The 57,671-nt window shown below is 48.8% G+C and carries 47 protein-coding genes, 4 tRNA genes and 1 riboswitch (1 of these 52 running past the window's edge); of the genes, 36 read left to right on the forward strand and 15 right to left on the reverse strand.

Annotation, left to right across the window (positions count from 1 at the left end; all coding sequences use genetic code 11):
* From KK083_RS06270 to KK083_RS06280, 3 genes are all read left to right on the forward strand, one after another.
* A partial coding sequence (locus KK083_RS06270; RefSeq protein ID WP_254161755.1) for an NAD(P)/FAD-dependent oxidoreductase occupies nucleotides 1-407 on the forward strand: 407 nt, incomplete at its 5' end.
* A 32-nt stretch (nucleotides 408-439) separates the two neighbouring features.
* Nucleotides 440-3,748, forward strand: coding sequence for a translocation protein TolB (locus KK083_RS06275; protein ID WP_254161756.1), 3,309 nt, complete (start codon nucleotides 440-442; stop codon nucleotides 3,746-3,748).
* Between the two features lie 72 nt (nucleotides 3,749-3,820).
* Nucleotides 3,821-4,699, forward strand: a complete 879-nt coding sequence (locus KK083_RS06280) for a YicC/YloC family endoribonuclease (RefSeq protein ID WP_254161757.1) — start codon at nucleotides 3,821-3,823, stop codon at nucleotides 4,697-4,699.
* A gap of 214 nt (nucleotides 4,700-4,913) precedes the next feature.
* Here the strand turns inward: KK083_RS06280 and KK083_RS06285 are convergent, their stop codons facing one another.
* A complete protein-coding gene (locus KK083_RS06285) occupies nucleotides 4,914-6,074 on the reverse strand; it encodes a formimidoylglutamase (RefSeq protein ID WP_254161758.1) in 1,161 nt (386 codons plus the stop codon).
* Nucleotides 6,075-6,283: 209 nt separating this feature from the next.
* Here KK083_RS06285 and KK083_RS06290 point away from each other — a divergent pair, with 209 nt between their 5' ends.
* Nucleotides 6,284-7,987, forward strand: a complete 1,704-nt coding sequence (locus KK083_RS06290; RefSeq protein WP_254161759.1) for a sensor histidine kinase — start codon at nucleotides 6,284-6,286, stop codon at nucleotides 7,985-7,987.
* Nucleotides 7,988-8,131: 144 nt separating this feature from the next.
* Here KK083_RS06290 and KK083_RS06295 read toward each other — a convergent pair whose 3' ends face one another.
* From KK083_RS06295 to fabG, 6 genes are all read right to left on the reverse strand, one after another.
* Nucleotides 8,132-9,235 (reverse strand): transporter, encoded by a 1,104-nt coding sequence (locus KK083_RS06295; protein ID WP_254161760.1) that lies wholly within the window; start codon nucleotides 9,233-9,235, stop codon nucleotides 8,132-8,134.
* Between the two features lie 93 nt (nucleotides 9,236-9,328).
* Nucleotides 9,329-9,868 carry a hypothetical protein gene (locus KK083_RS06300; protein ID WP_254161761.1) on the reverse strand — a complete coding sequence of 180 codons (540 nt, stop codon included), beginning with the start codon at nucleotides 9,866-9,868 and terminating at the stop codon, nucleotides 9,329-9,331.
* Between the two features lie 172 nt (nucleotides 9,869-10,040).
* The gene (locus KK083_RS06305; protein WP_254161762.1) at nucleotides 10,041-11,264 is read right to left on the reverse strand and encodes a homoserine dehydrogenase; all 1,224 of its coding nucleotides are present in this window, start codon (nucleotides 11,262-11,264) and stop codon (nucleotides 10,041-10,043) included.
* Nucleotides 11,261-12,304 carry a homoserine O-acetyltransferase family protein gene (locus KK083_RS06310; RefSeq protein ID WP_254161763.1) on the reverse strand — a complete coding sequence of 348 codons (1,044 nt, stop codon included), beginning with the start codon at nucleotides 12,302-12,304 and terminating at the stop codon, nucleotides 11,261-11,263. The genes KK083_RS06305 and KK083_RS06310 overlap by 4 nt, the downstream gene beginning before the upstream one ends.
* Before the next feature lie 43 nt (nucleotides 12,305-12,347).
* A complete protein-coding gene (locus tag KK083_RS06315) occupies nucleotides 12,348-13,670 on the reverse strand; it encodes an O-acetylhomoserine aminocarboxypropyltransferase/cysteine synthase family protein (protein ID WP_254161764.1) in 1,323 nt (440 codons plus the stop codon).
* A gap of 306 nt (nucleotides 13,671-13,976) precedes the next feature.
* Nucleotides 13,977-14,098: riboswitch (SAM riboswitch) on the reverse strand.
* Nucleotides 14,099-14,399: 301 nt separating this feature from the next.
* A complete protein-coding gene (fabG, locus tag KK083_RS06320) occupies nucleotides 14,400-15,146 on the reverse strand; it encodes a 3-oxoacyl-[acyl-carrier-protein] reductase (protein WP_254161765.1) in 747 nt (248 codons plus the stop codon).
* Nucleotides 15,147-15,297: 151 nt separating this feature from the next.
* On the opposite strand from fabG, the gene lpdA reads away from it, so the two are divergent.
* On the forward strand, nucleotides 15,298-16,686 hold the full coding sequence (lpdA, locus tag KK083_RS06325) for a dihydrolipoyl dehydrogenase (RefSeq protein WP_254161766.1): 1,389 nt from the start codon (nucleotides 15,298-15,300) through the stop codon (nucleotides 16,684-16,686).
* A gap of 284 nt (nucleotides 16,687-16,970) precedes the next feature.
* Nucleotides 16,971-18,137, forward strand: a complete 1,167-nt coding sequence (locus KK083_RS06330) for a PQQ-dependent sugar dehydrogenase (protein WP_254161767.1) — start codon at nucleotides 16,971-16,973, stop codon at nucleotides 18,135-18,137.
* Between the two features lie 123 nt (nucleotides 18,138-18,260).
* On the opposite strand, the gene KK083_RS06335 is transcribed toward KK083_RS06330, so the two are convergent.
* Both KK083_RS06335 and KK083_RS06340 read right to left on the reverse strand, forming a co-directional pair.
* Nucleotides 18,261-21,230 (reverse strand): glycosyltransferase family 117 protein, encoded by a 2,970-nt coding sequence (locus KK083_RS06335; RefSeq protein ID WP_254161768.1) that lies wholly within the window; start codon nucleotides 21,228-21,230, stop codon nucleotides 18,261-18,263.
* 222 nt (nucleotides 21,231-21,452) lie between these two features.
* Nucleotides 21,453-22,097, reverse strand: coding sequence for a sulfate ABC transporter permease (locus KK083_RS06340; RefSeq protein ID WP_254161769.1), 645 nt, complete (start codon nucleotides 22,095-22,097; stop codon nucleotides 21,453-21,455).
* A gap of 65 nt (nucleotides 22,098-22,162) precedes the next feature.
* Here KK083_RS06340 and KK083_RS06345 point away from each other — a divergent pair, with 65 nt between their 5' ends.
* Both KK083_RS06345 and KK083_RS06350 read left to right on the forward strand, forming a co-directional pair.
* Nucleotides 22,163-23,380, forward strand: a complete 1,218-nt coding sequence (locus tag KK083_RS06345; protein WP_254161770.1) for a tetratricopeptide repeat protein — start codon at nucleotides 22,163-22,165, stop codon at nucleotides 23,378-23,380.
* Nucleotides 23,381-23,424: 44 nt separating this feature from the next.
* Nucleotides 23,425-24,756: a hypothetical protein gene (locus KK083_RS06350; protein WP_254161771.1), complete on the forward strand. Its 1,332-nt coding sequence runs from the start codon at nucleotides 23,425-23,427 to the stop codon at nucleotides 24,754-24,756.
* Here the strand turns inward: KK083_RS06350 and KK083_RS06355 are convergent.
* Nucleotides 24,708-25,403 carry a glycosyltransferase family 4 protein gene (locus tag KK083_RS06355; protein ID WP_254161772.1) on the reverse strand — a complete coding sequence of 232 codons (696 nt, stop codon included), beginning with the start codon at nucleotides 25,401-25,403 and terminating at the stop codon, nucleotides 24,708-24,710. The two genes, KK083_RS06350 and KK083_RS06355, sit on opposite strands and share 49 nt — an antisense overlap.
* Before the next feature lie 622 nt (nucleotides 25,404-26,025).
* On the opposite strand from KK083_RS06355, the gene KK083_RS06360 reads away from it, so the two are divergent.
* From KK083_RS06360 to panB, 11 genes are all read left to right on the forward strand, one after another.
* Entirely contained in the window at nucleotides 26,026-27,396 is a 1,371-nt protein-coding gene (locus KK083_RS06360; RefSeq protein WP_254161773.1) for a lipopolysaccharide biosynthesis protein, read from the forward strand.
* A gap of 4 nt (nucleotides 27,397-27,400) precedes the next feature.
* The gene (locus tag KK083_RS06365) at nucleotides 27,401-28,126 is read left to right on the forward strand and encodes a class I SAM-dependent methyltransferase (protein WP_254161774.1); all 726 of its coding nucleotides are present in this window, start codon (nucleotides 27,401-27,403) and stop codon (nucleotides 28,124-28,126) included.
* Nucleotides 28,116-29,285, forward strand: a complete 1,170-nt coding sequence (locus tag KK083_RS06370; protein WP_254161775.1) for a polysaccharide pyruvyl transferase family protein — start codon at nucleotides 28,116-28,118, stop codon at nucleotides 29,283-29,285. The genes KK083_RS06365 and KK083_RS06370 overlap by 11 nt, the downstream gene beginning before the upstream one ends.
* Nucleotides 29,282-30,166: a glycosyltransferase family 2 protein gene (locus KK083_RS06375; protein ID WP_254161776.1), complete on the forward strand. Its 885-nt coding sequence runs from the start codon at nucleotides 29,282-29,284 to the stop codon at nucleotides 30,164-30,166. Before KK083_RS06370 ends, KK083_RS06375 begins: the two co-directional genes overlap by 4 nt.
* Before the next feature lie 16 nt (nucleotides 30,167-30,182).
* Nucleotides 30,183-31,415: a glycosyltransferase gene (locus KK083_RS32630; RefSeq protein WP_254161777.1), complete on the forward strand. Its 1,233-nt coding sequence runs from the start codon at nucleotides 30,183-30,185 to the stop codon at nucleotides 31,413-31,415.
* Nucleotides 31,416-31,475: 60 nt separating this feature from the next.
* On the forward strand, nucleotides 31,476-33,353 hold the full coding sequence (asnB, locus tag KK083_RS06385; RefSeq protein ID WP_254161778.1) for an asparagine synthase (glutamine-hydrolyzing): 1,878 nt from the start codon (nucleotides 31,476-31,478) through the stop codon (nucleotides 33,351-33,353).
* A complete protein-coding gene (locus KK083_RS06390; protein WP_262899462.1) occupies nucleotides 33,331-34,500 on the forward strand; it encodes a glycosyltransferase family 4 protein in 1,170 nt (389 codons plus the stop codon). The genes asnB and KK083_RS06390 overlap by 23 nt, the downstream gene beginning before the upstream one ends.
* A 163-nt stretch (nucleotides 34,501-34,663) precedes the next feature.
* Nucleotides 34,664-38,077: a T9SS type A sorting domain-containing protein gene (locus KK083_RS06395; RefSeq protein ID WP_254161780.1), complete on the forward strand. Its 3,414-nt coding sequence runs from the start codon at nucleotides 34,664-34,666 to the stop codon at nucleotides 38,075-38,077.
* 77 nt (nucleotides 38,078-38,154) lie between these two features.
* The gene (locus tag KK083_RS06400) at nucleotides 38,155-38,631 is read left to right on the forward strand and encodes an Lrp/AsnC family transcriptional regulator (RefSeq protein ID WP_254161781.1); all 477 of its coding nucleotides are present in this window, start codon (nucleotides 38,155-38,157) and stop codon (nucleotides 38,629-38,631) included.
* A gap of 2 nt (nucleotides 38,632-38,633) precedes the next feature.
* Complete coding sequence (locus tag KK083_RS06405; protein ID WP_254161782.1) at nucleotides 38,634-39,137, forward strand: phosphoribosyltransferase family protein; 504 nt, start codon at nucleotides 38,634-38,636, stop codon at nucleotides 39,135-39,137.
* A gap of 9 nt (nucleotides 39,138-39,146) precedes the next feature.
* On the forward strand, nucleotides 39,147-39,965 hold the full coding sequence (gene panB / locus KK083_RS06410) for a 3-methyl-2-oxobutanoate hydroxymethyltransferase (protein WP_254161783.1): 819 nt from the start codon (nucleotides 39,147-39,149) through the stop codon (nucleotides 39,963-39,965).
* Here panB and KK083_RS06415 read toward each other — a convergent pair.
* Complete coding sequence (locus KK083_RS06415) at nucleotides 39,962-40,570, reverse strand: CAP domain-containing protein (RefSeq protein ID WP_254161784.1); 609 nt, start codon at nucleotides 40,568-40,570, stop codon at nucleotides 39,962-39,964. The genes panB and KK083_RS06415 overlap by 4 nt on opposite strands.
* A 174-nt stretch (nucleotides 40,571-40,744) precedes the next feature.
* Here KK083_RS06415 and icd point away from each other — a divergent pair, with 174 nt between their 5' ends.
* Both icd and KK083_RS06425 read left to right on the forward strand, forming a co-directional pair.
* A complete protein-coding gene (icd, locus tag KK083_RS06420; RefSeq protein WP_254161785.1) occupies nucleotides 40,745-41,971 on the forward strand; it encodes an NADP-dependent isocitrate dehydrogenase in 1,227 nt (408 codons plus the stop codon).
* A 214-nt stretch (nucleotides 41,972-42,185) separates the two neighbouring features.
* Entirely contained in the window at nucleotides 42,186-42,392 is a 207-nt protein-coding gene (locus tag KK083_RS06425) for a LuxR C-terminal-related transcriptional regulator (RefSeq protein ID WP_254161786.1), read from the forward strand.
* Nucleotides 42,393-42,401: 9 nt separating this feature from the next.
* Here the strand turns inward: KK083_RS06425 and ribH are convergent, their stop codons facing one another.
* From ribH to pdhA, 4 genes are all read right to left on the reverse strand, one after another.
* Complete coding sequence (ribH, locus tag KK083_RS06430) at nucleotides 42,402-42,869, reverse strand: 6,7-dimethyl-8-ribityllumazine synthase (protein ID WP_254161787.1); 468 nt, start codon at nucleotides 42,867-42,869, stop codon at nucleotides 42,402-42,404.
* Between the two features lie 68 nt (nucleotides 42,870-42,937).
* Complete coding sequence (locus KK083_RS32740) at nucleotides 42,938-43,096, reverse strand: addiction module protein (protein WP_369074964.1); 159 nt, start codon at nucleotides 43,094-43,096, stop codon at nucleotides 42,938-42,940.
* A gap of 58 nt (nucleotides 43,097-43,154) precedes the next feature.
* Nucleotides 43,155-43,844: a tetratricopeptide repeat protein gene (locus KK083_RS06435; RefSeq protein WP_254161788.1), complete on the reverse strand. Its 690-nt coding sequence runs from the start codon at nucleotides 43,842-43,844 to the stop codon at nucleotides 43,155-43,157.
* 281 nt (nucleotides 43,845-44,125) lie between these two features.
* Complete coding sequence (gene pdhA / locus KK083_RS06440; RefSeq protein WP_254161789.1) at nucleotides 44,126-45,163, reverse strand: pyruvate dehydrogenase (acetyl-transferring) E1 component subunit alpha; 1,038 nt, start codon at nucleotides 45,161-45,163, stop codon at nucleotides 44,126-44,128.
* Between the two features lie 85 nt (nucleotides 45,164-45,248).
* Between pdhA and recF the strand changes: the two genes are divergently transcribed.
* The 15 genes from recF to rpoC form a co-directional block, all read left to right on the forward strand.
* On the forward strand, nucleotides 45,249-46,361 hold the full coding sequence (gene recF / locus KK083_RS06445; RefSeq protein WP_254161790.1) for a DNA replication/repair protein RecF: 1,113 nt from the start codon (nucleotides 45,249-45,251) through the stop codon (nucleotides 46,359-46,361).
* A gap of 55 nt (nucleotides 46,362-46,416) precedes the next feature.
* Nucleotides 46,417-46,713: a DciA family protein gene (locus KK083_RS06450; RefSeq protein ID WP_254161791.1), complete on the forward strand. Its 297-nt coding sequence runs from the start codon at nucleotides 46,417-46,419 to the stop codon at nucleotides 46,711-46,713.
* A 322-nt stretch (nucleotides 46,714-47,035) separates the two neighbouring features.
* Nucleotides 47,036-47,118: transfer RNA gene (locus KK083_RS06455), tRNA-Tyr, on the forward strand.
* A gap of 47 nt (nucleotides 47,119-47,165) precedes the next feature.
* Nucleotides 47,166-47,238 (forward strand) — tRNA-Gly (locus tag KK083_RS06460).
* A 54-nt stretch (nucleotides 47,239-47,292) separates the two neighbouring features.
* Nucleotides 47,293-47,364: transfer RNA gene (locus tag KK083_RS06465), tRNA-Thr, on the forward strand.
* A 295-nt stretch (nucleotides 47,365-47,659) separates the two neighbouring features.
* Nucleotides 47,660-48,847, forward strand: coding sequence for an elongation factor Tu (gene tuf, locus KK083_RS06470; protein ID WP_254161792.1), 1,188 nt, complete (start codon nucleotides 47,660-47,662; stop codon nucleotides 48,845-48,847).
* Between the two features lie 340 nt (nucleotides 48,848-49,187).
* Nucleotides 49,188-49,260: transfer RNA gene (locus KK083_RS06475), tRNA-Trp, on the forward strand.
* Nucleotides 49,261-49,323: 63 nt separating this feature from the next.
* Entirely contained in the window at nucleotides 49,324-49,515 is a 192-nt protein-coding gene (gene secE, locus KK083_RS06480) for a preprotein translocase subunit SecE (protein WP_254161793.1), read from the forward strand.
* Nucleotides 49,516-49,524: 9 nt separating this feature from the next.
* Nucleotides 49,525-50,082 (forward strand): transcription termination/antitermination protein NusG, encoded by a 558-nt coding sequence (gene nusG / locus KK083_RS06485; RefSeq protein ID WP_254161794.1) that lies wholly within the window; start codon nucleotides 49,525-49,527, stop codon nucleotides 50,080-50,082.
* 19 nt (nucleotides 50,083-50,101) lie between these two features.
* On the forward strand, nucleotides 50,102-50,545 hold the full coding sequence (gene rplK, locus KK083_RS06490; protein WP_254161795.1) for a 50S ribosomal protein L11: 444 nt from the start codon (nucleotides 50,102-50,104) through the stop codon (nucleotides 50,543-50,545).
* Nucleotides 50,546-50,557: 12 nt separating this feature from the next.
* Nucleotides 50,558-51,256, forward strand: coding sequence for a 50S ribosomal protein L1 (gene rplA / locus KK083_RS06495; RefSeq protein ID WP_254161796.1), 699 nt, complete (start codon nucleotides 50,558-50,560; stop codon nucleotides 51,254-51,256).
* A gap of 11 nt (nucleotides 51,257-51,267) precedes the next feature.
* Nucleotides 51,268-51,798, forward strand: coding sequence for a 50S ribosomal protein L10 (gene rplJ / locus KK083_RS06500; RefSeq protein WP_254161797.1), 531 nt, complete (start codon nucleotides 51,268-51,270; stop codon nucleotides 51,796-51,798).
* A gap of 38 nt (nucleotides 51,799-51,836) precedes the next feature.
* Complete coding sequence (rplL, locus tag KK083_RS06505; protein ID WP_254161798.1) at nucleotides 51,837-52,217, forward strand: 50S ribosomal protein L7/L12; 381 nt, start codon at nucleotides 51,837-51,839, stop codon at nucleotides 52,215-52,217.
* Nucleotides 52,218-52,415: 198 nt separating this feature from the next.
* The gene (rpoB, locus tag KK083_RS06510; protein ID WP_254161799.1) at nucleotides 52,416-56,276 is read left to right on the forward strand and encodes a DNA-directed RNA polymerase subunit beta; all 3,861 of its coding nucleotides are present in this window, start codon (nucleotides 52,416-52,418) and stop codon (nucleotides 56,274-56,276) included.
* A gap of 96 nt (nucleotides 56,277-56,372) precedes the next feature.
* Nucleotides 56,373-57,671, forward strand: partial view of a DNA-directed RNA polymerase subunit beta' gene (gene rpoC / locus KK083_RS06515; RefSeq protein WP_254161800.1) — the 5' portion only. 3,015 nt of this gene lie beyond the right edge of the window; the window shows 1,299 of its 4,314 coding nt (coding positions 1-1,299); its start codon is at nucleotides 56,373-56,375; its stop codon lies off the right edge, out of view.

A 57,671-nucleotide genomic window follows, 5' to 3' on the forward strand; every position in this document is an offset into this window, starting at 1 on the left:
CCACCCAGACAATAAAAACCGGGGCGAAAACACACGTAAGCCTGAACCGTGGCGTTTATATGGTTCCGGGAAGTGTGCCGGATGAGTACCGGGTTGGGGCGACGTATAATTTCCATGACCAGACACCCGGCATCACAGGGCAGGGAAGGGAGGAGCTTGAAGAAAAACTGCAGCATCTGATCCGGTTTCCTTATGAGGTTCTGCAGCAGGATTGGGGATTTCGTCCTACCACCCATGACCACAGGCCACTGCTGGGCGCTCATCCGCAATATCCACAGCTGATTATTTTTAATGGGCTGGGAACAAAAGGTGTGAGTCTGGCACCTTATTTTTCGGACGTTTTAATCCGCTGGACAGAAAATAAGGGCAGCCTGAACAAAGATGTGGCTGTAACTCGTTATAAATGATTATATTGAATTCCCCAAAAATGAATATGGCCTTGAGAAGAGGAATTTTCGCTACGCTGTTGGTGCTTTTGTTTGTCAGTGGTCAGGTAGATGCTCAGTATATCCCGGAAGTATTTGGCAAGAACAGGATCCAGTACAGGCAGTTTAACTGGCAATACCTCAGTGGTGATAATTTCGATGTTTATTACTACGATGCCCGGAAAGCCGTAGCCCAGAACACACTTGAATTCCTGGAGGCCGAATTTGACCGCATTACAGATCTCATCGGGTATCCCCCTTACTTTAAGACCAAGGTTTTTCTTTATAACTCACTGGCTGACCTTCGCCAGAGCAACGTAGGCCTGAACCGCACAGTTTTTACAGTTAACGGTGAAACGGAATTCATCAAGCCCTATGTGGAAGTAGCCAATCTTGGAACAGCCCAGGAGTTCAAGGAAGAATTGCTGTTCAAGATCTCCGAGCTGATGGTGAACGAGATGATGTTCGGCGGAAGCCTCAAAGATATTTTTCAAAGCTCGCTGCTGATGAACCTTCCTGACTGGTTTGTCGATGGCGCCTCACTGTACGTTGCCAAAGGCTGGAGCGCCGAGATGGATGATTACATCCGCCAGCTGATGCTTGCCAGGAAAGCCAAAAAGATCACCCGCCTCATCGGCCCGGAGGCTGCGCTGGCAGGCCAGTCTGTGTGGAACTTCATTGCTGAAAAGTACGGCAAGAGCAGTGTGGGCAACATCCTCAACTACACACGCATTACCCGCAACGAAGAAAAAAGCATTCAGATCACCCTTGACGTGAGCTTCAAGCAGCTCATGAATGAATGGTACAAATACTATTCAGACATGGCTACCAAGGTAGGCCAGTCTTATGTAACGCCCGCCGACTCCACACTCTTTCGCCATCACCACAACAGGACCACGTTCTTTACAACGATCAAGCTGAGCCCGGATGGACGTTACCTTGCTTACGCGGAGAATGACCGGGGCCGTTACCTCGTGAAGGTGCGCTCGCTGGCCAACGGTCGTGAAAGGACCATCGTATCCGGTGGCAGCAAGGTGATCAACCAACGGGTCGACTATCGCTCACCCCTCATCAGCTGGGCAGATGCTAACACGCTGGGCGTTATCGGCCTGAAGCATGGACAATATGTTTTCTGGCTTTATGACCTGAGCTCACGGTCTAAGCTGCCGCGTGAGCTAGACAGGTTCAGCAACGTGAGGAGCCTGAACTTTTCCGGCAATGGGCGCCTGGCGATCGTAAGTGCCGATTTTGAAGGAAGGAACGATCTCTTCCTGATCAGCTCGCGCAGAGACCGGGTGCGCAGGCTTACCAACGATCTTTATGACGACCTCGATCCCAGCTTCATTCCTGGCTCAAACCGCATCATCTTCAGCTCGAACCGGAACACCGATACGGTCAGGGTCACCAAGCAACCCCAGTTCGGCCAGATGCCCGAGAACTACAACCTGTTTGTGTTCGACCTGGATACGACTAAAAATGTGCTGAAGCGCATCACCAATACGTTGAGCAAGGACTTTGCGCCACTGGCCTTCGACGATCAGAATTTTTATTACCTCAGCGATCAGCGTGGCATTGTGAACCTGTTCAAGTACGATCGCAGCCGCGGCATCTATTCGCAGGTCACTAATTTCTCTTCCAGCATCAAGGATTATGACCTGAATTTTGCCAACAACACGCTGGCCTTTGTGACCACGCGCAAGATGAAGCAAAGCATCTACATCAGTAAAGACTTTAACCTGAACAGGCAGGTCTTTACGCCGCCCACCCGGAGAAAAGAGCTTCAGCAGGCAAGGGTAGTGAGGGAAAGACGCAAGCGTGAAGAGAATAAGAACATGAGCATCAAAGACCTGCTTAACTCCAGGTTAAAAGAGGCCAGAGATACCGTCCCCACGTCACCATCCGATACCACAAGCGGTGTAAAAATGAAAACCGATTCAGTATCGCAGGCTGATACGGTAAAGAAAGCAGACAACGTGGTGAATACTGATAATTACCAGTTCGATGCCCCTAAAAAGGAACAGGTGGTGAGCACGGATAATTACAAGTTTGAGGATGACGCATCCAAGCAGAATCCTCCCGCCAATGGCTCTTTCCTTTCCCTTTACATGAAAGCGCGTGAGAAGAGCCGCATCACAGGCCCGTTCCCCTATGAAGAAAAGTTCAGCGCCGATAACCTTGTAGCCTCCCTGGTCATCGACCCGATGCGGGGCCTGGGTGTATTGCTCGAGACCCAGATGAACGACATGCTCGAGAATTACCGTTTCCATGGTGGCATCATGTCTACCCTTGACCTCAGGCAGGGCGATGTGTTTGCCGAGTTCGAGTACCTGCCGCGGTTCATCGATTTCAGCGCACGGTTCGACAGGCGCGCCATCCGGTACGATCCTTTCGCTTCGGTCTTTAAGTACACCTTCCATAAGTTAGAGTTCGGCGCTTCGATCCCGTTCACAGACAGGATGCGGCTTACGCTGAAACCTTTCGCTGCCATTGCCAGCTCGATCTACCTGGGCGAACAGCCGTTCCCCACCCATCCGCCGGATGCCACCACTACCAATAACTATTACGGTGGCGGAAAATCGGAGCTCGTATACGACAACTCTGTCACAACCGGTATGAACCTGATGGAAGGAACCCGTGGCAAGATCACATTCCAGCATTATCAGGGCCTTAACAACAGCCAGAACAGCTTCAGCAAGGCTACCATCGACGTCAGGCATTATCAGAAGATCTACAAAGAGATCGTTTTTGCAGTGCGCGGATATGCCGGAACATTTTTTGGCAACTCGCCCAAGAAGTTTTTGCTGGGCGGTATGGATAACTGGCTCTTCAACAAGACCCAGATCGATGGTGTTGACAGCGAGAACCGCTACAACCCGCTGGGGATAAGAGGAGAGAACCAGGATGTGCTTTTTGTGGATTACGCCACCAACCTGCGTGGATTCAATTATGCCACCATCTTCGGTAACAGCGTAATGCTCATGAACGCCGAGTTCAGGGTGCCTTTGATCCGTGCCCTTACCAACGGACCGATCGCTTCCAACTTCTTCCGGAACCTTCAGTTCACCGCGTTCTACGATATCGGCACCAGCTGGTCGGGTGCTCCGCCCTTCACGTCAGAGAACAGCGTGAGCTACAACGTTATTCAGAACGGACCTTTTGAAGCGCAGATTAAGAACTACCTCAATCCATGGCTGTACAGCTATGGCCTTGGGGTGCGCACTGTGGTTTTCAGCTACTACCTGAAGTTTGACCTGGCATGGCCGGTTGAGAACTACGAGGTAGGAAAACCCCGGGGCTTCCTCACACTCGGGTTTGATTTCTGATTTTCCAAAACATTTTATCGATCTTGCAGCACGGAAGGCATCTTTGCTTTCCGTGTAAACATTTTATTGTACATGATCAAATCCATGACAGGCTTCGGCCAATCCTCTTCAGATGACGGCCAGTCGCGCCTTTACATCGAGGTGAAGAGCCTGAATTCCAAATTTCTTGACCTGAACCTTCGCATTCCCAAAACATTTTCCGACAAGGAAATGGAAGTAAGGAACCTCATCAGCGAGATCCTGGAGCGCGGAAAGGTCTCCGTTTCCATTGAATATGAGCGTGTGGCCAGCGAACAGATCAGCCAGACCTACAATGAAGCGTTGTTCGTGGCTTACTACAATGTGCTGAAAAAACTGGCCGACAGGGTTTATTCGCCGTACGAGCCGTTGTTCCAGATCGCCCTGAGCTCACCCGATGTGATCCAGAACAACACGAAGGAAGAGGTCAGTGACGAGCTGTGGCAGAAAGTGAGGAAGATGCTGACAGAAGTGTTACAAAAATGCGACCGCTTCAGGGTTGACGAAGGAAAGGTGCTGGATGACATGATGAAAAAATGTTGTGAATCGATCGAAGAGAACCTCGAACGTATCAAAGAGCTCGATCCCAAACGTGTGGCCCGCATCCGTGAGCGACTGCGTGGCAACGTAACATCGTTCTTCGGCGAAGAAGGTTTTGACGAGAACCGCCTGGAGCAGGAGATCATTTTTTACGTCGAGAAACTCGACATCAATGAAGAGAAGGTGAGGCTGAAATCGCACCTCGATTATTTTTTAAAGGCCCTTCGCGAGCCGCAGTCGAATGGCAAGAAGCTGGCCTTCATCACACAGGAGATAGGCCGGGAGATCAACACCATCGGCTCCAAATCCAACGACGCCGATATGCAGCAGCATGTTGTGCTGATGAAAGAGGAGCTGGAGAAGATCAAAGAACAGTTGAATAACGTGCTTTAAGAGTCCACAGTCGACGGTCCACCGACCACAGCATACCTCCTTTGAAAACCGCCATCCGGAGTGTGCTCGTGTGCGTATCTAATTCGAGTGTATGCCTTTTGAATCGCACTTCGTTCAACGGGATTCTTCGCTCCACACATGCTTCCCACAGTCCTCGCTCTGAATGACGGAGTGATCCTGCTGTGGACTGTCGACTGTGGACCGTGGACTCTTCTCAGATAAGTTTCGCCAGTGTACTGATATACCTTTCCGGAACTTCCCCTTTGATAGCGGTCTGGTAATCGTTGTAGCTGCAGGGTACGATGCTGTTGCGGGCGTAACGTTCGCGGCCATTGGGATAGGGCACTTCCATCCACCATTTTTCGCTGAACTTGCTTTTGTAGAACTGGATCACCTCCGGCTCCACGGGCATCGACACAGTGTATTTCAGGAAGTCGTTGCTTCTGAAATTCGATTCATTCTTGCGGCAGTAGTAACCCTCTATAAAATACCAGATCATGGTGGCGATCACTGCGGCGGTTTTTTTGTGCGCATCGTCGTGTTGTGGGTTGTACTCATAGAAGCCTATCGAGCTCAGCTTTTCATTGAGGCCTGCATACCAGCAGATCTGGCAAGCTTCTTCTCCCGAGAGTCCGAAAGGTTGCGCCGAAGCATTGCCAGGGGCGTCGGCAGAACGGATGGCCGTTACATCGAACGAGAGCAGGTCTGCATTTCTGATGGCGGGCTCCACCTCCTGGATGTTGGTGCGGATCTGCCCGAGGCGAAATGCTTCGAAGTATAATTTCTCCAGGATCGAGATAGACAAGGGGTCGATGAGGTAGCTCTGGTAAGCCAGGTGTGTGTAGCTGAACAGGTAGTTCGGCTCATGCAGCAGGATCTTGTGGATGTGCTGGCGGCTGGCACCCGACTCATTTTTATCTTCCAGGTCGAGCATGGCGTCAACGTTCAGGATACTTACCAGCTTCTCCATCGTTTCGTAGGCACAATACTGTCCGTAGTCGAGGTCATGCGTGCCTCCGATGAGCACGGGCAACACGTTCCGCTCCAGCAGCATGCGGCATACTTCGCTGATGCGCACGTAGGTCTCTTCCAGGTCGTGGCCCAGGTTGAGGTTTCCGAGGTCTACAATGCGATAGGCGCCGGTGCCGCGTTTGAGGTTATACAATTTCTTACGGATCTCGTCTGCCCCTTGCGCTGTGCCGGCGTTCGAGCGCGTGCCCCGTTCTTCTTTAATGCCTATCAAAGCGATGTGCGCGTCTTTGTAGTCGGGCATCTTTTCGCCGAAGACGCTGATGTTCTTGAAAAAACTTGTGGAGGAGGTAATGTCGCGGTAGACAGTTTCATCAACAGGCGAAAAAAGGATAGTCAGGTCCATGCAGTCAATTATGGGGTGAATATAATTTCACAGTTCCACATTTGCGAAGGTATTCAAAGGAGCTTTTGCTCGGGGCGCGGCCTCCGTTTAACCTGTAAAATGGTCATACAACCTTCCATAGGTCTCATTAACAGCCGTTTCTTGGCGTTACTGCTCCTTATGTCAATATTCGCCTGACCATCAGCGTTTTACTTATGCAAGCCAACATTATGCTTAAATACAGCTCTGATCTTCGGATCATCCTGGTCGGATCTCTTTTTTACGCATCGGCATGCCTGGGACATTTTCTCGCCTTCGAGAACACGCCTACTTTGCCTGCGTGGCCTCCTTCGGGGATCGCTTTTGCGCTCATCATCTTAATGGGACGTTCTGCCTGGCCCGGTATTATGATCGGATCGCTGCTCGCCAACGTCATGGCCCAGTGGAACCATGCATCGCTCCCGGCGCATGCTATTATTGTGCTCTCCTGCATGACGGCCGCGGCCAGCACCATCGAAGCGCTGATGGGCAACTTCCTGGTAAAACAATGGATCAAAAATGATTACCCTTTCAAAAATGCGCGAAATGCCTTTCAGTTCCTGCTGGTAACGTTGCTGATGTGTGTGGTGGGAGCGGTGCTTGGTACTTCCGGATTATGGCTCAGCAATGTGGTAGACACGCATGAGCTCTTAAAAACAGCGCTCTCATGGTGGGTAGGCAACGTGGTCGGTATCCTGCTGTTCACACCGCTGGTGCTATCGATCAATTATTTCAGGCGCTTCAGGCTCTCTTCAGAAAAAGCCCTCGAAGTGGGTGTGTTCCTGCTTTTTGCTGTGGCGCTGCTCCTGCTTTTCAGATTCAACACCTTGAATCCTACCATGGAGCATGCACTGCCGTTCCTCATCCTTCCGTTTTTGCTGTGGCTTGCGTTCAGGTTTGAGCTCATGATAGCGATGGCCGGGGTGCTGCAGGTATCGCTGCTCTCGATCTACATCACCATACAAGGCGCCGGTCCCTTTGTGCTTGACAAACCAGACTACTCCATGATGCTGCTGCAGATCTATGTGGGCGTTACGAGTGTGTCGACCATTGTGTTATCCGCTACCGTGAGAGAGCGTATGGAGGCACAGCGCGCGTTGCTCCAGTTCAATGAAACACTCGAGGCAAAAGTGCAGGAGCGCACCCATGCCCTGAATGAAGAGATCAATACCCGGAAGCGTGCTGAAGAGAAGCTGCAGGGTAGCAACTACGAGCTCAGCAAACGCAATGTGGAGCTCGACAATTTTGTATACAGTGTCTCGCACGATCTCCGGGCGCCCGTGGCCACCGTTCTGGGGTTGATAAACCTTGCCAAAAAAGACAACGATCTCGAGATGAAAGACCTTTACCTCGGCATGATCGAGAACAGTGCAAAACAGCAGGACCATTTCATCCGCGAGATCCTGGATCAATCAAGGAACTCCAGACTTGAAGTGAAACGTGAGGAGATTTTTTTCGAGCCGATCATCGAAGAAACATTCGATCAGCTGAGGCATGCCACCGTCATTAGCCAACCCGTGGAAAAGATCATCAACATACGGCAGGAGAAACCTTTCTATTGCGACCGGTGGAGGCTCAAGGTGATCCTCAATAATATTATTTCAAATTCCATCCGGTACCGCAATGGAAAAGATCCCGTGATCAAAGTGAATGTGGAGGTCGATAGCCGCGGCGCAAAAGTTGAGATCGAAGATAACGGCAAAGGTATTGGCAAAGAGCACCTGGGCCACGTCTGCAAAATGTTCTACCGCGCCACTGACGACGGTGCCGGCTCAGGCTTGGGACTTTACATTGTAAAAGAGACTGTGGACAAGCTGAATGGTTCCATCAACATCCTCTCGGAAATTGGTAAAGGAACCATGGTGAAGCTGAATATTCCGGAGGTTTTGAACTAGTCGTCGGATATAATTGACAATTGACAAATAAACAATTGACAACGTTAGCGGTTAAGTTCACAGTGATGCTTTTAATTCAAACTGAAAAGAACACTTTACATTTAACTCGCACCTGTTGTCAATTGTTATCTTGTCAACTGTCAACTACTTAGCCAGCTTGTAAGCGTAGCTTACAGAGATCAGCCAGTCTGCAAAAGCGGCGTCACCAATGGTGTAGGTGCCGGTCTGCTTGGTTCTCTCCTTATCAATGGTATTTTGAGTTCTGTTGCGTTGCAGCGCGATCGGGAAATTAATGCCGAAGCTATGCTTGTGGGTGGTGTAACCCACTGATGGCTCTGCGGAGATAATGTATCCGGGCCTGCGGAAACCTTCGCTTTTGCCGATAACATCTTCTGAAGGAATGCCTTCATACCGGGCGCCGGCGGCAACCTGGAAATTTTTAAAGCTGTAACGTGCGCCCAGGCGGAAAAGGAACTGATCGCACACAGAAAACTCGTTCGACTTTGGAATATTGTTCGTGAGTGTGGCGCTTCTGAGAATACCGTTGGTGTTTCTCGGGTTGAACATGTACAAGCCCGTTGCATACGCCGAGAAATGTGTGCCGAACAGGTAATTTGCATCATACTCGAGGATGTAACCGAAGCCACCGTCACCGAGCTGGATCGACTGGTCAACCACCCTGTAAACAAGTGTGTCCTGTCCTTCGGAGCCTTTTTTATGGAAGTAGTCTTTCGTGTTATAGTTTCCGGTGGGAAGCTTAAAGCCCAGGCCTACCGTTACGTGAACCTTGTGTGTTTGCACCGCCGCGTAATAGGTGCTGATGCGCACGTCACCAAAACCTTTTGCCTGCGTGTGGAATCTTGGATTGAGTGTGGGATTGCTTTGTGTGGGATTGCCATAATGCTCGTAGAGTGAAGAACGGTCTATGTCCATGTAAGGAATGGTGGTGGCAACGGACCAGTGCTTGTTAAAGGTGTATGAAACACCCAGCAGCACAGAATTGTCGTGGTTGATCACTTCCGTATGTTCTTTTACGCGGTTCTCTTCTTCCTCTTTTCCCCTGAAATGTTTGTATGAGCGGAAGTAGCGATAGTTCAAAGAGAGCTGGAATCCTTTTACTTCTTCTTCATTCAGGTTCATGGCGCAGGAAGACATATTCCTCACGGCCACACAGCCTTGTGCTAACACAGACTGGGTGATGGAGCAGAACAGCATGGAGCATATCAATGCGTAAAAATATCTTTTCATATGATTGGGTTAGGGTTAAAACAAAAATAAGGAATACGATAAAATGAGCGTATGGTCAGGTGCGCTCTGAAAAACAAAATCAAAAAAAATGAATTATGCCTCGGGCGGTGGAGAAGGGATCACGTTGCTGTGATGAGGCAAAAAGAAAATTTTTAAGGTCAATGGAAGCTCTTTGGACCAGCCCTGCTGATGAAGCAATGCAGCGGTAGCAACCGGTTCAAAATCCTTTAAGAATTTACCGAAGAGATGAAGTGTGTTGTCTGTGGATGACGGAAGATCGTTCGTCATTTTCGCGTACTCGTTCATGGTCTTCACGAGCTTTTTCTGCTGACTGTCCCGGATGCAGATCACATACAGGGTATCGTGCGCGTGCTTTTGTTTCACGAGCTTGTAGTGTTCTCCTTTGTATTCGAATTTTCCATCCACGCGTTCATAACCGCGTTGCTGAAGTGGATAAGGTAGTGTTACAGGGATCTTCAGCTCAACAGTTTCCGCTTCTGCATAGAGGCCGGCATCGAGCTTTTCAGTTAAAGCCTGGTCCGCATGCGCGCGCAACCCCCAGAATACAATGTAGTAACCACCTACATTGAAGAGGAAAACGAGTAGCAGAAGTATGGAAACAGCTCTTTTCAAGACATTTACTTACCCTATTTTAGGCATTAAATAAATGAACTCAAAAAGATACCGTCTAAAATTGTTTTAGACCAGGATTTTGAGGATTAACAGGATTAACTGGATTAGATGGCCACTCTATTCGTGCAAATTTGATTTTTCCTGTACATCCTGTAATCTTATAAATTCCCGGTCAGGCAACCGCCAGCTGAACGGCAGCAGTGGCTGATTCGGCTACGATAGCTTTGGGTGCCAGAATGATGCCCACGCCCTCCAGTTTAGACAGCGATTGCAGCTTCTGCAGCGATATTTTGCCAACCATGTATTGTTTGCCCTGTGCTGCGTAGCCCGACTTGAACTCATCGAAGTCGCTGATGGATACCTGGTTCAGGTGGTCAAAGCTTACAAAGGCCTCCACGAGCAGGTCGTTCGAGAAAACGAGGTCTGTATCCTGGTGATGCTTTTTGTATTCGTAGGTATAATCATAGGCCAATGCCGAGATATCGGATAACACGGCAGACCCTGTGGGGTAGCTACCCGCTCCCTTGCCGATGAAGAGTTGAGTTTCGGCAAAAGCTCCGCGTACCTGCACGGCATTGAATTCATTCCGCACCGTGGCCAGCGGATTTGTATTGTCGATGAACTGGGGAGCCACAAATCCATAAACTTTTCCATTGCTTTTGAAGGCCCTGGCGATAAGCTTGATGGCGTAGTTGTTCTCCTGCGCGAATTTCAGGTCGAGGTCCGAGATCCTGTCGATGCCGATGTTGATCACCTCTTCAGGCTGCACGAACAATCCAAACGTGTGGGCGATGGCGATCACCAGCTTGAACTTCGGATCGAAGCCTTTCACATCGAGGCTTGGATCGGATTCAGCAAAGCCCAGCTCCTGTGCCTTGCGCAGCGCTTCGGCATAACTTTTCTTTTCTTCAAATACTTTGGTGAGGATGTAGTTGGTCGATCCGTTGAAGATGCCTTCAATGCTGCTGATGAGATCGTTGTCGTAATATTCTTCCAGGTTGCGGAGAATGGGAATGCTGCCGCACACGGCGCCTTCATAGAGCACCGGCTTTCCGTGTTTCTTCTGGAGGTTGTAGATCTCTTCGAGGTGTTCGGCCAGCATTTTTTTGTTGGCGGTTACCACGGCTTTGCCATGCTGCAGCGCAGTTTTTACGATCTCGAATGCGGCGCTGGCGTCGTCGATCAGCTCAACAACGATGTCGATCTCGGGGTCGTTCAGGATCTCCTCTTTTTCATAAGTGAAAAAATGCTCGTCAATAGGCCTCGACTTGAGCTTGTTCTTCACACATATTTTTTTGATCTCGGCTTTGATGCCATGGGTTTCGTGGAGCACGTGGTACAATCCCTGGCCAACGCAACCAAAACCGAATAATCCTAACTTGAGATTTTTTTTCATACAAGAACTTCGCTATAGATTTTTTTAAAATAATGTTTGATGATCTTCTTCAGGTGTTCGAACTCCACGAGGAATCCGTCGTGACCATACAGTGAGCTGATGACCTCGAGTTGTGCCCCGGGGATGTTGTCTGCCAGGAACTTTTGCTCGTGTGGCGGAAACAGGATGTCACTGTCAATGCTCAACACCAGTGTTTTTGCTTTGATGCTGCCCAGCGCGCTTTCAATGCTAGTCCTTTTCCTGCCTACGTTGTGGCTGTCCATTACTTTTGACAGGGTCCAGTACGTGAACGTGTTGAAACGTTTCGAAAGCTTGTCGCCCTGGTACTGCTGGTACGTAGAAGCGCGGAAGTCATCGATGGTCTCGTTGTTCTTTTCGCTTTGTGTTTCCTGGTAAGTCTGGTACTGCCGGTAGGAGATCATGCCGATGGCGCGTGCTGCCTTCAGGCCCTGGATGCCTGCCCGTGGATCGTTCTCCTTCCAGGTGGGATCTGCCTCGATCGCCATGCGCTGTGCTTCGTTGAAAGCCACACCCCACGGCGAGTGCCATGCGTTGCACGAAATAGGAATGATGTGCTGAAAAACTTCAGGCTGCAAGATGGCCCACTCCAGCACCTGCTGCCCACCCAGCGAACCTCCGATCAAAGTTTGCACACGATCGATCCTCAGCTCCTGCCGCAGCAGGTCTAACGCTTTTACAATATCACGCACGGTGATCAGGGGGAAATCGTGGTAATACGGTTTGCTACGCTGCGGATCCAGCGAAAGCGGCCCGGTAGATCCATAACATCCGCCCAGCACGTTGGCGCAGATGATAAAATGTTTTGCAGGATCGAAAGGTCCGTCAGCTGTAAATAATCCTCCCCACCAGTCTGTGAAGTCGGCGCTTCCCGTGAGGGCATGACATACCCATACTACGTTGTTACGTTCGGCATTCAGACGGCCTAAGGTGGTGTACTTGAGCTGAAAGCCGGCGAGTGATTCTCCGCCTTCCAGCTCAAATTTTTGGTTGTAGCTAAATGTGTGATCGTGTTTTTCCATACTTCACGCTCCAGTTGTGGGACGGAGCAATCTTTCTTTATTGTTATGATACGAGCGCTCCTTCGAACACCTTTTCGAAGGCTTGTTGAAAATCGGCTTTGATGTCGTCTATATGTTCAAGACCTACAGAAACACGCAGCAGGTTCGGAAGAACACCCGCGGTGATCTGCTCTTCTTCGCTCAGCTGCTGATGCGTTGTTGCTGAAGGTTGTATGATGAGGGTCTTGGCGTCGCCGAGGTTGGCCAGGTGACTTACCAGCTTCAGGTTGTCTACCACCTTGGTAGTGTGCTCCTTGCTCCCCTTCAATGTGAATGACAGCACAGCGCCAAAACCATTGCGCAGGTATCGCTTGGCAAGCTTGTGGTAGGTGCTGCTTTCCAGGCCGGGGTAGTTCACACTTTCCACCAGCGGATGATGCTCCAGCCATTGTGCAAGATCAAGCGCATTGTCTACAGCACGCTGCACACGGAGCGACAATGTTTCCAGGCCTTGCAGGAACAGGAAGGAGTTGAAGGGACTGAGCGCGGGACCGAAGTCGCGCAGGCCTTCCACCCGTGCCCTGATGATGAACGCGATGTTGGGAAGACCCAGCGGATTGTTCTCACCGAACACTTCACCAAACTTCAGCCCGTGATATCCTTCAGACGGCTCCGAGAATTGAGGGAACTTTCCGTTCGCCCAGTTGTAGTTGCCGCCATCCACGATCACCCCGCCGATAGACGTGCCGTGACCGCCGATCCATTTTGTAGCCGAGGCAACCACCACGTGGGCACCGTGCTCCAGCGGACGGAAGAGGTATCCGGCAGCGCCGAAAGTATTGTCGACAATGAGTGGCAGATCGTTTCTTTTTGCCAGCGCGGCGATGGCCTGGAAGTCAGGGATATTGAAACCCGGGTTGCCGATGGTTTCGATGTAGATAGCTTTGGTGTTCTTGTCGATCAGTTTTTCGAAAGCTTCCGGCTTGTCGCCTTCTGCGAACCGAACGTCTATGCCGAGGCGTTTGAAAGCTACCTTGAACTGGTTGTAAGTTCCTCCATATAAAAAGGAGGTCGATACGAAATTGTCTCCGGCCTGAAGGATGTTGTTGAGGGCAATGAACTGCGCAGCCTGGCCCGAGCTTACCGCCAGCGCGGCTACACCACCTTCGAGCGCAGCGATGCGTTTTTCAAACACGTCGCTGGTGGGGTTCATGATGCGGGTGTAGATGTTACCAAATTCTTTTAATGCAAAGAGGTTGGCACCGTGGGCTGAATCTTTGAATGCGTAAGAAGTGGTTTGGTATATCGGTACTGCGCGAGAACCGGTTGAGGGATCGATCTCCTGGCCTGCGTGCAGTTGTAATGTTTCGAAACGTAAGGTTGACATGGCTATAATATTTTGAATGTTTTGAATCGTGTTAAAAAAAACTGTTGGATGGAATATAGCTGTAACCATAGCTGCCTGTCACATGGCAGGGTCATAAGCTACTTTGTTGCTGTAAGCGATGCGCTATTTTGAGAGATCAGCAACAAGAGTCGCAACAACAGCAGCATGCTTCCGCATGGCGGCAGTTGCGCATAAAGCAGCAAATGTCTTCGAATGATGAGGTGAGTTGATGGACGAAAGCACTCAAACCGACAACGCGGTCGAATCCTGTTTTGAGAGTGTGGATGATGTTTTTCATTTTTACTCGGTTTATATTTCCCTGACCCGGACTTTCCGGATCAGTGTCAGGATTTAGCACCTTTTCACCCTGAAAGGCGAGGGTTGCTAGCGTTTCACAGAGCCTGTCTCTCCACGCTTCTTTATAAATCGATGAGCAGAAGTGCTTTTTCGACTTTGATAACACAAACGTAGAGCCTGAAAACATGGTTTCCAAGCTCCACATTAAAAAATTTTTATCTCAAGCTGCTGACGATTGTTAGTTGTAATCGTACAACACGGTCATTTTCAGCATTTTAACGATACCAGGTACGAAGTACGAATGACGAGGTACGAAGCCGGCTATCGATCGAAGGCTCATCCCTCCTGACTCCTTACTCCTGGCTCCTGGCTTCTTTTTTCCAGGTTACGAAGTACGATATATGAGGTACAGAGCTATCGATAGAAGACTGACTAAGTGAGCATTCCACCATCAACCTGCAGCACCTGTCCACTGATGTATGACGACATCTCTGAGCCGAGGAACACGCAGGCATCGGCAACGTCTTCAGGTTTGCCACCGCGTTTCAACGGAATGGCATCGCGCCAGAGCTGTACGGTCTTCTCATCGAGCTTGCCGGTCATCTCTGTTTCGATGAAACCGGGAGCGATGGCATTGGCACGGATGCCACGTGAGCCTAACTCGAGCGCCACTGATTTGGTGAATCCGATGATACCGGCTTTGGAAGCGGCGTAGTTTGCCTGCCCCGCATTACCTTTCAGTCCCACCACCGAGGTCATGTTGATGATGGAGCCGCCTTTTTGTTTCATCATTGGTTTGGTAGCGGCCTTTACCGTATTAAAGCATGATTTCAGGTTTACATTGATCACCCTGTCCCATGCTTCTTCATTGAGTCTGAGCAGCAGGTTATCCATGGTGATACCGGCATTGTTAACGAGTATGTCGAGTGTTCCGAAATCGGAGATCACTTCATTCACAAGCTTTTCGGCCTGGCTGAAATCGGAGGCATCGGAGCGGTAACCTTTGGCTTTTACACCTTTGGCGCTGAGCTCTGCTTCCAGCGCCTGGCCCTGCTCCACGCTGGAGAGGTACGTAAAAGCAACATTGGCGCCTTGTTCGGCATACCGGATGGCGATGGCCCGGCCTATTCCCTTGGAGGCTCCTGTAACGAGCGCGGTTTTTCCCTGGAGTAATTTCATAGTTTAAGATTGGGTATAGTTCAAAAACGGGTCAAAAGTAAATAAATCATGCCGATTTGGGGTAAAAAACTCATAGCCGGGGAGGTTAAAAGTCTCTTTTTATTCATCAAACTCCGGTTTATCTTTGGCAGCGAATTTTAAAATCAACACTATGTCAAAATATGATCTGATCGTCATCGGGAGTGGTCCCGGTGGTTATGTAGCTGCTATCCGGGCTTCTCAACTGGGAATGAAGGTAGGCGTGGTAGAGAAGGCCGAGATCGGCGGAATCTGTCTTAACTGGGGCTGTATACCCACCAAAGCATTGTTAAAGAGTGCCAATGTTTTCGAATATATCAAGCATGCGAAGGACTATGGTGTTGAGGTGAAAGATTTCAAAGCTGACCTGCCTAATATGGTGAAGCGCAGTCGCGACGTGGCTGCCAGCAACAGCAAAGGCGTTCAGTTCCTCTTCAAGAAGAACAAGATCGATCTTATCGAAGGTTACGGCAAGCTGAAGAAAGGAGGCAAAGTTGAAGTGGATGCAGCCGGTAAAAAGACCGACTACGAAGCAAAGAACATCATTGTGGCCACGGGCGGAAGATCGCGCGAGCTGCCCAACCTGAAGATCGACGGTAAAAAGATCATCGGCTACCGCGAAGCTATGGTGCTGGACACAGTGCCTAAAAAACTTCTCGTGGTTGGCTCCGGCGCTATTGGCGTTGAGTTCGCTTACTTCTACAATGCCATCGGTACAGAAGTTACCATCGTTGAGTTCCTGCCGCGCATCGTGCCGGTAGAAGACGAAGAAGTTTCTAAAACACTGGAAAAATCTTTCAAAAAATCAGGCATGGCCATCCACGTGAACTCTGAAGTGACCAAGGTGGATACGTCAGGCAAAGGTTGCGTGGCTACCGTAAAAACACCCACGGGTGAGATCAAGATCGAAGCAGACATCGTGCTCTCTGCGGTAGGTGTCTCTACCAACATCGAAGGCATTGGTCTCGAAGATGTGGGTGTGAAAACGGATAAAGGAAAAGTTATCGTTGACGATTTTTATAAGACCAACGTGCCGGGTGTTTATGCCATCGGCGATATCGTGAAAGGCCCGGCCCTTGCACACGTGGCTTCCGCCGAAGGTATTATCTGTGTTGAAAAAATTGCAGGACACAATCCTCAGCCGCTGGATTACAACAACCTGCCGGGATGTACTTATTGCTCTCCGGAGATCGCCTCGGTTGGTTACACCGAAGAAGCCGCCAAGAAAGCCGGTTACGAGATCAAGGTTGGCAGGTTTCCGTTCAGCGCTTCCGGTAAAGCGAAAGCTGCCGGTGCTACCGACGGATTTGTGAAAGTGATCTTCGATGCCAAATATGGCGAGTGGTTGGGCGCGCACTTCATCGGTGCCAACGTTACTGAAATGATCGCCGAAGTTGTGGCAGCGAGGAAGCTCGAGACCACAGGGCACGAGATCATTAAATCAGTTCACCCGCATCCTACCATGAGCGAAGCGATCATGGAAGCAGCCGCTGCTGCGTACGGTGAAGTGATCCACCTGTAGTGTGAAATAGCCCACGGTCCACGGACCACAGTCCACAGTAGTTCGAAGCTACTTTTAAGTACACGGGTATTACCGTGGACTGTCGACTGTGGTCTGTGGACTCTTCAAATACAGAAAGGCTGTCTGCGATGACGGCCTTTTTTATGTCAATGGGTATCGCTGCTCTACAGAAACGGTTTCTACGTTTTCCGGTATAAATTACCCAGCCTTATTAAAAAACGTATGAGGTATGCGCTTTGAGCTTACCTGTGGCGAATGGCACAACCGCCGTTAATGCTACAGTTATGAAAAGACACATGCTACAATCCGCAGCCTATGCTGCATTCATTTTTCTCACAGGTTACTTGCTGATAAGTTGTGACGACTGGTTTGGAGACGATGATGATGACGATAAAAAAAGTACCGGTGCCAACTACGTGGATCACCTCGACACTCCCTGGGAAATGACCTTCGCGCCGGACGGAAGAATGTTTGTGACCCAACGGCCGGGGAGCATTGTTGTTATCGAGAACAATGAACAAAAAGTATGGGCCGAGCTCGACTCTGTAGTGGAAGAGGTTGGTGAATCGGGTTTGTTCGGCATAGAGATAGATCCGGAGTTCAGTCAGAACCGGTTCGTCTATTTCGCTTACACGTATGCCGCCAGCAAGTCGCCGCTGCGATTGATGAACAAGATCGTTCGTTATAAAGATAACGCAGGCACGCCCGTGTTCGATAAAGTGATCATCGATGGCATTGAAGGAAATTATCTCCATAATGTAGGCGCGCTGGAGTTCGGACCGGATGGCATGTTGTACTGCACCGTGGGCGAGATCTTCAGGCCGGAGCTGGCCCAGGATAAGAGCGTGCTCAATGGCAAGATCCTGCGCATGACCAGGGATGGCGCTGTTCCTGCAGACAATCCGTTCCCGGGTTCGTATATCTATTCCCTGGGTCATCGCAACCCTCAGGGTATTGCTTTTCAGCCAGGAACAAACCAGTTGTGGAGCACAGAGCACGGACCTTCCGAAGAGCAGGGATGTTGTATGGATGAGATCAACCGCATTATGCCGGGCAGGAATTATGGATGGCCCGTTATCAGGGGAGGCCAGCAACAGGCTGGATATGAAACACCGGTCTACAACAGCGGAGATACCGCAACCTGGGCGCCCACAGGTGGTGTCTTTCTTACGCAGGGCGACTGGTCAGGTTCGATGCTCTTCACAGGCCTGAGAGGGAAAGCGCTTTATCGTGCCGTATTCAATGCAAGTGACCCCTCAAAGATCGACAAGGTGGAACGTTACCTCTATAATGTTTTTGGTAGGTTGAGAAATGTGGCCGAAGGTCCTGATGGCAGGATTTACATCGCTGTCAGCAACCAGGACGGACGCGGAGATCCGTCAGGCGAAGACGACAGGATCGTTGTGATGACCCAGAAAGAGCTGGCGTCACAGCAGCCCGATCTGAAGTAATACAACCGGTCTCTTGAGAATTTCAATCCCTCAAAGAGTTTACAATGAAGCTTTCTGTGTTTGGTGGAAAAAAAGAAAGGCTGCCAGTGATGACAGCCTTTCTTCTTTATCAAAAATCAGTTCTTAAAAATCCGACCTGTTGATGGTTCTGGTCTGGAATGCCTGGTTGTGCCTGTCGTATGATTCTTCGAGCTTTTTGGCAAGGTCAGATTCGCCATAAGCATACAATACGCGCTGGAGCTGGCCCAGCAGGAAGATCGGGATCTGCACATCGCGACCGTACTCTCTTTTGGCAAGGTAGTAGGTGGCCTGCTCGTCGTAACGGGTGCTGAGCAACGTGGCGATCTGCACTGCTTTCTCTTTTTCGCCTACTTCAAAAAGCAGCTCTACAGTTTGTGCTGTGGTGAAATCGTAGCGTACACCTTCGTCGGGCATTTTTTCGAGGCTGAACAGGATTGTCTCCCTTGCTTTGGCTGTGTCGCCTTGTGCGATCTGCGCCTGGGCAAGTGAGTTGAAGCTGCTGCGGTGGTTCTGAACAAAGCTGCGGTAATCCTGTGTGTAGTAAATATCAGGATCGTCGAGGCCCCTGAACTGGAACTTCTTGGTCATGTTCTCGAACGACACCTTCGTATTCACAAGGTCGTTGTTCGGATCAGGGTTGAGCACTGGCAGGATCCGGTAAGCATTACCTTCCTGCACCACGTACGGCGTCAGGTCGACGTTGAATTGTGCCAGCGACGTGTTGTTCACGTAGAGCGGACGTTCCCAGTCGGCTGTGGCAAGCACATCGAGCATGGCAAGGTCTTTCTTCTCCAGGCCATTGGCACCCTGACGCATCTTCAGGCGCATCACGGGAACGATCAGGCTATCGAGCTCTGCGGGCACAATGCCGAGCGATCTTACTTTATTAACATCCACCTTCAATGTGATCTCCCTTGAAGGCGTGGCATTGGCATTGGGATACAAACGCAGTCCTTTATGATCTTTCTTCAGCGCATCGAGGAACTGGTGCAGGTCCATGCTGGCAATATTGAATCGCTCATCATATGGAAGATAATCGTTCGGGCCTCCCTGGCGATAGTTTTGGCTGGTAAGCGTGTAGGGGAAGGGTTTCGATTCGTAGGTCTGGCGCATGGTCTGGTTGATGTACCAGTCTGTGTTGTAGTAGCTCAACACAATAACGCGAACATCGGTACGCACGCCTTCAACTTCCTGTGAATACCACAAAGGGAACGTGTCGTTATCACCACCCGTGAACAGAATGGCACCCGGTGCGCACGACTGCAGGTAATTAATAGCAGAGTCTACCGAGAAATAGCGCTTTGACCTGTTGTGGTCATTCCAGCCGTCTTTGGCCATCAGCACGGGAGCTGAGAGGCAGACGATGGTAGCAGCGATGCCTGCGGTTTTCAGATTGCCGGTGAATTTCTTCAGCCAGTCTGCCAGGGCGATCACGGCAAAACCGATCCAGAAGCAGTATGCATAGTATGAACCGGTGTAGATATAGTCGCGTTCGCGGGGCTCGGTAGGCGGTGAGTTAAGATAGACCACCAGCGCCACACCGGTAAGCACAAACAGCAGGGCTACCACCACGAAATTGCGCGTGTTGTTCACCGACTGGTAGAACATACCTACAAGACCCAGGATGAAGGGGATCATGAAGAAGTTGTTGCGGCCTTCGTTCTCGGCCAGCGTCGGTGGCAGTTTTTCAAACCACTGTCCGGGCCTGAGCCAGTTTGCGTTCTGGTTGTCGCTTTCCCTTCCTGCAAAGTTGAACATGAAATAACGGCCGTACATCCATCCGATCTGGTGCACAAACATGTAGCGGATATTATCGACGAAAGTCGGCTTCTCGTCGGGGCGCAGTTCGAGCAGGTCGCGGTAAATGCGCTGGTGCTCGGGATCGGTGCTCCAGATCCGGGGCAAAATGGTCTGGTCTTTCGGATCGTATTTGTACGACAGCTTGCGGTCAGCGATCTCGTATTTTGTTTTACCTTTTACATAGACCGGTGCACCCTGGTCGTATCCTACAAGCTGCGCCGTAAAATATTGCCCATAGAGCAGCGGGCGGCTGCCGTATTGTTCTCTTTTCAGGTAGCGTACGAAGCTCATGATATCAGACGGATCGTTCTGATTGATCGGCGTATTGAAATTAGACCGGATCACGATCATGGTATACGACGAATATCCGATGAGGATGAAGGCCGTAGCCACCAGGAAGGTGTTGAGCACGGCGCGCACTTTTTTCTGCGACCACACAATGCCATAGATGAGCGCCGCCAGCAGTATCGTGGCAAAGAAGATGGCACCTGAGCCAAAGGGCAGTCCTATCGAATTGACAAAGAACAGCTCGAACTTACCGGCGAGGTCTGGCAGGCCGGGAATGATCAGGTCGTTGATGAAGAAGATAATGAAGAGGCTCACCAGCATGGTGGCCACAATGCCCCAGGGACCGGGCGTGTATTTCTTGAAATAATAGATCAGCGCCAGGGCGGGAATGGTAACGAGGTTGAGCAAGTGAACACCGATGGAGAGGCCCATCATGTAAAAGATGAGCAGCAGCCAGCGGTTTGCTTTCGATTCGTCTTCGATCACATCCCACTTCAGCATGGCCCACACAACAAAGGCAGTAAAGAACGACGACATGGAATAAACCTCCGCCTCCACTGCCGAGAACCATGCGGAGTCAGCAAAGGTATAGCACAGCGAACCCACCAGGCCCGCACCCATCAACACCCAGGTTCTGTCGTCGGTCAGCTCTTCGGATCTGGTGATGCGCATGACCTTGCGTCCGAAAAGGGTGATGGACCAGAACAGGAACATAGATGTGAACGCGCCGGCCAGCACACTGCTGAAGTTGATCCAGTAGGCTACCTTGGTTACGTCTCCAAATGACAGGAAGGAGAAAAGGCGGCCCATCAGCATAAAAAGCGGTGCTCCCGGAGGGTGAGAAACTTCCAGTTTATAGGCAATGGCAATAAATTCGCCACAATCCCAATAGCTGGCGGTTGGTTCCATGGTGAGCCAGTAGGTAATGAGGGCGATCGCAAATACCACCCATCCGCCTATGTTATTGTGCTTTTGAAAATTCATGTGTATAAGTTGCTTCAAAAATAAAAGCCCGAAAATAAGGGAAATTTTAGTCTTTAGCCGAAGAATTATATCGGTTGCCAGTTACCGGTTGCCGGATAGCCGGTTGGGGATGGCCACGGGTTTCACGTTTATGTTTCAGTCACTTGGAAACGGAGCACCGAATAGAGTTTAAGCACTGAACGAAACTGGCAACTGGCCACCCGGCAACTGGCAACCGGTAACTTATTTATAGACGATCACATAAAAGACGAGCCATAGCAGGAAGATCAGGATGTAGGAGCAGGCAACGATCAGCCATACGATCTTTTTCTCTTTCCTGGCGTAGTGGTGAATGCCGCTCACCAGCATGAACCAGTAGGCTATTTCAAAGGCATTCAGCGCCCGCAGCGGGTAAGCCCAGCGTTTGTCGATGGCGTAGTAGTCGAAGAAATGCATGAGCGAAAGCGGGTAAAAGGCCCGGATCTCGTGGTAGGAGGGGTCTGTCTGGATGGTCATGAACCAGAGTATTTTTAACACTTCCGGAACGAGGAAAATGTACTCGGCGCCGATCACCACGCCCCAGCACTGGGCATAGGTTACCCGATAGCCGTACATAAAACAGCCTATCCAGATCACGAACGCGATCACCGTGAACTTCCATAGGTAAACGAAGGGGATGGAGAAGTACTTGAGCGTGTTGATCACCCGCAGCACCATACCTTCCGGCCTGTCTTGCAGGAACTCAAAAGCGGCCGTTTCGTTTTCGATAAACGAAATTTTGATAAAAAGGAGCAATAAGGTACCCAGGCAAAGCAGCACGAACAGCAGTCTTTTGTCGGCAGCAAATAATGATTTAGCTTCGCCCTCGTTTGTCAATGTGGAATTCACCTGCCAGTTGTTATGTTTGGGAGTTTATGATGATCTTCGGCAAAGATAGAACTAATAAAAAAGGAATGGTTTCACCTCTTTTTGCCCATAAAGTAGCGCTTTTTCTTTTTGCTTCCCTGTTTGTCGCTCGTTTTGAGGCATCGTCACAGAATCCTGCAAAAAAAGATACGATCATCATTCTTTTAAGCGATACCGAGGTGCAACTGCAGTGTACCCAGGCGTTGAATGATCTTTATAATTTTAAATTTCCCCAGGCCGAAGAAAAATTCAACAGCCTGAAGACCGGTTATGGCTGGCATCCCCTTCCTTATTTCCTGATGGGCCTCATAGAATGGTGGAAGATCATGCCCAACACCAAAGACCAGTCGCACGACGCGTCGTTTCTGGCATATATGGATACCACCATCCAGGTGGCGGAAAGACTGTATGACGAGTTCCCGGCCTACAAAGCCGAAGCTTCCTTCTTTCTGGCAGCGGCCTACGGTTTCAAGGGACGCCTTTACTCCGATGAAGAGCGAAAGAACTGGCGCAAGGCAGCCTCGGTAGGCAAAGATGCGCTGGATTACCTGGAAGAAAGCAAAGTAGCCCAGAACTTAAGCCCTGAGCTCCTGTTCGGCGATGCCCTGTACAACTATTTCTCGGTGTGGGTACCGGAAAACTACCCGGCGCTCAGGCCCCTGCTCTGGTTCTTCCCGAAAGGTGACAAAGCCCTGGGACTGAAACAGCTCAAGGAAGTTTCATACAACGCCTTTTATACACGCACCGAAGCCATGGTGTGGCTGATGCGCATTCTGAACAGTTATGAGAACGATCAGTTCCAGGCGCTGCAGATCAGCAGCTACCTGATCGAGAACTATCCTGACAATCCTTTCTTTCACCGCTACTATGCACGCATGTTGTATTCCATGGGCCGTTATGCAGAAGCGGAGCCTGTGTGCCTGGACATTCTTCACCGCATCGACAGCGGCATGGTTGGTTATGAAGCTACCAGCGGAAGGTACGCTGCTTTTTTTCTCGGGCAGATCAACGAGTCGCGCAAGAAGCTTGACGATGCCAAGAAGTACTATGAGCTTTGCCTGAAATTCGCGGAGCAGATAGATGCCACCGACTCGGGTTATTATCTTTATTCACTCATCGCGTTGGGCGAGATCGCCGGCAAGCAGGGCGACAAAGCGAAAGCAAAAAAGTATTTCAAAATGGTGAAAGACAAAGCCGACCGTAAGGACGAAGCTTTTAAGGATGCGAAGAGAAGGTTGAAGAGTATTGAGAAGAAGGGGGATTGAGCCAGTAGGCAGTAGGTAAAGAGACAGTAGACAAACACGCTAACATGGAACTGCGCGACATGATCGTTACGCCCCTGGTGATTATGCTGGTGTATGCCGTGGCGTATATTGTCAGGCCAAGGTTTACGGATCACATCACGTGGCGGTATTTTTTTCCAGCCTTAACCGTACGGATCATTGGTGCCCTGGCAGTAGGATTTATATATCAGTTTTATTACGATGGTGGCGACACCTATAATTATCACACGTTTGGTAGCCGGCATTTGTGGACGGCGCTTTTCGAATCGCCTGATAAGATCTTCAAGCTTTTTTTCAATGACGGTACAGATACCACGGGCATCTACAACTACGCTTCCAAAATTCTTTTCTTTACCGATCCGGGCTCCTATGCCGTGGTGCGCGTCGCTTTTATCTTTGATATTTTTACGTTTTCTTCTTACTCCGCCACGGCAGTACTCTTTGCGGTTTTCAGCTTTGCCGGAATGTGGATGTTCTTTTTGACTTTTTACAGGCAGTACCCGCATCTTCACAGGAGTATTGCCATCGCCGCGTTTTTTATTCCTTCTGTTTTTTTCTGGGGATCGGGCCTTCTGAAAGACACACTCACCCTCGGTTGCCTGGGCATAGCTATATTCCAGATGCATCGCATTTTCAATTTGAGAAAAATGTCGTTGACAGGTTTCATCATGCTCGTTGCGGCGCTGTACATGTTGTATGTTGTAAAGTTTTACATCTTAATGGTTTTCTTTCCCGCGGCTGTCATCTGGGTATTTATGTTCAATTTCAGCCGTATCAGATCAAAAGCGCTGAAGATCATGCTTTTCCCAATAACAGTGTCGCTTGCGCTGGGGTTTGCTTACTTTTCAATTCTGAAGGCGGGTGAAGACAATGAGAAATATTCGTTGAGCATGTTGTCGAAAACCGCACAGGTCACTGCTTATGATATCCGCTACTGGACGGGGCGTGACGCTGGCTCTGGTTATTCTCTGGGCGAGTTAGATGGATCAATATCCTCTATGGTGAACCTGGCGCCTCAGGCCGTCAACGTTTCTTTGTTCCGGCCTTATTTGTGGGAAGTGAAAAATCCGCTGATGCTGCTTTCGGCGCTGGAGAGCCTTGCGTTGATGATCTTTGCTGTGTATCTGCTGGTGCGGATGGCCAGGGGAGGAGCTGCCGCGCTTGTTCAGCCCAATGTTCTTTTCCTGCTCGTTTTCTCCATTACGTTTGCTTTCGCGGTAGGCGTGTCGACATTCAATTTTGGAACACTGGTGCGTTATAAAATTCCCATGTTGCCTTGCCTGGTGGTAGCCTTTGTGCTAATCAACGATTATTCAAAAAGCGCAAGGAAGTTGGAGGTGTTGGAAACCACCGAATAACGGGCTTCAACCAATTTTCTTCCACGCTTCCCGAGCTGAAGGCGCAGGTCGCTGTTGTCGATAAGTTTTTTCAACGCGATATACCATTCCTCAGGGGTCGCGCACAGGTACCCTGTTTCATCTTGTGTGATGATCTCGAGGTTTGCTCCCACCGATGATGCAACGGCGGGAATCTCAAGCGCCATGTATTGCAGCAGCTTGAATCCACATTTCCCCTTAGTCCATTCATCATTAGGCAAAGGCATGATGCCGATATCGAACTGCATAAGGTCGGCGATCTCTGTCGCTGCACGCCAGGGCACAAACTTCAATTTATCGATCTTCAGATCCGGAGCGCGGTCGGCAATAACCATGAACTCAAGGTTCGGATATTCTGTCGTGAGCTTTCCGATAACCGGTTCAATCTCTTTCAGGTACTTGAGTGTGGAGTGTGAACCCGTCCAGCCTATGCGTATAGTGTTGGTTTTTTCTGCCGGGTGCATACCGGGATTGTGCGCATGCCGGGTATCGATCGTAGAAGGATTAAAAATAACTGATCTGTTGTATTGACGGGCATAATTTCCGAGGTAGCTATTCCCGCAACTCACCTTGTAAGACCACCTGCAGATGGAGGCAACTTTGTTTCGCCATTTCAGCAGACTAAGCATGCCTGTTTCCGCCTTTCGGTCGGTAAGCCAAATTGCGTCGTCGAAGTCGTAGATTATTCTTGCCCTGAGAACCCTCGCGATGACCCACTCAAACACCGGGGGGCCAAGGGGAGTAACTTCCCGGTGGATAAAGATGTAGTCAAAAGCAGGAACCCGGAAGAGTATGAGTATTCTCCCGACAAATCCTGTAAAAATGATCCACAATTTCTTTGCGGAATTCCCAGGTTGATAAAACAGTTTGTTGTTATGGGAATCTAAAAACGACTGAACGGTGAACTCGAAACCGTGATGCGCAAGATTTTCAAAGTATTGTTCAAACCGAAACCGTTGAGAAGGTGCTTGTTTGAGTGGGTAGGGAACTAAAAAAAGGATTTTATATCGCATCTTCCTGCAATTTTAAGATATTAAATTACTTTGCGAAATACTGAAGTTTGAAGGGACAACCGGACTGCAGTTGTCGATGTGAAAAATGGTCCTTAATTCGCAAGGTTATAAAATGTTAATACAAGGTGACACCGTATTAATACTGAGGTAAAATAGCGTATTAATACTTAGATAAAATAATACAGGGCCATGAGATTACTTTCCAGGGACTGTTGTAACTAGTGGCTAGAACTTGACTATGATATTCAGACTTCATCAGCATTTCGATGAGATCCGCCGGGGAATAAAGATCAAAGGATCATTTGCAAGGAACCTCGCCTTAACCTTTTCAGGAAATGCAATCTCCCTTGCCCTGGGTTTTGCTTTTACACCATTTATTGCACGCGTGTATGGTCCGGAGATCTATGGAATATTTGCATTTTTTTCAGCCATCGTCAATAGCATCGTTCCTGTATCCACGTTCCAGTTTCCGTCTGGCTTTGTCGCTGCAAAAGATGACAATGAATTCTACGATTTGCTGAAGCTCACTTTTATAGTGTTGTTGTTGAGTACAGGACTCATCACCGTTGCCATCGTGTTCTTTCAACATCCCATCTTCGGATTTCTGAGTGACATAGAGTTAGGGGCATATGCATTCATGATCCCTGTCTATTTTTTTTTGATGGGCCTTGATAATTTGTTGGTAGGCTGGAATATCCGGCTAAAAGAATTCGAGCGGACGGCCATAACGAAAGTATTCTCAGTTGTTTTTAGCAAGGGTGCTGCGCTGTTAGCCGGCATGATCAAACCGGTACCCATGGGGATGATCGGTGGTAACTTGCTGCTTTATCCTTTTGAGAGCATTTTTAAGATAAGCGCTAAACTGCGGAAAGACTTCGCGAACCTGAGGAAAAACCATCAGCCTTCCCTTTGGAAGACCTTTAAAAGGTTCAGGGGCTACCCGACCTACATAACATCCAGTATGGTCATTAATAATCTTAGCACGCAGCTTCCGATATATTTTTTCTCCCTGTCGTTCCCTCCCTCGCATGCTGGATTTTTCTCGCTGGCAGGCAGTCTTGTGACCATGCCGTTATCGATCATGATCAATTCTTCAACCACGGTGTTCTTGCAGAAGGCCGCCGAAACCCAACAGACAAATCCCGACCAGTTGGGCTTTCATGTGCAGAGCCTCTATAAAAAACTGTTCCTGTTCAGCGTTTTGCCATTGGTTGTTTTTTCTCTGACCAGTGACTGGATCTTTACGCTGGTGTTCGGCGAAGCATGGAAGCTGTCGGGTACGTTTGCTTCCTACCTGGCAATAGGTGCTGTTTTTACAGTGCCTGCTTATCCACTCTCTGTGCTTTTCAGGATCTTGTTCCGTGAACGGCTTAACTTTTTAATTAACACCACCTTCACGCTTATCAAGTTGCTTGTGCTGTGGATTGGTGCAGTATATTATAAGGATATTGTGCTTTCCATTATTTTGTATAGCGCCACAACGATGGTGTTGTGTGTCGTAAATCTTTTTTTTATTTTCCGTTTAACCAGACTAAATACGAAAATTATTTTCAGGGATTTTGCAATTGTTGCCCTGATCTTTATTCTCCTGGTTATTTTAAAATCATAAACCGATGGCAGACCTCAACGTGTTAAGAAACAAGATCAAAGCGAAGACTGACGCACTATGGATCCTTCAGAAAAACAGGGTTAAAAAATTTTTCAGGCAGTTTTATGCCGACCAGCACCAGTTAACGTCAGTGACGTCAGCTGACCGGTACCCGGAACTTTTCGAAGAAGCGAAAAAAGCGCTGAAGGGATTGCCATCGGATGAGATAAAGCTGCTTTCGTTCGGTTGCTCCACGGGCGAAGAGTGTTTTTCACTTAGAAAATATTTTCCGCAGGGTTTCATTGTCGGCGCCGACATCAATAAAAGCAATTTGAAAAAGGCGAGTGATAAGAACACGGATCCTTGGATAAAATTCATTTTAAGTAATGATGCCAACCTCGCGGCAGAAGGAAAGTATCATGCGATCTTCTGCCTTTCAGTTTTATGCCGCTGGGAAGATACCAAAGACGTTGAGAATTGTGAGGCAATCTATCCGTTCGAGAAATTTGAGAAGACCGTTAGCTCATTAACTAACCTCCTGGCGCCAAACGGAATTTTGGTGATCTATAACAGTAATTTTCGCTTTGAGGACTCTGAGATCTCGTCACAATTTGAAATAGTGTCGACCCCTTCCGTGAAGAATAGCGGTTTTGTGCATAAGTTCGATGCCAGCAACAGAAAAGTCCACCAGCAGCACAAGCATTGCATTTACAGAAAAGTAACAAAGGTCGCGAGCGCTTATGCCAGCTAAAATCCCCGTCAACAAAATTCTCCTCAAAGGATATTACGGTTTTGGCAACCTGGGTGACGATATTTTAATGATCGTGTCGTACAACCTGCTGAAGGAAAAATATCCGGAAGCTTCGATCGATATATTTTCAAATCATACACCCAACCTGAATGGGTTTAAAAGGTCATCCGCATATAATCAATACATATGGCAGCTGCTGGGTGAGGAACCTGAATTGATTGACTGGACGAGCAAGAAAGAGTACGACCTTGTATTCAACGGCGGGGGTGGGGTTTTTTTTGATGTAAAGCAGGGTTCCGCAGTCTATGGCGTGATCAACACGATCTTTAAGGTAGCCGGATCACGCGTTGCACACCGCGTCGATCGTCTGCTCCGCGTTGCCTTCAACAAACCAAGGCACATTCGCTTCAGGAAGCAACATGGCGTCGGAATTGGCATCGGCCCTTATTCAAAACGATCGACCTTGTTTTTCAGGCACCTTGCAGAGATCGGGTCTTTTGAGGCCTTGTTTGTAAGAGATGATGTCAGCATGCAATTCCTGGCTTCCATGAGTTTCGCAGGGCAACGGTTTAAGTTTACAGACCTGGCCTTCTTGTCTGATTATTGGGTTCCGGAGAAACTGAAAGCAAAAAAAGAGAAGACATTCGGAAACAAGCTCGGGATCCTGCTGCAGGATGTTCCATCACGCCAGGAAGAGTTGTTTTCTGCTGTGGAAGGATTCTTAAGCTCGGTCACAGATGCGGAAGTTACTTTCCTGTCGTTCGATAAAAATCATGACCAGGAATATATACGGCGATTCTCCTCACGTCACCGGCTGGTGGTTTGGGACCCGGAAGTTATCTCGATGGAAAGCTTCCTGGAAATTTTGGCATCGCAGAATATCATCATTACAGCGCGCGCTCACGGAGCTATTCTTGGAGCTTTGCTGGGCGTTGTTCCCATTTGCCTGGGTGTTTCACCCAAGCTTGAGCACGTATCTCAATTCTTTCCCAACGGAGGTTTGCTCGTAAAGCCACCGTTTGATCAGCAGCGCCTGAGCGTTGCCTGGGAAAAAGCACGGCATGACTATACGGAGCTCAGAGAAAGACTTCAGGAAGATGTAATGGCTAATCGTACTGTTGCACAGGAAGGAAAGCAAAAACTATTTGAGATCCGATGAGCAATCCATTCTTCAGTATTGTGATGCCGGTTTATAACCGCGAACGCCTGGTGGAACGTGCCATCCAATCTGTGCTGGATCAGACCTTTCATTCGTTCGAGGTAATTGTGGTTGATGACGGCAGCACTGACGGTACGGGAAATGCAGTGGCAAAGTTCAAGGACGCGCGCATCAAATATTTTTATAAGCAGAACGAGGAGCGCAGCATCGCACGGAACTACGGAATTGAGCGTGCCGCAGGACAATACGTCAACTTTCTGGATTCCGATGACATGTTTTATCCTGAACACCTGCAGATTGCACATGAGGCCGTAGCGAAAAGAGGAGCTCCTGAAATTTTACATACCGGATATGAGATCAAAGACGAGCTGGGAAAGGTGTTGGCGCGGCGCGATCAGTTTACAAATACAGTGAATAAAGAGCTCATCTTTGATAATTGTTTACAATGTAACAGCATCTTCATTAAAAAGAGCGCATTGAACGAGATCGCTTTCATTCAAAGTCGTGACGCAATTCTTTCTGAAGACTGGTTCTTATGGCTCAGGTTGGCGGCGCGTTATCCCATTCATTGTGATAACCGGGTGACCAGTGTTGTGTACGAGCATAGCCAGCGAAGCCTGAACCAACTGAAGGCTGCCAAAGTTGAAAGGTCGATTCTTCTGATCCTTGAGAACCTGGAAGCCGACGATGTTTTCAAGCGCTATTACGGCAGGTTTTATAACAGGTTCAAGGCGAGAAAGTTTTGTTTTATAGCGCTGATCTTTGTCATCGAAAACAATAAATCCAGATCCCTGTTCTATTTAAAGGAGGCATTGAAAAGTTATCCTTCCGTAGTTTTTGCAAAGGCATTTCTTGCGGTGCTTAAGAAAATAATACTCTAAACTTCCTGATAGTAGCGTGAAAACCAGAAAAAAAAGAGTGCTGCTCATCATTCCCAACCTTGATTTTGGAGGTGCTCAGAACTCCTTTGCGAGACTCAGCGAAATATTGAGTCCTTTTTGCGACCTCACACTGGTTGTCTTCAATAAGGATAACATGGCGCCGCTGAAATTACATGGACAACTGATCGGTTTAGACGTGCCTGCTTCAAACAGTTATGTGGCCAAAATAATGAACTTTTTCAGGCGGATTGTGCGACTTAGAAGAATAAAACGAACGTTCAAACCGGATTTCTCCATAAGCTTCCTGGAAGGCGCCGATTATGTGAATGTATTGTCATCCAGCGGTGAGAGGATCTTATTGTACATGCACGGCTCCAAATCGTTCGATCGTAACATCCGTGGTTTTATAGGGTGGATCAGAAAAAAAATATTGGTGCCGTTTTTTTATTCGTATGCTCATCAGATCCTGGTTGTTAACGATAGGCTGAGGATAGAGTTGATCGAACACTTTAAACTTAAACGTATTGCCTATCGGGTAATGCCCAATTTTTATGATGTCGATTGGCTCACGGCCATGGCAGGAGAATCTGTCTCGCCATTTTTGGAGCAGGTCTTCAGCAACCACCCTACCGTTTGTATCTCCGGAAGAATAGCCCCTGAAAAAGGCATCGACAGATTTGTCAGAGTATTACCCGCTATACTGAAAGAGGTACCTGACCTCAGAATACTCATTGTTGGCGACGGAGCGGATAAAGCCCTGGTTATTCAGCAATGTGATGCAGCAGGGATCTCTTTCGTAGACCTGACAGGCGATGAGTCTTCGGTTGATAACGCCACTATTATATTCACGGGTTATCAAAAAAACCCTTATCGCTTTCTCGGACGGTCTACCATGCTGTTGCTGCCATCTTTGAACGAAGGCATGCCCAACACCGTAGTGGAAGCTATGTGTCTCGCAGTGCCGGTGATTGCTGCTGACTGCCCTTATGGTCCCCGGGAATTGTTATCGGAAAAATCTGTAAAAGATGATCGTGTGTGGCCGGAATTTTCGGCATATGGAATACTGGCCCCGGTGCTGCACGGCGAAAATGATGAGAAATTATACTGGACAGAAGCTATAACGAAAATTGTTCGTGACCCTGAGGTAAGAAGCCATTACGCGAAGGCAGGCAAGAAACGCAGCGTCATCTTCTCGAAAGAAGATAATATCAGGTTGTGGCGTGAGCTGTTGGGAGCAGACGGCCAATAGCGATAGGCTGAAGAACGGTCGACAAAAAGAGAAAGACTAATCAGATAAACATAAGTTCGAATGTGCGGAATTTCCGGATTCATCGATAAACATAAAACGCTTCACGACCTGAAGCTGATGCAGCAGCAGCTGAATCACAGAGGGCCTGATGCCGGTGGTGTTTTTTTTGAAAATAACATCGGGCTCGCGCACAATCGCCTCTCCATCATCGACCTCAGCACCAATGCCAATCAACCTTTTTATTTTGAAGACCTGGTGCTCATCTTTAATGGTGAAGTTTACAACTATGTTGAAATAAAAGAGGCGTTGGTTAAGCTAGGTTATCATTTCGCCACCAATTCTGATACCGAGGTTCTGATCAAGGGCTTTCATGCCTGGGGTGTAAAAATTGTAGATCGTATCATCGGAATGTTTGCTTTCGCGGTTGTTAATAAGACAACCCGCGAGCTGTATCTCTTCCGCGACAGGATGGGCGTTAAACCCTTGTTCTATCAAGCAGACGGAGATCGTATTACGTTCGCCAGCGAATTGAAGGCGTTTTTAAGAAATGGATCGGGTGGCCAGGTTGATGTTGGCGGGCTTGGGGAATATTTGAAGTACGGATACACCGTCAGTAATCACAATACCTTTTTCTCGGATATCAAAAAAGTACCGCCGGGTCATTATATCAGGTTTGCACAGGGTGCGCTTGAGATCACTAAATACTGGGATGCGTGTGACTATATCCTTGATCCAATCACAAATTTATCGGAGGAGCAGCTGACGGACAGGCTTGAAGAACTGATGACGGATGCCTTTAAATACAGGATGGTGTCGGACGTGCCCGTGGGGATTTTTTTTAGCGGCGGTGTAGACAGCACTGCCCTGGTGGCTATTTTGTCGAAACAGTTTCAGCTGAATACTTTCACCATCGGGTTCGACGATCCGCGGTTCGATGAAACTGGCTATGCGCGGGAGATCGCGAAGTACTTCAAGACAAACCATACGGAGCGTATTCTGCGCCTCGATGAAGCCAAACAAAGGCTCTATGAATTCTATAAGATCTATGACGAGCCTTTTTATGATAGCTCCGGCATCCCTACTTCGCTGGTTACACAGATTGCCAGGGAAAATAATATGAAAGTAGTGCTCTCTTCTGAAGGGGGCGACGAATTATTTGCCGGCTACCCTTCGTATATGCGATTCTTCAACATCGGCAGCCGAACGCTTTTCTATCCAAAACCCTTGAGAAAGATTGCGGGTAATATCGGTGAAATGCTCGATGGCGATTTTACAGGTAGGCGTTGGGGAAACAAATGGGCCAAGTTCAGTCAGGTGATCAAAAGTAATGACTGGATGGAATTTTACCTCCGGTGCATTTCTACAGTGACAGAAGCTACCGCGAAAAGAAATATTGAAGGTTATATACCTTCTTTGGAAACGGATATTCCCCGACATGTGATTGATTCTGTTGCCCACCCTGTTGATCTCTTCATGCTTTGGGATATCAAGCATCTTATCCCTAATGACTATCTTGTGAAGACCGATCGCGCCACCATGCATCACGGTGTTGAGGGCAGGGAGCCGTTTCTGGATCATCGACTCATAGAGTTTGCCTTGCGCGTGCCCTTGCAATACAAAGTGAAGGATGGTAATCCGAAATATCTGTTGAAGAAGGTCTTGCAGCGTTATATACCCGAGAAATATTTCAACCGGCCAAAAATGGGGTTCAGTGTTCCGTTGTTCAGTTGGTTTAAAAAGGATATGGACAGATTGTTTGATGAGAAATTGGCACGTGCTACATTCAACCAGGCCTGGCCGCAGATCGATCATCAATGGATTGAAAAACAATTGCGCATTTACAGGCATAGTAAATCTGTGGATAAGGAGATGAACCTGGTAATGATGTGGAAATTTCTGGGCCTGATGCTCTGGCATGAAGAGTATATGGGAGGGTAAGTTTAATTATTCCGGAGCCGTCACCTTGGAAAAAAGAAAAAGAACGATCTTGGTCATCGATAATGCGAGTGCCTTTACCGGAGCATTCAAATCGATCTTTACTGTGAGCAGACAGCTGCACGCTCAGTTTCATTTTATCTTTTGTATTCCTTCTGGTTCGGCATTAAAAAAATATCTGTCGGAAAAAGGAATGGATTATTTCACGCTTCCTTTTTTAGAGATCAGCAAGCGCTTTTCTGTGCTGTTCTATTTTCCGATGCTGCTGTACAATGCTGTCAGGCTTTCATTCATTGTTTCCTCCAGGAACGTCGACGTTATTCATGTTAACGATCTGTATAATATGACTGGCATTGTGGTGAAGATATTGAAGCCTCGTATCAAGTTGATTTACCATGTCAGGCTGATGCATGACAGCTATGTGCGGTCACTCTATTATGTTTGGGTGAAACTGATCCTTAGGTTTGCAGATCATGTGGTTTGTAATTCCTTCGCTGTTAGAAACGGCCTCCATACAGACTCACAAAAAGTGCAGGTCATCTATAACCTGCCGCCCGCTGAACCCAGGCAGACAACAAATGTTGCTCAGGATGAGGCTACGATCAGGTTGCTTTATCTAGCTAACTTCACTCCCGGCAAAGGGCACGACCTTGCCGTGGAGGCATTTGCTGCTGCTCTCGGGAGTATGCCCGGTAGTGTGAAAATGATCATGTCAGGCGGCGATCTGGGTAAAAAGAACAACGTGATCTATAAGCAGTCGATCATGGAAAAGGCCCGCTATCTGCAGGTGGACTCTCATATATCTTTTACCGACTTTGAACCCGATGTTGAAAAAGCAATGCGAAACGCTACCATCTTTCTCAACTTTTCGGAGTCAGAGTCTTTTTCAATGACCTGCCTTGAGGCCCTTACATTTGGAGTGCCCCTTATAGCCACTGACTGTGGAGGCCCGGCTGAGCTTTTTGAGAATGGTAAGTCAGGTATACTGGTGAAGAATAAAGATATCGAAGATATGAAACAGGCCATCCTTCGCTTGTGCCAGGATAAACACTTGCGTGAAACCTTTGCAAAAAATGGCCGGGAGTTTGTAAAATCGAAATTTGTGCTTCCTGAGATTATCAGGAAATACATAACATTGTATGAAAACTGAAAATTGCCTTGAGTTCGGTTACTGTTGAAGAATAATGGATATTAACTCTTCTATCCGCTTTTATATGTTTTTCAGGATATTATTGCCGTTGCTTTTTTTACATCATGTAAATATGGCGCAATGTCCTGTTGCGGATTTTACAGTACCCACCGGTAATTGCAGAATGCAGAACATTCAGATCCCTAACCTTACAATAGGTGCTACGGAGTATGAATGGGATTTTTGCAGCGACGACTTTTCGGCCACACCGCAGGCCACCGTCATCCTCAATTCAAACCTCTTGTTTAGAACGCGGGCTATCAGGATCGTGAAGGAGCAAAACAACTGGTTTGGTTTTACCATCGATCAGGCATCGAGTCCAAACCGGTTGATCCGATTTGAATTCGGCAACAGTCTTTCCAACACACCTTCCATTCAGGATATGGGGAACCCTTCCAATATGTTGAATGGTGCTTACGACTTCAGGATGCACAAGCAGAATGGCGTATGGTACGCGCTTGTCGCCAACACTGGAGGTAATAATATTCTACGATTGACCTTCAGCTCGGGACTGCAAGCGGCGCCTGCTGTTCAAAATCTGGGAACCTTCAGTACGCCCAATTCGATCTTTCTCATCAGCCATAATGGTTCTCTGCTGGCATTTGTTGGTAGCGTATCTGACATTACCAGGTTGAACTTTGGCAACTCGATCCTCAATACACCCACCACGGCGTCTTTTGCGGTAACGGGTGGAAATAACATACGCGGCATTGCCATCACGCGTGAGTGTGACAAATGGTTTGGGCTTGTCACATCCTATAGCAATGGAAAAGTCTTCTGGATGGATTTTGGAAATGATTTGCTTTCCACGCCTTCAACTGGGGAACTGGCAATTACAATGTCGCCGGCCTATAACTTTCCCGCCAGTGTTGTGATCAATGAAGACGGCGGAGAATACTTTGCATTCATCCAGTCGGCGGTCGGACCACTTTACCGGATTTCTTTCGGACAAAGTATCACAGATAAAGCAGGGACCGGTACAAACCTGGGCAACCTCGGGATCTCCAATGAGAACTTTGCCCAGGAGTGGGTGCGTGATGGCTCGACCTGGTTTGGCTTTTCGATAGACCTCTCTAACCGGAGGCTGGCGCGTATAACATTACCGGTTACGTGCGCCGCGGTTACACCAACGTCAACCGATGCAGTGCCGGAGATCCGCTATACCACAGAAGGCACATATCAAATTACTTTACGTGCCGTCAATGCAGACCAGGCCGTACACACGGTGCGAAAAACCATCACCATAACAGCCAACACATCGCCTGATATCGATTTTACCACCGGGAATGTATGTGCAGGACATGACGTTAACTTCACATCACAAAATACTTCCGGCGACATAGCAACGTACAACTGGGATTTTGGCGATATGGCCTCATCATCGGGGGCAGGTACCTCACATCAGTATGCAAGCGCGGGTGACTACACCATTGATCTTCACGTCACAGCAAGTAATGGATGCGAGAACACAGCATCACATCAGGTGACAATCTACAATCAGCCTGCAGCAGTTTTTAACACTCCTCCCGGGCAGCTCTGCACAAATAGTCAAATTACATTCACCAACAACACCACCGATAACTTCGACGGCCTTCTGTCTTATCAATGGTATGTGAATAACGACCCGGTAAGCACCACGCGCGATCTCGAATACACTTTTCTTACCACCGGGTCTAAAACCATCAAGCTCAAAACGTCCATCCCGGGTTGTTTTGATGAAGACGATATCACCACCAACGTTCAAGCCGGTCCCACGGTAGATTTTTCAATCTCAGGCATTTGCGAAGGAACAGCAACACAATTTACCAGCATCATCGGAGAAGCGGTCAGCAGCCGCAGCTGGGATTTTGATGACGGAGGCTCATCCTCGCAGCCCGATCCTTCACACCTGTTCACGGCCCCGGGAACCTACACGGTTTCACTCACGGCCCTGAGCCCTTCAGGATGTAATAACACAAAAACAAAGTCTGTTGTCATTCGCTCCGGGCCAGCCGTTGATTTCTCTGTCAACCCGCCGCCGCAGTCGTGCAGCAATACCCAGACCCCTTTCACGAACCTGACCCCCGATCCGACAGACAGCGACATCGTTTTATGGCAGTGGAGTTTCGACGATCCTGCATCGCCATCCTCGTCAGAGGCAAAAAGTCCTTCGCATAACTTTGTCAATGCCGGTATCTACAACGTAACACTTACTGCTATAACTGATTTCGGATGTTCCCGCAGCCTTCAGAAACCCATCTCCATCGCGCAGTCGCCTTCAGTCGCTGTCAGTCATTCGCTGGCGTGCAACAACCATGCGGTCAATTTTACCAGCACAGGAAACAACATCCTCACCTATTATTGGGAGATGGGAACATCTTATTACGAGGTGCCCAATCCCGTGCACACCTTCAGCACTCCGGGCGATCATCTTGTAAAGCTGGTGGTGAAAGGAACCAATGCATGCGAGACAACGCACAACAAAACCGTATCCATACCTGTGCCACTCGTTCCCGATTTTTCCGTATCCAAAAACTGCGTGGGCACTGACGCAATATTTACCGACATAACCACCGGCGCAGACGTTGTGACCCAACGTACCTGGGATTTTGGCGGGCTGGGCACGGCTACCAGCTCACCAGCCTTGTTCAGGTTTACAGCTACCGGCAATAAAAATGTCAGGCTCAACGTGACCGGGCAATCGGGCTGCAGTTACACAGCGATAAAAACGGTAAGTGTAGCAACACCTCCCGTGGCTGGCTTCACGGCCACACCAGAAACAGGCGCATCGCCGCTCAGCGTACAGTTTACGAATACTTCTACCAACGCCGCACAATATGCATGGACGTTTGGTGACGGAATGGGAATGTCTACGCAGGCTTCACCGGCTTATGTATTCCAGCAAACAGGGGAGTTTGTGAGTACGCTCACCGCCACCAGCATCGAAGGATGTGAAAGCAGGATGAGCAAGACGATCAGGTCGGTGACGCCGCAGCCGGATGTGGATCTCAGGACCATCACCATGTCTGAGAATGCCGACGGTACACTGAAGGTGATCATTACCCTGCAGAACAATGGCAACACCTTTCTGAAAGATCTGCCTGTGTATGTGGATATATCCGGCAATGTAACGTTGCGTGAAATGGTGCAGGGACCGATCGCGCCCGCTGCTTTGTATAATGTTGTGCTGAGCTACGGCCTGGCACCGGGCAATGTAACCTTCCTCTGCGCAACGGCGGATCTGCAGAACGACTTCGCTCCTCAGGGCAACCGTATCTGTACAGAGCTGAATGAAAAAACCTCGTTTATAAGTCCTTACCCCAATCCCGCAAAGGACATCCTCAATGTTGAGTGGGTCGCTCCTGGGAAAACGGCGGTCAGTTTCATGCTGGTGGATGCTTTCGGCAAAAAAATGCTGGAGAACAATGTTTTATCCGCCGACGGTCTGAACCACTTTCAGCTGGATGTCAGCGGACTTCAGAGTGGCATCTACCTCCTGGTTTTCAGTGATGGCGGGGTCGTAAAGACCCAAAAGGTGCTTATTTCCGCTGAAAATTAATCCCCGGTAGTTCCTGTAATGAATGCGCTTTTCCTTTATTTTTACCCAAATAAAATTTGGCAATCAACCCTTATTCAATGAAATCTAATGTAAAACTCGACGCTACGGATAGAAAAATTCTTGAGATACTTCAGGCCAATTCAAACATTACCAATGCGCAGCTGGCCAAGGAGATCGGTCTTTCACCCGCACCCACCCTGGAGCGGGTAAACAAGCTCGAAACCTCGGGCGTGATCAGAAGCTATCATGCAGTGATCGATCCGGCCAGCGTAGGACTTAGCGTAAGCACCTTTGTGATGGCTTCCCTGAAAGGCCATAACAAGGAGAATATTGAAAAATTCATCAAGGCCATTAAGCAGATAGATGAGATCGTTGAGTGCCATCACATCACCGGTGCAGGAGACTTTATCCTGAAAATAGTTTGCGCAGACATAGCAGCCTATCAGCAGCTCATGCTGGAGAAAGTTTCTAATATCGATGTGGTCGATAGCCTCCAGTCGATGGTGATCCTCTCTACGTTTAAAGACAGTAAATCTTTGCCCGTTCAAAATTGAGCATGATAGCTGAAAGAAGTTTGATTCTCGATGCCACGCAGGTCAAGCAGAAGATCCGGCGGATGGCCTACGAGATCTATGAGCACAATTTCAAAGAGAAGACCATTGTGGTTGCCGGTATCGAAGGTCAGGGCTATGTGCTGGCCAGGCTGCTGGTGAAGGAGCTTGAGTCGATCTCCCCCGTGAAGCCCATCCTGGTGAAGGTAAGCCTTGACAAATCCGCCCCGCAGCAAAGCGAGATCACGCTCGACAGCGAAGCGAAACAACTGAAGAAAAAATGTATTGTGCTGGTGGATGACGTGCTGAACACGGGCCGCACCTTCGCTTATGGCATCAAACCATTCCTGGATATAGAAGTTAAAAAGATCGAGATCGCCGTGCTGGTCAATCGCAGTCACACCTTGTTCCCGGTTTATCCGCAGTATACAGGCTACGAGCTCTCCACCACCATCCGCGATCATGTTGAGGTCAACCTAGGTAAAGAGACCTCCGTTTATTTACGATAATCGTTCCCAATGTCAGTTCACAAGCAGGAAATTAAAAGGATCACCACCCATCAGCTCCGCGAAATGAAGAACCGCGGCGAAAAGATCGCGATGCTGACGGCCTATGACTACAGCATGGCCAGGATCATCGACGGAGCGGGTATAGATGTAGTGCTGGTAGGTGACTCCGCCAGCAACGTGATGGCGGGACACGAGACAACATTGCCCATCACACTCGATCAGATGATCTACCACGCAGCGTCTGTTGTGCGTGCCGTGAAGCGGGCGCTGGTGATCGTTGACCTTCCCTTCGGTACGTATCAGGGTAGCTCCGGTGAAGCGTTACGTTCGGCCATCCGCATCATGAAAGAAGCCGGCGCCCATGCCGTGAAGCTCGAAGGCGGCAGCGAGATCAAAGAGTCTGTAGACAGGATCCTGAGTGCCGGCATCCCTGTGATGGGACACCTCGGACTTACCCCTCAATCGATCTATAAGTTCGGCACCTACACCGTGCGGGCAAAGGAAGAAGCCGAAGCAAAAAAACTGCTCGACGATGCCAAGATGCTCGACGACTGCGGATGTTTTGGTATTGTATTGGAGAAGATCCCCGCGGCGCTTGCCAAAAAAGTTTCACAGTCCATTCAGATACCCACCATCGGCATTGGCGCAGGGCCAGATGCAGACGGCCAGGTGCTGGTAATGCAAGACATGCTGGGCATCACCAAAGAGTTCAAGCCCCGGTTCCTGAGAAGGTATGCCGACCTTGATTCCGAAGTGACAAAGGCCGTGAAAAATTATGTCACGGATGTGAAGTCGAAAGATTTTCCCAACCAGGACGAGAAGTATTAACTCGATCTCCGTTTCGAAGCAGGAGCTTGCTTCGGAGCAGGAGCTGGCGTGGCATCATCTTCCACTTCACCAAACCATACGATGCCATATTCGCCGTAAAGGCCTATGCCGATAGCCTTCCATTGAACCTGGTTCCAGATCCCTTCATTGACAATGAGTGGATTGTGCGCCGGACTGGCTTTCCATCCCGTAAGGCCTTCTTCGGCAGTAGCACCCTTCGAGCTGTAATAGGCGATCTCATACCCGTTGCCGGCATAATCGGCGATCTCTCGGGGCTTATCCCACATACATTTCGCCTCTTTGTGATCGTTGGTGTAGCAGCAGGGCGACCATTTGCCGTTTTTTGACCAGCTGTGCGGATTGCATTTGTTGTCGAAATCGAACTTGTAATTTTCTGACAGGTCGCGAGCATGCGCCTGCGCCACTTTGGTGAGCTTGGCCGACAACGCGATGGGCGGTAATCCCTTCGACTTACGGTATTCCATGATCAGCTCATATAATTTTTGCTCTTCTTTGCTCAGAATACCTTCCGTGGCCGGCTTCTGGCTGGTGAACGTAAAGCCCTGCAGGATCAGGACAGAAATGAGGATAACAAACGATTTCATAAGGTTTTTTCTAAATACGGGAACGGATAGAACGTCAATAAAGTGCTTTGCCCGGGCTAAAGATCATAAGCAATGATCCGGCCACCCCTAAAACCCCCTTCAAATCATAATCTTTTTTTCTATTTTTCGGGGCTTTTTACAAAAGCCTTACTCAAAACACTAAAATTATAAGAAATGAGCGATCAAAAAATCAGCATCAGCAACGGAAAGCTGGTAGTACCTGACAATCCGACGATTCCTTTCATAGAAGGTGACGGCACGGGCGTAGATATCTGGCCTGCCTCCAAACACGTATTCGATTCAGCCATTGAAAAAGCGTATAAAGGAAAAAGAAAGATAGAGTGGAAAGAAGTTTTAGCGGGTGAGAAGGCTTTTAACAAAACCGGCTCATGGATGCCCGATGAAACCCTCACCGCCTTCAAAACTTACCTGGTGGGTATCAAAGGACCTTTGACCACACCTGTAGGTGGCGGCATTCGCTCACTGAACGTTGCCCTGCGCCAGGACCTCGACCTCTATGCATGCGTTCGCCCCGTGCAGTGGTTCAAAGGTGTGCCTTCACCGGTAAAAGAGCCGCACAAGACCAACATGGTGATCTTCCGCGAGAACACTGAAGATATCTACGCAGGTATCGAGTTCCAGGAAGGAACCGAAGAAAATAAAAAATTCCTGAAGCTTTTTGGCGAAACTTTCCCGAAGGCCTTCAAGAAGATCCGTTTCCCTGAGACTTCAGGTATCGGTATCAAACCCGTTTCAAAAGAAGGTTCTGAGCGCCTCATCCGCTCGGCCATCGAGTTTGCCATCCAGCACAAGAAGCCTAACGTAACACTCGTGCACAAAGGCAACATCATGAAATTCACTGAAGGAGGTTTCCGCGACTGGGGATATGCCCTGGCGAAAAACGAGTTCGGTGCAAAAGATCTCGACGGCGGACCATGGCAGGTGATTGAAAAAGGTGGCCACAAGATCGTGATCAAAGATGCGATCGCCGATGCCTTCCTGCAGCAGATCCTGTTAAGGCCCGATGAGTATTCAGTGGTTGCAACCCTGAACCTTAACGGCGATTATATTTCCGATGCCCTTGCAGCCATTGTCGGTGGTATTGGTATCGCCCCTGGCGGAAACATCAACTACAAAACCGGCCACGCCATCTTCGAAGCTACCCACGGTACAGCGCCCAAGTATGCAGGTCAGGATAAAGTGAACCCTGGCTCGGTGATCCTTTCCGGTGTGATGATGTTCGAGTACATGGGCTGGCAGGAAGCCGCCGACCTGATCGTGAAAGGTCTTGAAGGCGCCATCTCCAAGAAACGTGTAACCTACGATTTCCACCGCCTCATGGAAGGCGCAACCCTGCTGAAATGCTCTGAGTTCGGCCAGGAAGTTGTGAAGAACATGTAATAACATTCCTGTTTTACAGGATACTCATCAAAGGCTTGAAGGGCCTTAATATGAATAGCCCCGGGTGCAAGCCCGGGGCTATTTGCATTTCACGTGCCATAGGAAATTTATGTCTGCCATTCACGCCGCATTAAGGATTGATTCCGAATACCATTTTTTCGGTATTGATCTTAGACCGGTTTACATGCAATTTTTGTGAGCAACCACAGAGATCATGAAAGTTTCAATAAGTTCGCGTGAATTGGAGATCCTCCGCAAGTCAGCCGATGGATTGACCGTACAACAGATCGCTCACGAACTGAATGTGAGCCAGCAAATGATCACCAAAATACAAAAGGAGATCCTGCAGCGCACCGGTGCTGTAAACCTGCTGAAAGCTTTGCAGGCATTGGCCAAAAAAGGTTTTGTATTAACGGAATAAACGAACGACTCAGAAGTCGAGCATCTTGATGGCGGTGATCGCCGCTTCTTCACCTTTGTTGCCAAGTTTACCACCCGCCCTGTCAAGAGCCTGTTGTTTGTTCAGCGTGGTAAGCACACCGAAGATCACAGGCTTGCGCGTTTTTAATCCGGCTTCCGTAACACCATAAGCAACGGCCTGGCATATATAATCGAAATGAGGGGTATCACCCTGGATCACACAGCCGAGACAGATCACGGCATCGATCTTCTTTTCTTCGGCCATCCACAAGCCGCCCAGTGAAAGCTCGAAGCTGCCCGGAACATTCTTTCGTACGATGTTTGATTTCTTCACACCGTTCCCCGTAAGGCCGGCTACGGCACCTTCGTACAAGGCCTCGGTGATCTCTTCGTTCCACTCCGCCACAACAATGGCAAATTTTTTCTTCGACAGATCGATCTTGCTTTTAACTTTTCCTGATGTTAATGGTCCGGCCATAGCTTGGTAAGTGATTAGTAATTAAATGTCGTTTGACAAAGATATGTGAAGGGAATGTAATTGAAATCTCATTTCTGGTAAGAATACTTCGCTTTAATCTCATTCCACGTCAGCACATCATAGGGATTCGCTTTGTATTCCCTTAATCGTTGATCCAAGACTTTCTTATGGTCAGAGGTGAGCTCTTTTTTTCTTTGAGACTTTTTCAATACTTGAATTCTGCTCATGGTTTTAAACAAAAAAGGGATAGAAACTCTATCCCTTTAAATTTATACTTGAATTCTTTTACGAATTGCTGTCCAGTCTTGCCTTGAACTTGCGGGCATTCTGATACTCAGAAGACTCCCAGTATTCACTGATCACTTTATCGTATGCGTCTTTTGCTTTGTCGTTCTGGTTGGCCTTTTCATAAGCAAGCGCTGCCTTCATCAGGTAAGTAGGGGTGAAGAACTTGTTGGGCTTGTAGTCAGCGGCCTTGTCATAATATTTGGCGGCATCTTCGTATTTGCCTTCTTCCATGTAGGTATCGCCGATCAGGCTGTACGCCCTCGCTTGAACCAGCAGGTCGTTCGAGCTGAAGTCTTCCAGGTAGAGGCGGGCCACTTCAAACTTGCCTTGTTTCAGGTAAGCAACACCGGCGTAATAATTGGCCAGCTTGGCAGCGTCAGTAATGCCGTACTCATCGATGATGTCGATGAAGCCGAGGTTGTTTCCGTCACCGTTCAGCGCCAGGTCGAGGCTGTCAGCTTCGAAATAGTAAACAGCCTGGAACATCTCACGCTGGGCATCAGCCTCTTTGGAGTTCTTAAAGTACTGGAAGCCAAAATAGCCTCCTACGATCAGCGCGATCAGTACCGAAACACCGATAACGGTTTTGGGATGCCGCTCAGCCCAGGTCTCTGCGCCTTGCAGTTTGTCGGCGAGTGCCTCGGGGTTCTCGAGCAATTCGTGCTTGTGTTCTACCTTCTTAGCCATGATATTATTCTGTGATACTCCATGCGGCCGGTCTCCTGCTCCTTGTTGATTTTAAGAGAGGACCAGACATGATGGGGCGCAAAACTACAAATTTGGATCGTACTTAACAACCTGTTCAGAACCCATCTCGAAAATAGATTTTAAGGAAATTTTCAAGTATTTGGCCATTATGCGAGGCGTGCTTTTGCAGCCCATACAGGAGGTAGTCTGAGCAAAAAAGCCAACGAAGCAGAATGGGCAAAGACGCCGGAAATTTCCAAAAGGTATTTTTGAGATGGGTTCTAATCTGTGATGTAAGGATAGTCGTGCTGTGCGTAAATATCCTTGAGCGCCTCCGAAGGATCCGGGAAATTGGACTCTTCTGCAAACTTCACGCTCTCCTCAATCACCTGCATGATGCGCTGGTCGATCGCTTCAAGCTCTTTTTCGGTAGCGAACTTCTTGGCCAGGATAGCCTTTCTTACCACCTCAATGGGATCGCGGCCCTTGTATTCTTCCACCTCTTCTTTGGTGCGGTATTTGGCCGGGTCAGACATGGAGTGGCCTTTATAACGGTAAGTTCTGAATTCAAGCAGGGAAGGACCTTCACCGGCGCGTGCCCGGGCAGCCGCCTTGGCCACGGCAATGTGAACAGCCTCAGGACTCATGGCGTCAACAGGCTCGGATGGTATGTCGTAAGACAAGCCCAGTTTATAAAGCTCGGTTACGTTAGAGCTGCGCTGCACAGAGGTACCCATGGCATAACCGTTATTCTCGATAACGAAGATCACAGGGATCTTCCACAGCATGGCCTGGTTCAGCGCTTCGTGAAAAGCACCCTGGCGCACAGCACCGTCGCCCATATAGCACATGCAAAGATTTTTTGTTTTGTTATATTTTTCAGCGAACGCAATGCCTACGCCCAGTGGTATCTGTCCACCCACAATGCCATGTCCGCCAAAGAAACCATGCTCTTTATCAAAAATGTGCATGGAGCCGCCTTTGCCTTTAGAGATGCCGGTCTCTTTCGCGAAAAGCTCGGCCATCACGGCTTTCGGGTCAGTGCCCAGTGCCAGCGGATGTGCGTGGTCGCGGTATGCCGTGATCCACTTGTCGTCTTTCGTCAGGGCCGTAACCGCTCCTGCAACGCAGGCTTCCTGTCCAATATATAAGTGACAAAATCCCTTGATCTTTTGCATTCCGTAAAGCTGCCCGGCTCTTTCTTCAAACTTGCGCATCAGTTGCATGCTGTCATACCAGAACAGGTATGTTTCCTTGGAAAACTCAATTTTCCCCTCTTTGGCAACCGGCTCGTTCTTCGCTTTGGTGGTCGTAGACATATTCCTAATTTTGAAATGAACTGCGAAAATAAGCCCCGAACGAACATTCGCCAAACTTTCGTTATAAATACGTTGTAAATACTGCATGTACCTAGAGAAACTCCAGCTTATTAACTTCAAGAACTATGGGGAGGCCAGGCTGGATTTTTCATCCAAAATCAATGTTCTGGTAGGAAAAAACGGCAGTGGCAAAACAAACCTGCTCGACGCCATCCACTACCTGTCGCTGACCCGGAGCGCCTTTACCTCCTCCGATAATTTTTCCATTCGCCAGGGTGAAGATTTTTTTACCGTTAAAGGATCGTTCAAACGCGAGAGGGACCAGCGCGACATCACCTGCTCCATTCAGGCGGGCTCGAAAAAGACCTTCCGCGAAGGCGTTAACGATTACCAGAAGCTGAGCGAGCATATCGGAAAATATCCTGTGGTACTCATCGCTCCTGACGATACCGAGCTGGTGAAGGAGGGAAGCGAGGAGCGCCGAAAGTTCTTCGACAGCATCATTTCGCAGCTCGACAGGGTTTACCTTGAAGCGTTGATCCGCTACAACCAGGCACTGAAGCAACGCAACAGCTTATTGAAGATGTTTGCGGATACCAGCTCGTTCGATGCCATTGCCCTTGAATCGTATGACCGCGTGCTGGTGCAGGCCGGAACAGTGCTTTTTGATACACGAAAGCGTTTTATCCATGAATTCCTGCCCGTTTTCAGGCAGTTCTATCAATTTATTGTAGCCGATGAGCAGGCCGACCTGGAATACAGGACCGAATTGTTAAAGACCGGGTTTGAAGCCGGCCTCAACGCCAACCGGCAGCGCGACCTCTATCTTCAGCGTACCAGCTTCGGCGTGCATCGCGACGATTACCAGTTTACCCTGGGGACGGGCGACCTGAAAAGATTGGGATCGCAGGGACAGCAGAAGTCTTTTATCATCGCCCTGAAGCTGGCCCAGTTCGAGATCATTAAACGGGATAAGGGTTTTAAGCCGATCTTATTATTAGACGATATTTTTGATAAGCTTGATGATTTCCGGATCGCCAGGTTGCTGGAGCTGATCCGGCACGACGAGCTGGGCCAGTTATTCATTACCGATGCCCGTCCCGACAGAACCGCCGCCTTGCTCAGGTCGGTGGATGTTCCCGCCACCGTTTTTTATGTGAAGAACGGTACCATATCAGAATCGCCAGAATTTTCTTGAGAAGTAGCCCGATTTGACTAAACTTTGTACAGGCAAAGGCGATGGGGATTTTAGCATGAAAAAAGACAAAGACGATATTCAATCCGTAGGGCAGGCTATCCGCGAGATGCTGAACTCATACCGCCTCACCTCGAAATTTGACGAGACCCAACTGATCGCGTCCTGGGAAAGAATAGCCGGCAAGCCAATCGCCCGGCGTACCAAAAAGATCTATATAAGAGATAAAGTGCTTTTTGTGGAGCTCGATTCGCCTTCTATGAAGCATGATTTCTCCCTGCACAAGAACCAGGTGCTCGAATTATTCAAGAAAGAGTTCGGTACCGGCATCATCGCGGACATTATCGCCATGTAAAGGCGGATGGATTTTCTTATGACTTTTTTGAAGCTTAGCCTATGCTTAGAGAAGGCTTAGGGAATGCTTAGCTTGATGCTTAGAGAGAAACATTGGGTTTTTGGGCTTTTTAAGCACCCGAATGGATAATCTTCTGATAAAAACGGCGGGCAAAGCAGCAGGCTTCTCACAGATCTTTCTCGAATTCGTGTGAAATTATTTGAATTTCGACATAGAAGTTTTGAAAAAGTGGAAAACCGTATAATTTTGCACTCCTGTTTTTTCAGCGCAGGCTAAAGAGGCAGGTTTCAGAGTTCTTTATTTTACTGGAAACCAATCATCAGGGGGAATACCAAAGCGGCCAACTGGGACAGACTGTAAATCTGTTGTCTTATGACTTCATAGGTTCGAATCCTATTTCCCCCACTCCTTATCTTTCCTCTCCTTTTAAGGAGAGGCCAGGTGAGGTCAACGCGGGAGTAGCTCAGTTGGTAGAGCGGCAGCCTTCCAAGCTGCAGGTCGCGGGTTCGAACCTCGTCTCCCGCTCTCTTCCTGGCATCAGGCATTGGGAGAATACCTAATGATCAATACCAAGGAAATGCCGTTGTAGCTCAGTGGTAGAGCACTTCCTTGGTAAGGAAGAGGTCGACAGTTCAATCCTGTTCAACGGCTCAGGAAATAGTTTCAAAGTTTAAAATTTGAAGTTTAAAGTTAGGCTCGATCGAAGCGCAACTTGAAATTTTAGACCCCGAACCTGAAACTGGATATTTCGAACTTTGAATTTTTGAGATCTCTGCTCACCGATGCGTAGCGAACATCAATGCGTGTCAGAAATCCCAAGCGAATAACCCTTATTCGAAAGGCTTACAATGTTTAGGGTGTAGTTTTCTCTCAGAAGGAGAGACATTAAAACGACAAATTTTAATAAACACTAATACACTTTAAACTTTAACTGGGATTTTCAAATATGGCTAAAGAAACATTCGATCGTTCGAAACCGCACGTAAACGTTGGTACCATCGGTCACGTTGACCACGGCAAAACCACCCTTACTGCTGCAATTACCAAAGTTCTTTCTACTAAAGGACTTGCTTCAATGCGCGACTTCTCTTCTATTGATAACGCACCTGAAGAAAAAGAAAGGGGTATCACCATCAACACTTCACACGTAGAGTACGCTACTGAAAAGAGGCACTATGCGCACGTTGACTGTCCTGGTCACGCTGACTATGTGAAGAACATGGTTACCGGTGCTGCCCAGATGGACGGCGCTATCCTCGTGGTAGCTGCTACCGATGGTCCTATGCCCCAGACTCGCGAGCACATCCTGCTGGCCCGTCAGGTAGGTGTACCTGCCCTGGTAGTGTTCATGAACAAAGTTGACTTGGTTGACGATCCTGAATTGCTTGACCTCGTTGAAATGGAAGTTCGCGAACTGATGTCTGCTTACAACTTCCCTGGCGATACCATGCCTGTGATCAGGGGTTCTGCCTTGGGTGCCCTCAACGGCGAGCCTAAGTGGGTTGCTAAAGTTGAAGAGCTGATGAACGCTGTAGATGAGCACATTCCGCTCCCCGTTCGTCTGGTTGACAAAGACTTCCTCATGCCTGTGGAAGACGTGTTCTCGATCACAGGTCGTGGTACTGTTGCTACCGGCCGTATTGAGCGCGGTGTGATCAAAACTGGTGACCCCGTTCAGATCCTCGGTATGGGTGCTGAAAACCTTACTTCTACCATCACTGGTGTGGAAATGTTCCGCAAGATCCTCGACAGAGGTGAAGCTGGTGACAACGTAGGTCTGCTGCTCCGTGGTATTGAAAAAGAGCAGATCAAGAGGGGTATGGTTATCTGTAAGCCTAACTCAGTAACACCTCATGCTAAATTCAAGGCTGAAGTGTACGTACTGTCTAAAGAAGAAGGTGGTCGTCACACCCCGTTCTTCAACAAATACCGCCCTCAGTTCTACTTCCGTACAACGGACGTAACTGGCGAGATCATGCTGCCTGCCGGCGTTGAAATGGTTATGCCTGGCGATAACATTTCAATCGAAGTACAGCTGATCAACAAGATCGCTATGGAGAAAGGTCTCCGCTTCGCTATCCGCGAAGGTGGCCGTACCGTAGGATCAGGTCAGGTAACTGAAATCCTCGATTAATCGATTGATTATCAATACAAAGCGTTTCTGAGAAATTTCTCAGGAACGCTTTTGTTTTCTGGTGTTTTCTCCTACCTTTGCAGTCCTTTTGGGCTGAGTAGACGGGTGCGGCTCAGGAGATTGGGCGGGCCCCGTTAAAGTGGCGACAAAAGGGCTGAAAAACAGGGAATAAAACGGGTGTAGCTCATCCCGAGAATGATCGGGGAGGTAGAGGAGCTGGAAACAGCTTCAACCAGGAGCGAAGCTTTTAATAAACGGGTGTAGCTCAATGGGTAGAGTAGCTCCGACAGGAGCTGGTGAAGTTCCGCCAAATTGAGTAAGTCCTGTAAGAATGAAATAAACGGGTGTAGCTCAATTGGTAGAGTAGCGGTCTCCAAAACCGTTGGCTGGGAGTTCGAGTCTCTCCACCCGTGCAAAGAAAATAACAGGGCTGACCATCTACCGAAGCCCTGGCATTTGGTAGATAATTAAAGATCATGGAGAAATTAAGAACCTATATCGCAGAATCCTGGGATGAGATCAAGAACAAGGTAACTTGGTCCAAGTACAGTGAATTACAGGGAAGTGCCGTGCTGGTTTTGGTGGCATCTACCCTTTTTGCGTTGGTGATCGGGGCGATTGATTGGGTTTTCAAAACCGGTTTGCAGTGGTTTTATACTGAATTTTAATATACGGGCATGGGCGAGCTGAAATGGTACGTACTCAGGGTTGTCAGTGGCCAGGAAAAGAAGGTAAAATCTTACCTGGAAACTGAGATCGAGCGCTCCAAGCTGACGGATTTCATTCCGCAGGTGCTTATCCCATCAGAGAAGGTATATGAAATGAGGGGAGGCAAGAAGCGGGTGAGGGAAAGAAACTTTTTCCCCGGTTATGTGCTCGTTTCAGCAGACCTGTCGAACGGTGAGGCTTATCACACAGTGAATAACATCCCTGGCGTGATCGGTTTTCTCGGTAACAACGGAACCGGCTCTTCCAAAGAACCTGTTTCGCTTCGTCAGTCTGAAGTGAACCGCATCCTGGGTAAGGTAGACGAGATCGACGAATTCGAAGTAAAACTCGAAACACCGTTTATCAAAGGCGAATCCGTAAAAGTAATGGACGGTCCATTCAGCGGATTTACAGGAACTGTGGAAGAGATTTTTGAAGACAAGAAAAAGCTCAACGTTATGGTGAAGATCTTCGGCCGTAACACTCCGGTGGAGCTGAGCTATATGCAGGTAGAAAAATTAGACTAAGATTTTGAGCTAAGCGAATATGGCAAAGGAAGTAACAGGTTATCTGAAATTACAGGTAAAAGGCGGCGCAGCAAACCCTGCACCCCCCATCGGCCCGGCATTGGGTTCCAAAGGTCTTAACATCATGGACTTTTGCAAGCAGTTCAATGCACGTACACAGGACAAACCCGGCCAGGTACTGCCGGTTTTAATCACGATCTACAACGACAAGTCTTTCGACTTCGTGATCAAAACCCCTCCGGCTGCCATATTGATCCTCGATGCGGCCAAGAAACAGAAAGGTTCAGCAGAACCTAACCGCACCAAGGTTGGATCGATCACCTGGGATCAGGTGAAAACCATCGCGGAAACCAAAATGCCCGACCTCAACGCTTTCAAGGTTGAATCAGCCATGAAAATGGTTGCCGGTACAGCAAGAAGCATGGGTATCACAGTATCAGGAACAGCCCCTTGGGATAAATAACCGATTAAGACAATGGCAAGAATTTCAAAAAACAGAAAAGCTGTTTTAGCAAAATACAATCCCGAGAAAGAATACTCTCTGGAAGAGGCAGCAAAAGTATTGAAGGAGATCACCTTCGTTAAGTTCGATTCATCTGTCGATCTGGATATCCGCCTGGGCGTTGATCCTAAGAAATCTGATCAGATGGTTCGTGGCGTGGTTTCTTTACCCCACGGTATCGGAAAGACCGTACGTGTGCTGGTGCTCTCCACCCCTGACAAACATCAGGAGGCGAAAGATGCCGGTGCCGATCACGTAGGCCTGGATGACTATATCCAGAAGATCGAACAGGGATGGACAGACATCGACGTGATCATCTGTACCCCCACCGTTATGGCAAAAGTAGGTAAGCTCGGTAAAGTGCTTGGACCTCGCGGTTTAATGCCAAACCCTAAATCAGGAACTGTTACGCTAGAAGTCGGTAAGGCCGTCAAAGAAGTGAAAGCCGGTAAGATCGACTTCAAAATTGATAAACAAGGTATCATCCACGTGGGCATTGGAAAAGCTTCCTTCTCGGCCGATAAGATCCGGGACAATGCTGCGGAAATGATCCAAACCGTGGCAAAGCTGAAACCCGCCTCTGCGAAAGGTGCATACTTCAGAAGTATCACTATTTCTACAACCATGAGCCCGGGCATCACCGTTGACACGAATTCAATTGCTGGTATTTAAGATCTAAAAACATGACCAGAGAAGAAAAAGCACAGATTATAGAAGAGCTCGCAGAGAAATTTGCTAACCATGCCCACTTCTACATCACTGACGCTACCGGTTTTACCGTAGCCCAGGTGAACAATTTCAGAAGGCTGTGCTTCAAAAGCGGTGTGGAGTACCGTGTTTACAAGAACACGCTGATCCGCAAAGCGCTCGAGAGGCAGGAAGGCACGGATTTCTCACCTTTGTTCAATAGCCTGCATGGTTTCTCAGGAGTGATTTTCTCCAAAGAAGCCGGCAACGTACCTGCCAAGGTGATCCAGGAATTCCGCAAAAAGCTGGAAGGCAAACCGAAGCTGAAAGCAGCTTCTATCTCCGCCGATTTCTTTATCGGTGACGAAAATGTAAAAGTACTTGCTGAGCTGAAGTCTAAAAATGAGCTCATTGGCGAAGTTATCTCCCTGCTCCAATCTCCTGCCAAGAATGTTATCTCTGCTCTTCAGAGTGGAAAGCACACTGTGGCCGGTCTGGTGAAAGCACTGGAATCTCGCGCGAAATAAAATTATTGTTGAACCTGAATTAATTAAATCTTACAAAAATGGCTGATATTAAAGCTCTTGGAGATCAACTTGTTGAACTCACCGTGAAAGAAGTTAACGAACTGGCTTCTTATCTGAAAGAAACCTACGGTATTGAACCTGCTGCTGCCGCTGTAGCTGTAGCTGCGCCTGGCGCAGGTGGAGCTGGTGGTGCTGCCGCTGCTGAAAAGACAAACTTCGACGTAGTATTGAAAGCCGCTGGTGCTAACAAACTGCAGATCGTGAAGTTAGTGAAGGAACTTACAGGTCTTGGTCTGAAAGAAGCTAAAGATGTGGTTGACGGTGCTCCCAAAACCATTAAAGAAGGCTTGCCTAAGGACGAAGCTGAGAACCTTAAGAAGCAACTCGTTGAGGCTGGTGCCGAAGTTGAGTTGAAGTAATCTTCTGAAGGCGAAGACTACCGTCTAACAAGCTTCGGTTAGACCCTGGTCGTTCTGATCCCGTAAAATCGGGCCAGAATCAGACAGGGTCTATCCCTATTTATGCCCCCTGGCATTTATACCCGAACTAACTGAGCATACACGCTTGTTCTAGTCCAGGATTTTAGAACCTAAAAAGAAACAACCTTGGCAAAGAAGATGAATACTGGTAGGATCGACTTCTCTTCAATTGAGAAAGTGCTCGACTACCCTGATTTTCTGGATCTCCAACTCCAGTCTTTCAAAGATTTCTTACAAATCGAAACTCCGGCCGAAAAAAGACAGAACGAAGGTCTTTACAAGGTTTTCGCAGAGAATTTCCCCATCAGCGATTCCCGCGAGAATTTTGTGCTTGAGTTCGTTGACTATACCATCGATCCTCCGAAATATAACGTTGACGAGTGTATCGACAGGGGATTGACGTTCTCCGTGCCGCTCAAAGCGAAGCTCAGACTTACCTGCAACGATGAGGATAACGAAGATTTCGAGACCATCGAACAGGAAGTATTCCTTGGAAATATCCCGTACATGACCGAGAAAGGTTCATTTGTGATCAATGGCGCCGAACGCGTTATCGTATCACAGCTGCACCGCTCGCCCGGTGTGTTCTTTGCCATGAGCAAGCACACCAACGGTACCAAACTGTATTCGGCCCGTATCATCCCTTTCAAAGGATCATGGATTGAATTCGCCACCGATGTGAACGCCGTCATGTATGCGTACATCGATCGTAAAAAGAAATTCCCCGTAACCACCCTGCTCCGCGCAATCGGTTATGGTTCAGATAAAGATATCCTCGACCTCTTCGGATTGTCTGAAGAAGTGGAGGCTAACAAAAACACGCTCAAGAAAGTAGTGGACAGAAAGCTTGCTGCAAGGGTGCTCAAGACCTGGACAGAAGATTTCGTGGACGAAGATACCGGTGAAGTGGTTTCTATCGACCGTAATGAAGTTCTCCTCGAGCGTGACCACGTCATCGCAGCAGAAGACGTAGACGTGATCCTGGATTCAGGCGTGAAGTCTATCATCCTGCACCGCGACGATATCAACATCGCCGACTACAACATCATTTTCAATACCCTCGCCAAGGATACTTCCAACTCTGAAAAAGAAGCGGTTGAGTACATCTACCGCCAGTTGAGAAATACCGAAGCGCCTGATGAACAAACCGCCCGCGATATCATCCAGAGCCTGTTCTTCAGCGAAAAACGTTACGACCTCGGTGAAGTAGGCCGCTACAGGATCAACAAGAAGCTCGGTCTCGACCTGGGCTACGATCAGCGCGTGCTTACCAAAGAAGATATTATCCTCATCGTGAAGTACCTCATCGGCCTCATCAACTCGAAGGCTGTTGTTGACGACATCGATCACCTGTCTAACAGGAGGGTAAGAACCGTAGGTGAGCAATTGTACTCACAGTTCGGCGTAGGTCTTGCCCGTATGGCCAGGACCATCAAGGAAAGAATGAACGTACGCGACAACGAAGACTTCAAGCCTGTTGACCTGATCAACGCGCGTACCCTGTCTTCGGTGATCAACTCGTTCTTCGGAACCAACCAGCTTTCACAGTTCATGGACCAGACCAACCCGCTGGCCGAGATCACCCACAAGCGCAGGATGTCTGCCCTTGGTCCAGGTGGTCTGTCGCGCGAGCGTGCAGGCTTCGAGGTTCGTGACGTACACTATACACACTACGGCCGTCTCTGTACCATCGAAACGCCTGAAGGTCCGAACATCGGTCTGATCTCTTCCCTCTGCGTTCATGCAAAAGTGAACAAGATGGGCTTCATCGAAACACCTTACCGCAAGATCGAAAATGGTAAAGTGAAGATGAAAGACCCTGTGATCTTCCTTACCGCAGAAGAAGAAGATACCAACTATATCGCTCAGGCCAATGCGCCGATCAAACCTACCGGCGAGTTCACAGTAGAAAAAGTGAAATCGCGCTTTGAAGGTGACTTCCCGGTGGTGGAACCGAAAGATCTGAAGTACATGGACATTGCGCCTAACCAGATCGTGTCGGTGGCTGCATCCCTGATCCCCTTCCTGGAGCACGACGATGCTAACCGCGCCCTCATGGGTTCGAACATGCAGCGTCAGGCAGTGCCCCTGATGAGACCCGAAGCCCCCATCGTGGGAACAGGCCTCGAAGGACAGGTAGCCCTCGACTCACGTGCCCTCATCCTGGCAGAAGGACCTGGTGTTGTTGAGTTTGTAGATGCCAAGAAGATCGTCATCAAATACGAAGTGACCGACGAGCAGAGACTCGTGAACTTCGACGATGAGTTCAAAACATACACCCTGATCAAGTTCAGAAGAACCAACCAGGATACCTGCATCAACCTTACACCGCTGGTAATGAAAGGCCAGAAAGTGGTGAAAGGTCAGCCGCTGTGCCAGGGTTATGCTACCGAAGCCGGTGAGCTGGCGCTGGGCCGCAACCTGCTCGTAGCCTACATGCCTTGGCAGGGTTACAATTTCGAGGATGCGATCGTGATCTCCGAGCGCGTTGTGCGTGACGATATCTACACATCGATCCACATCGAAGAGTTCGAGCTTGAAGTACGCGACACCAAACGTGGTGAAGAAGAGCTTACGTCAGAGATCCCGAACGTGAGCGAAGAAGCTGTAAAACACCTCGACGAGAACGGTATCATCCGCATCGGCGCCGAAGTGAAAGAAGGCGATATCCTCATCGGCAAGATCACCCCGAAAGGTGAAACCGATCCTACACCGGAAGAAAAGCTCCTCAGGGCGATCTTCGGTGACAAGGCCGGCGATGTGAAAGATGCATCCCTCAAGGCGCCGCCATCACTGAAAGGTGTGGTGATCGATACCAAGCTGTTCTCGAGACCCAAACGCGACAAAGACGTTCGCACCAAGTCTAAGAAAGAGCTTGACGCGCTGAAGAACAAGTACAGCAAGCAGCTCACCGATCTCCGCGAGGAGATGGTGAAGAAGCTTACCACCCTGCTGAACGGAAAGACCAGCAACGGTGTGAAGCATAAATTCGGAGACGAGCTGGTAAGCAAAGGTGTGAAGTTCTCTCAGAAGGTGATTGACAACAATCTCTTCCCTGACAAGAACATCTACCGCGACGAAAGCAATTACAACGTTCCGGAAGAAGTGAACCTGATCGCTGACGTCAGCCTCGAGAACTGGACCAGCGACGAGCATACCAACGAGCTGATCGGTTATACAGTGAAGAACTACCTGCTGAAGCGTAACACTTACGCCGGTGAGTTCAAACGCGAGCGCTTCACCCTCGAAGTAGGTGATGAGCTGCCGACCGGTATCGTTCAACTTGCCAAAGTTTATGTCGCCAAGAAGCGCAAGCTGAAAGTGGGTGATAAGATGGCAGGTCGCCACGGTAACAAAGGTGTTGTGGCCAGGATCGTGCGTGAAGAAGACATGCCGTTCCTTGAAGACGGAACACCGGTTGATATCTGTCTGAACCCGCTGGGCGTACCTTCGCGTATGAACCTGGGTCAGATCTATGAGACCGTATTGGCGTGGGCCGGACATAAGCTCGGCAAAAAATATGCAACACCGATCTTTGACGGTGCTTCTATGGATGAGGTACAGAAAGAACTGAAGGATGCAGGCCTGCCTGACGCCGGAAGAACTTACCTGTACGATGGTCTGACCGGTGAGAAGTTCGATCAGCCCGTAACCGTAGGTATCGCATACATGCTGAAACTCGGCCACCTTGTTGATGATAAGATGCACGCACGTTCTATCGGACCTTACTCGCTCATCACACAGCAGCCGCTGGGTGGTAAAGCACAGTTCGGTGGACAACGTTTTGGAGAAATGGAGGTTTGGGCTATCGAAGCATTCGGTGCGTCCCATATCCTGCAGGAGATCCTGACCATCAAGTCCGACGACGTGATCGGTCGTGCAAAAGCATACGAAGCCATCGTGAAAGGCGAGAACATGCGCAAGCCTAACATCCCTGAATCGTTCAACGTACTCGTGCACGAGCTCAGAGGTCTGGCGCTTGAGATAACAATGGATTAAAGTCGATAGTCGATAGTCCATGGTCGGTAGTACTATGGACTATGGACCATGGACTATGGACTTAAAAGAATTGTAGACAAACTGAAAACTAAGAATATGTCTTTCAGAAAAAATAAAAAGATCAACAACGACTTCTCCAAGATCACCATCAGCCTTGCTTCTCCTGAATCTATTCTGGAAAGCTCGCATGGTGAAGTAACCCAGCCGGAAACGATCAACTACAGAACCTACAAGCCTGAGATGGGCGGTCTGTTCTGCGAAAGGATCTTCGGACCGGTGAAGGATTGGGAATGTCATTGTGGAAAATATAAGAGGATCAGGTATAAAGGCATCATCTGCGACCGCTGCGGTGTTGAGGTTACGGAGAAGAAAGTAAGGCGCGAGCGCATGGGCCACATCGAACTGGTGGTGCCCGTAGCACACATCTGGTACTTCCGTTCGCTGCCCAACAAGATCGGTTACCTGTTAGGCCTTCCTACCAAGAAACTCGACCAGATCATCTACTACGAGCGTTATGTGGTTATTCAGCCCGGTATCAAGGAAGAAGATGGTGTGAACCGTCTCGACTTCCTCACCGAAGAAGAATACCTCGACATCGTTGACAAGCTTCCCCGCGAAAACCAGCTCCTGGACGACAATGATCCCAAGAAGTTCATTGCGAAAATGGGAGCCGATGCGCTGGAGATGCTGTTGTCAAGAACACAGCTCGATACACTGTCTTATGAATTAAGACACCAGGCTGCTACCGATACATCGCAGCAGCGTAAAGCTGAAGCGTTGAAGCGCCTGAAAGTAGTGGAAGCTTTCCGCGAAGCACGCACCCGCATTGAGAACAAGCCCGAATGGATGGTGATCAAGATGGTGCCTGTGATCCCGCCGGAACTGCGTCCGCTCGTACCGTTGGATGGTGGCCGTTTTGCAACATCAGATCTCAACGACCTTTACAGGCGTGTGATCATCCGTAACAACCGTCTGAAAAGACTGATCGATATCAAAGCTCCTGAAGTGATCCTTCGTAACGAGAAGCGTATGCTCCAGGAAGCTGTCGACTCACTGTTCGACAACTCGAGAAAAGTGAACGCCGTACGTTCCGATGGAAACCGCGCGCTGAAATCTTTGAGCGACATGCTGAAAGGTAAACAAGGCCGCTTCCGTCAGAACCTGCTCGGTAAACGTGTTGACTACTCAGGTCGTTCGGTGATCGTGGTAGGTCCTGAACTGAAGCTTCACGAGTGCGGTCTGCCCAAAGACATGGCCGCTGAGTTGTTCAAGCCGTTCATCATCCGCAAGCTGATCGAAAGGGGAATTGTAAAGACCGTGAAGTCGGCCAAGAAGATTGTAGACCGAAAAGATCCCGTGATCTGGGATATTTTGGAAAACGTGTTGAAAGGACAC

The sequence above is a fragment of the Chryseosolibacter histidinae genome, from assembly GCF_018598225.1.
GTDB lineage: Bacteria > Bacteroidota > Bacteroidia > Cytophagales > Cyclobacteriaceae > Chryseosolibacter > Chryseosolibacter histidini.

Bases quoted from the DNA above. Each gene is read 5' to 3' on its own strand.
- icd (WP_254161785.1), top strand. From the start codon at position 40,745: ATGAGCGATCAAAAAATCAGCATCAGCAACGGAAAGCTGGTAGTACCT.
- KK083_RS06345 (WP_254161770.1), top strand. From the start codon at position 22,163: ATGGTTTCACCTCTTTTTGCCCATAAAGTAGCGCTTTTTCTTTTTGCT.
- fabG (WP_254161765.1), bottom strand. From the start codon at position 15,146: ATGAAATTACTCCAGGGAAAAACCGCGCTCGTTACAGGAGCCTCCAAG.
- recF (WP_254161790.1), top strand. From the start codon at position 45,249: ATGTACCTAGAGAAACTCCAGCTTATTAACTTCAAGAACTATGGGGAG.
- rplL (WP_254161798.1), top strand. From the start codon at position 51,837: ATGGCTGATATTAAAGCTCTTGGAGATCAACTTGTTGAACTCACCGTG.
- KK083_RS06435 (WP_254161788.1), bottom strand. From the start codon at position 43,844: ATGGCTAAGAAGGTAGAACACAAGCACGAATTGCTCGAGAACCCCGAG.
- KK083_RS06365 (WP_254161774.1), top strand. From the start codon at position 27,401: ATGGCAGACCTCAACGTGTTAAGAAACAAGATCAAAGCGAAGACTGAC.
- panB (WP_254161783.1), top strand. From the start codon at position 39,147: ATGTCAGTTCACAAGCAGGAAATTAAAAGGATCACCACCCATCAGCTC.
- ribH (WP_254161787.1), bottom strand. From the start codon at position 42,869: ATGGCCGGACCATTAACATCAGGAAAAGTTAAAAGCAAGATCGATCTG.
- KK083_RS06310 (WP_254161763.1), bottom strand. From the start codon at position 12,304: ATGGAAAAACACGATCACACATTTAGCTACAACCAAAAATTTGAGCTG.
- KK083_RS06350 (WP_254161771.1), top strand. From the start codon at position 23,425: ATGGAACTGCGCGACATGATCGTTACGCCCCTGGTGATTATGCTGGTG.
- KK083_RS06285 (WP_254161758.1), bottom strand. From the start codon at position 6,074: ATGGACCTGACTATCCTTTTTTCGCCTGTTGATGAAACTGTCTACCGC.
- KK083_RS06425 (WP_254161786.1), top strand. From the start codon at position 42,186: ATGAAAGTTTCAATAAGTTCGCGTGAATTGGAGATCCTCCGCAAGTCA.
- tuf (WP_254161792.1), top strand. From the start codon at position 47,660: ATGGCTAAAGAAACATTCGATCGTTCGAAACCGCACGTAAACGTTGGT.
- KK083_RS06375 (WP_254161776.1), top strand. From the start codon at position 29,282: ATGAGCAATCCATTCTTCAGTATTGTGATGCCGGTTTATAACCGCGAA.
- rplJ (WP_254161797.1), top strand. From the start codon at position 51,268: ATGACCAGAGAAGAAAAAGCACAGATTATAGAAGAGCTCGCAGAGAAA.
- KK083_RS06295 (WP_254161760.1), bottom strand. From the start codon at position 9,235: ATGAAAAGATATTTTTACGCATTGATATGCTCCATGCTGTTCTGCTCC.
- KK083_RS06290 (WP_254161759.1), top strand. From the start codon at position 6,284: ATGCTTAAATACAGCTCTGATCTTCGGATCATCCTGGTCGGATCTCTT.
- KK083_RS06415 (WP_254161784.1), bottom strand. From the start codon at position 40,570: ATGAAATCGTTTGTTATCCTCATTTCTGTCCTGATCCTGCAGGGCTTT.
- KK083_RS06450 (WP_254161791.1), top strand. From the start codon at position 46,417: ATGAAAAAAGACAAAGACGATATTCAATCCGTAGGGCAGGCTATCCGC.
- asnB (WP_254161778.1), top strand. From the start codon at position 31,476: ATGTGCGGAATTTCCGGATTCATCGATAAACATAAAACGCTTCACGAC.
- rplA (WP_254161796.1), top strand. From the start codon at position 50,558: ATGGCAAGAATTTCAAAAAACAGAAAAGCTGTTTTAGCAAAATACAAT.
- KK083_RS06355 (WP_254161772.1), bottom strand. From the start codon at position 25,403: ATGCTTAGTCTGCTGAAATGGCGAAACAAAGTTGCCTCCATCTGCAGG.
- KK083_RS32740 (WP_369074964.1), bottom strand. From the start codon at position 43,096: ATGAGCAGAATTCAAGTATTGAAAAAGTCTCAAAGAAAAAAAGAGCTC.
- KK083_RS06390 (WP_262899462.1), top strand. From the start codon at position 33,331: ATGAAGAGTATATGGGAGGGTAAGTTTAATTATTCCGGAGCCGTCACC.
- nusG (WP_254161794.1), top strand. From the start codon at position 49,525: ATGGGCGAGCTGAAATGGTACGTACTCAGGGTTGTCAGTGGCCAGGAA.
- KK083_RS06395 (WP_254161780.1), top strand. From the start codon at position 34,664: ATGCAGAACATTCAGATCCCTAACCTTACAATAGGTGCTACGGAGTAT.
- KK083_RS06315 (WP_254161764.1), bottom strand. From the start codon at position 13,670: ATGTCAACCTTACGTTTCGAAACATTACAACTGCACGCAGGCCAGGAG.
- KK083_RS06335 (WP_254161768.1), bottom strand. From the start codon at position 21,230: ATGAATTTTCAAAAGCACAATAACATAGGCGGATGGGTGGTATTTGCG.
- KK083_RS06330 (WP_254161767.1), top strand. From the start codon at position 16,971: ATGAAAAGACACATGCTACAATCCGCAGCCTATGCTGCATTCATTTTT.
- secE (WP_254161793.1), top strand. From the start codon at position 49,324: ATGGAGAAATTAAGAACCTATATCGCAGAATCCTGGGATGAGATCAAG.
- rpoB (WP_254161799.1), top strand. From the start codon at position 52,416: ATGAATACTGGTAGGATCGACTTCTCTTCAATTGAGAAAGTGCTCGAC.
- KK083_RS06370 (WP_254161775.1), top strand. From the start codon at position 28,116: ATGCCAGCTAAAATCCCCGTCAACAAAATTCTCCTCAAAGGATATTAC.
- KK083_RS06400 (WP_254161781.1), top strand. From the start codon at position 38,155: ATGAAATCTAATGTAAAACTCGACGCTACGGATAGAAAAATTCTTGAG.
- KK083_RS06280 (WP_254161757.1), top strand. From the start codon at position 3,821: ATGATCAAATCCATGACAGGCTTCGGCCAATCCTCTTCAGATGACGGC.
- KK083_RS06405 (WP_254161782.1), top strand. From the start codon at position 38,634: ATGATAGCTGAAAGAAGTTTGATTCTCGATGCCACGCAGGTCAAGCAG.
- rplK (WP_254161795.1), top strand. From the start codon at position 50,102: ATGGCAAAGGAAGTAACAGGTTATCTGAAATTACAGGTAAAAGGCGGC.
- KK083_RS06360 (WP_254161773.1), top strand. From the start codon at position 26,026: ATGATATTCAGACTTCATCAGCATTTCGATGAGATCCGCCGGGGAATA.
- KK083_RS06305 (WP_254161762.1), bottom strand. From the start codon at position 11,264: ATGAAAAAAAATCTCAAGTTAGGATTATTCGGTTTTGGTTGCGTTGGC.
- lpdA (WP_254161766.1), top strand. From the start codon at position 15,298: ATGTCAAAATATGATCTGATCGTCATCGGGAGTGGTCCCGGTGGTTAT.
- pdhA (WP_254161789.1), bottom strand. From the start codon at position 45,163: ATGTCTACGACCACCAAAGCGAAGAACGAGCCGGTTGCCAAAGAGGGG.